Raw genomic sequence first — 56664 nt, 5'->3', positions numbered from 1 at the left:
TTGGGTGTCAGTGGATAATCCAGCTCAGCAACCACAGCCCCAGCAGCAACCAGATAATCCCCATGATGACCGACGCATTCATGAACGCCCGAATCGCCGACCACAACAGCATCAGCCCCAGGATCAACGCAATGATGTTGATAATCGAAGTGTCCATCCCCAGTGTCCGGGACAACCCATCGACAAAGTTGCTGCCAGCGTGGCTCAACAGGTTGAACAGGCCACTGAGGGCGTCAACGATAAAGCGGATGACCGAACCGAGCGCCTGGCCGAGCCATTCGAAAAAACCTTCTACCTGCATGTCGTTAACGTCCTGATGAAAGTGATTGAGCCTTGGGCCATTGATCGCGGTGGCGAGTTCCCCACAAGCATAGAGGGTTGCATTGCACCTGTGGGAAAAGTGCCCTTGCCATCCCCGGCCATCCCCCCGAAGCTATACGCCTTCAGGAGAGCCCGATGAACCTTGTTGAACTGACCGAACGCCTGCACGCCATCCGCGATCGCAATGACTGGCGGCAATTTCACAGCCCGAAAAACCTCGCCATGGCCGCCAGCGTGGAAATGTCCGAGCTGGTGGAGATTTTCCAGTGGCTGACCGAAGACCAGTCGCGTCAATTGCCGGCCGACAAGCTCGCCCACGCCGGGCAGGAAGTCGGCGACATCGTGCTCTATTTATTGCTGCTGTGCAGCGAGTTGGGGCTGGACATGAATGAAGTCGTGCGCAGCAAACTCGCGGACAGTGAAAAGAGGTTCAGCTGATGAGTGATCGTCATTTCGATCAACTGGCGACTCGCTTCGCCGAAAAAATCTACGGCGGAGCCAAAGGCGCGATCCGCCTGGCGGTGCTGCAGGCCGACCTGGCCGAAACACTTCCGGACCGACCGCTGCGTGTGCTCGACATCGGCGCTGGCCTGGGCCACATGTCGTTGTGGCTGGCCCAGCGCGGTCATGACGTCACGCTGGCCGAGCCCGCCGAGCCGATGCTCGAAGGCGCCCGCCAACGGTTCGCCGAGGCCGGGCAGAGCGCGACGTTCATTCAGGCGCCGTGGCAGGAACTGCTCGGTCAGCTTACTGAACCCTACGACCTGGTGCTGTGCCATGCCGTGCTGGAATGGCTCGCCGAACCTCACGCGATCTTGCCGGTATTGCATCAATTGACGAAGCAAGACGGCTGGTTGTCCCTGGCCTTCTACAACCGCGATGCGTTGATTTACCGCAACTTGCTCAAGGGCCACTTTCGCAAGATGCGCAAGAACGACATGGCTGGCGAAAAGCAGAGCCTGACCCCGCAACAGCCGCTCGACCCGCGTGAATTGGCGGCGGCACTTGAAGGCCTGTGGCAGGTCGAAACTCAGAGCGGGGTGCGGGTTTTTCACGACTATATGCCGGTGGAATTCCAGGCCCGCGCCGAGCTGGTGGACCTGCTCGAAATGGAACTGGCCCACCGTCGTCATCCGGGCTTTGCCGGGCTTGGGCGCTATTTGCACTGGATCTGTCGGCCGGTCTGATCGGAGGTCGAAATGAAAAGTCGTTCAGGGTTACTGGTGATCTGTCTCGGGCTGGCGGCCTGCCAGGGCAGCAACCCGTATGTGGCGTCGTCGAACCCGATTCCGCCGGCGCCTCCAGGCGCTGACAAGGTTTTTGATCGTAGCGCCTACCCGGCGGCGCCGCGTGACTACGGGCTTTATCGCAGCTGGGCGTGGCTCGACGGCCATCTGCCACCGGGCACGACCTGGGCAGACTCGGCGCAGGTGGCCGAAGTGGTCAGCAATGCCCTCGATCAGCGCGGCTTGCGCCCGCTGCACGATAACCGTCCGGCCGACGTGCTAGTCAGCGCCAACCTGCACCAGGAAACCCGTTTGCTCCAAGCGCAGGACGACTACGGTTACTACGGTGGCGGTTACGGTGGTTACAACCACTATGGCAACGGTTACGGCATGTACGGCAGCGTGCCAATCGTGCGCACGTATCAGGAACAAGTGCTGGTGGTGCAGGTGAATCTGTACGACGCCGGCACCGGTCAGCTCGTGTGGAGCGGTAGCGCCGAAACCGGCCAAAGCGGCAGCCAGAGCGAGCAAGCCGACGCCCTGCGAAAGGCTGTAGAAAAGGCAATGTCGGCGTATCCTCCCAGTTAGCTTCTTTAGTCAATAAGCCTTTCGCAGGCCTCAACGGGAGAAAGATCATGTCCTGCCGTCTCGCTGTACTGGCTGTGACTGCGCTGCTCAGTGCGTGCGCTGCCAACCCGGTCAATTATGACTTTGACGCCAGCCGCGATTTTGCCGCTTACCGCAGCTGGAGCTGGAAAGAGCCCGCCGTGCAATACCGCCCCGATGACCCGCGAATCAAGAGTGACCTGACTGAACAGCGCATCCGTGAGTCGATCAGTGATCAGCTCGATCAGCGAGGCTTGCGTCCGGCTGCCGCAGGCACCCGGAGCGATTTGAACGTGCAAACCTACCTGATCGTCGAAGAGCGCCAGCAACAAGTCACCACCAACTATGGCGGCGGTTATGGCAACCCCTGGAGCGGTTACTGGGGCGCGCCGATGTATAACGAAACCCGCAACGTCAGCTACAAAGTGGCGACTATCCAGATCGACCTGCTCGACGGCAAGGACGGCAAGCTGGTGTGGCGAGGCAGTGACGAACAACTGCTCAGCGGATCGCCGAATCCGGAGGATCGCAGCAATGCGATACACGAAAACGTGAAGCGCATCCTGGCCAACTACCCACCCAAATTAGCCCGCTAACACCACAAGTCTCCTTGCAGGCGTGAGCCTGCAAGGGTTTTTTGTGTTGTTGGCTGGCGAGTTGCCAGCATTCTCGCCACCCCTTGTCTACACTGCTTTTTACCAACGGAGAAAGCCCCCGGCTGTGCACCGGCAAAGGAGTGCGCGATGTCTCCCCGCTTGCAGTTTCGTGGACCGGCCCGGCAACGGGGGGCGATTGGTTTGATGGCGGCGCTGACCCTGGCGGCGGCGCTATTGTGCCTGGTGGTTGTGGTCGACACTGGCCGGCTCTACCTGGAAAAACGCAACCTGCAGCGAGTCGCCGACATGGCCGCGCTGGAAGCCGCCACACGGGGCGGTGACTGCCTGGCCGGCACCTCCGCCGTCACCTACGCCACCGCCAGCGCCCAGCGCAATGGTTTCGCCATCCCCAGCGTCGGCCGTGGCCTGGCCGTTGCCTGCGGCGTGGTGAACGTGAACGCCGGCAATATTCGGGTATTCGCCGCTGATGCGAGCAAAAGCGAGGCGATCCAGGTCATCGCCAGCCATCGGGTGCCGCAGAGTCTGGCCGGCGGTCTCGGTGCGATGTTCGGCGGCGCGCCTGCCAACTCAACGATCAACCTGAGTGCCACGGCGGTCGCGGGTGTTGCAGGGCCGCCGGTAGCACAACTGAGTATTCGCAGTACGCTGGCCGACGTTAATTTGTTGAACGGTATGTTGTCCGGCTTGAGCGGTGCGCCTATCAACCTGACCCTCGCGAGTTGGAACGGTTTGGTGGCGGCCAATATCAACCTGCTCAAATACATGGATCAGCTTGCCATCGACCTGCATGTCACCGCGGGGGATTACACGCAACTGCTCGGTGCGGACGCCACGGTCGGCCAATTGCTGCGAGCCGCCGCGACAGTGGCCCAGGCGAATGGCGCAACGGCGGACGTACAAACCGGTTTGAATGCGCTGGCCAGCACCGTCGTCAACCCGCTCAAAGTGCATTTGGGTGACATCCTGCAGTTGCAGACGGGCAGTACCGCGTCCGGTCTGAACGCCAACGTTAATGCCTTTCAACTGGTCCAGGCATTTATCGAACTGGGCAACAGCAAGAGTCCGGTGACGGGCACGCTTCCAGTGAATTTGCTTGGACTGGGCCTGGGTGCCACAGCAAATATCAAAGTGATCGAGCCGCCGCAACTGTCGGTGGTCGGTAGCCCGGCATTGGCAAAACTGGCGCCCTTGGGGGCCAATCGAATCTATGTGCGCACCGCGCAGGTCCGGGTGTTGGTGAGCCTGGATTTGTCGTTGATAACTAACCTGACCAGTTTGGTGTCGGGCATCCTGTCCGTTGTCGTCGCGCCCTTGGGACTCGATCTTCGCGTATTGCCCGATCACAATCTGGACGTCAGTCTTGAAGCAGGTGGCGGCAGCAGTTACGTCACCGACTACACCTGCGCCAGCGAGACCAATAAGAGCCTGACCGCCTTCGCCACCACGACGGTGGCTGAGTTGCGGGTCGGGCGGGTCAATTCGGATTGGGCTTCCTCGACTGCACCTATGAGCGTTACGCCTTACACCTTGCTCGATATTCGGCATGCCGGCGTGCCCTTTTCCGGAGGTGGCGCTGAAGTCAGGATCGACAGCCCCGTCGTACCGGCCAGCGCATCAACCACATTCATCAACCCGCCGAAAGTAGGGCTGGCCCCCTCCAATCCGCCTTACACCTTGATAGCTACCAATGCGATTTCCGGCTTGTCGCAGGCGATCAATCCCTTGCCATTGATTGTCCACACGCCGTCATTCAGTCCCGGCTTCCTGTTACAGGTTGTGTTCGACCTGCTGAACTCGTTACTCACCAGCGTGTTTTCGCTGCTGACGACGACATTGAGTTCAATCCTCAGCCCACTGCTCGACAACCTGCTCAACACCGTCCTGAAAACCCTCGGGATCGAGGTCGGGAAAATTCAGGTCGGCGCCAACCTCAGCTGTCACTCCGGCCGTGCATCGCTGGTGATCTGATCCGGCGGAGCAACCGGCAGCTCGATGCAAAACCGTGCGCCCTCCACCGAGTTGCGCACGCTCAAACGTCCGCCCATGTTCTCGACGATGCCGTAGCTCACCGACAACCCCAACCCCGTGCCGATGCCGACCGGTTTGGTGGTGAAGAACGGTTCGAAAATCTTCTCCATCAGCCGCGGATCAATGCCGCCGCCATTGTCCTCGACCCACAGTCGCACCGACTGCTTGTCCCGTTCGGCGTACACCGAAATCCATGGCTTGAACTCGCGGTCGGCCTCGCGTTTGCTCAACAGTGCGTCCCGGGCGTTGACCATCAGGTTGATCAACACCTGCTCCAGCTGATCGACGTAACCACGCACTTGCACGTCAAAACCGGTCTCGCTGACGCGCAGTTCAACGCCTTTGCCGCGCATGCCTTCGGCCAGCAGCGACAGCGTGCCTTCGATGGCCTGCGCCGGGTTGAACGGATGCTGTTCGATCTCCGAGCGGCGACCAAACACGCGCATGTGATCCACCACCCGCGCGGCGCGCTGGACCTGTGAATCGATGCGGTTGAGCTTGTCGGTGAGGTAGTCGATCTGCACCTCGCCCGTGCTCAGTCGCTTGAGCACATTGACGATGGCCATGCGCATCACGTTCAGCGGCTGATTGATTTCGTGCGCCAGACCGGTGGCCATTTCGCCGAGGGTGGCCATTTTGGCGCTCTGCGTGAGTTGCTGCTGCGAGCGCCGGACTTCGGTGTTATCGCGGCCGACAGCCTGAATCTCCATCAGGTGCCCTTGCTCATCGAACACCCCGCGATCCGACCAGACCCACCATGCGTGCTCCCGGCCGGGCAGTTGCAGGTTGATTTCCGCGGTGCTCACCGGGAATTCCGGGCTCAGTTGACTGAGCCGTTGCACGAACGCGTCGCGTTGTTCGTTCGACATCCATTGGCCCAGATTCACCCCGGGCAGTTGTTCGGGCTGGCATTCCAGATAGGTCGCCAACGGCCGATTGCCAAAGGTCAGTGTCAGGTCCGGGCGATACCGGCAAATCATCGCGGGCGAGTCTTCCACCAGAATCCGGTAGCGCTCTTCGCTCTGCTTCACGTGTTCGGCGGCCAGGGTCGCTTCGGTAACGTCCAGCCACAAGCCGACAGCTTCCACCGGCAGGCCGAGGTCATCGCGCAGCAGCTTGGCCTCATCGAGCAGCCAGTGGTAATCGCCGCGATGGTCGCGCAGTCGGTAGCGGGCGCGCACCGAGCCTTCGCGCAGCAACTGCCGGCTGCGCTCGAAATACTGATCGCGGTCCTGCGGGTGAATGCGTTCGATCAAGGCCCCGGCGCTGCAATCGGCGAGGGTCAGCCCGAGCAGCGGCAGCAGGCTGTCGCTGAAAAACGTCGGTTGCAGCGCACCTTCGACGTAGCGCTGCACGTAAATCACCGCGGGTGAGCTGGCGATCAGATTGTCCAGTCGCGCATGGGCGGTGGCGGCGTTCTGTTGCTGATTCTTGATGTCGCTGATGTCGAGCATGAACCCGACCAAGCGCCGCTGTTTGCCAGCGCCCAGGGCTTGGCCTTGCAGGCGATACCATATCGGCGTTTGTGTTGATTCGGGTCGGTGCAGGCGTACGCACAGCAACAACGGGGTGCCGGCGTCCTGCAAATCCTGCAAGCGACTGCGCAGTTCTTCGCGGTCGGCGGGGTGTACCCGGTCGAGCCATTCGCTCAGCGGTAATTGCGTGCTCGTCAGGTCCAACACACTGGCGAGCGACGGCGCCAGTTGCACCTCGGCGCGGTCGCTGAACACTTCCCACCAACCGGTGCCGAGCAATCCTTGCAGTGATTCCAGCCGTTCCAGTTGCAAGTGATGACGATGCTCGCGCAGGCGTTCCAGCAGCGGGCTGGCCAGGGCGGCGCAGAGCTGCAACCAGTCACTGTCGTTGAGGTCCGGGGCGCGTTGCTGCGCTGTATAGACACCGCAGAGTAACCAGGCAACCACACCGTGAGCATCGTAATAGGGCACCGCCAAACCGTCGGCATGCCCGAAGACGTCTTGCAGGCGCGGGTGCGCGGCGGGTGTCAGGTGTTGTGCGGCCGAGCCGTTCAAACTGTCGAGCCCGGTGCCGAGGCGCTGAGCGTTTTGCCACAGCTTCGGCGCATCGAAGGCGGCGTATTGTTGATGAATTTGCCAGCCCTGTGCCTGCTCATCGAGCAGTGCCACCGCGATGCACGGGATGTGAAAACGTTGCGCCAGCACCTGAAGCTGATCCAGCAACACATCGGGCAGGCGCGCCAGGCTGCACAGGCGCAGCTGTTCGCTGATCTTTGCCGTGAGTAACTGGTTCTGTTCGCGGTTGCGCGATTGCCGGCGCTCAAGCAAGACGTCGCCGATGTCGAGCAACTGCAACAACCAGTTTTTTTCCACCGGTTGGACCCAGCCGCGCAGGTGCAGTGGTTGTCCGCTGACGGTGTAGAAGTCCAGGTCCAGGGTTTGCCCTTGCCAGTCTGCTGGCGCACCTTCGACCACGAGACTGCTGTGAGGCATGAGGTAATCCACCAGCAGCGGGGACTGCGCGGCTGGAATCTGTTGGGCCAACATATGCCGCAGCGGTCCCGTCTGATGAATCACTCGGCCTTCGGCATCCAGATACAGCTGCAACCCGACACTCTGCACGCACAATGCGTCGGGCATGGCCACAGGCTGTGGCGGTGGGCGATTCAGCAGGCGGCCGAACAGTTTGTCGCCGGAACTCAAAATTGCAGACTCGAACTGGCGCTGAGGGTCGCCGGCAGACTGGGTACCGAGCCGATCCCCGGCAGTACCAGAAACGGCATCACACGATTGAGCTTGCTGGCGGGGTAACTGATTTGCACCTTCAGCACCCCGCCGACAAAGGTGATGGTGGTGTCGGTGGCGGCATTGAAGTTCAGTGCGGCAGGAATCCAGGTCAGTTGCCGGGCCAGTTCGGCCGCAGCGGTGGATTGCACCAAGGCCGCGTAACCGGGCGCGTTCGGGTCCACCGCTACGCTGCGGCGCACGGCTTCGGCGGTCGATTGGTTGAACGATTGCATCAGTAACAGCGGCAAGCTGTAACTCACAATCCCATAGAACACGGCGAAAAAAAGCACGAACACCAAGGCGAATTCAATCGCAACGGCGCCTTTTTGCTTGCGGGGGAGGCTTGATTTCATGAGTGCGTCTACCCTGACTGTCACGACGTGATATCAGCATAGAATCATTCAGCCATAACGGATGTCTTTTACCGAATGCAAAGCTTTGTTTTGTTGATCTGGTTGACGTTCTGCGCGGCACAGGATGCCCGGGAAAAGCACATCGCCAACGGTCTGACCCTCGGCGCAGGCGCGTTGGCGCTGACCTGGCTGCTGTTGACCGACACGACTTGGCTGGGCGCCGAGGCCGCGCAGGGCGGTTGGGCGTTGTTGCTGGCGCTGGCGTTCACCTTGCCCGGTTATGCGTTGCGTCGCATGGGCGCGGGCGATGTAAAACTGATGGGCGCCCTGGGTCTCGCGACGGACGGTATGCACCTGCTGGGCAGCTTTATCGGCGCCGCATTGGCCAGCCTTTTATGGCTGCTGGTGGCGCCAAGAGTCTGGCTTCATTTGGGTCAAGGGCTTAGGACTCGTCTTCGATACCTGGAGCCGGGAGTGTCAAGGAAACAGCCATTTGCACCCTTTGTGTTGGTGGGTTTGTTGTTCACGATCGCCTGGATTCACTGGTCGCCCGCTCTATGTACAGAGTCAGAAAGTGCGTCTACTTTCAAATCACTGGTGGTACAGCCTGGGGGCTGTCAGTACAGGAGCGGTCAGCATTGGCCTGAGCAGGGAGTGGCGCGTGAATAAGTTTACGTCTGCGGTAAAAATCCTGGTGGTTGATGATCAGCCTTTGATCGTGGAGGAACTGTGCGAATTCCTCGAGAGCAAGGGCTATGGCTGTATTGCGTGTGAGTCCGGCCAGCAGGCGATTGAGCGCTTTGAGGCGGATCTGGATGTTGGCTTGGTGTTGTGCGATTTGCAGATGCCTGGGCTGGACGGAATTGAGTTGGTTCAGGCGTTGCAGCGGTTGTCCGGCAAGCACCGGGCGTTTGAAGCCATCATGTTGACGGGGCGCGCGGAAAAGCAGGATGTGATCAAGGCGCTGCGGGCCGGGTTTGCTGATTACTATCAGAAGCCGGTCGATTTGGGTGAGTTGCTGGAAGGGGTTCAGCGTCAGGAAGTGGCGTTGCAGGAGTGGCAAAAAAATCTGGCGCTGGGGCATTTGAATCAGAAGTTGCAGTACCTTTCCGAGTCGATCGATGATTTGTATCAGGATCTGGATAAGGTTCGACGTGGGCCTCAGGCGGATGTTGGCGATGCTGAGGTCAGTGATGTGGATCGGGTGGAGATGCCGGCGATTTTCAATCAGTTGTCGCCACGCCAGTTGGATGTTGCGCGGTTGGTGGGTAAGGGACAGACCAATTATCAGATTGCGTGTGAGCTTGGGATTACCGAGAACACGGTGAAGTTGTATGTGTCGCAGGTGTTGCGTTTGACGCATATGCATAACCGGACGCAGTTGGCGTTGGCGTTGTCGCCCAGCAGTTCCGGGATGCGCCAGCGGGTGACGGCGCACTGATTTTCCTCAGCTGCATGCGTTTTAATCTGTAGGGGTGAGCCTGCTCGCGATGGCGTCCTCATATCCAACCAATTTCTCCCAGATGTACCCGGATTAAACTGTGGGAGCTGGCTTGCCTGCGATGGCGTCCTGACAGCCGACCAATCTCTATCAGATGTACTCAGATCAAACTGTGAGAGCGAGCCTGCTCGCGATGGCGTCCTGACAGACGACCATTCTATTCCTCGGTGTACATATCCATTCCTGCGGTAACGGCCACTAATGGTTCCGCCCTTACGGCGTGTCACTTTGGCAAACGCCCCAAAGTAACCAAAGGTCTCGCCCCGAGCGTCCGGCCCCTCGCTTAGGCTCGGCGTTCCTTCGTTCCGGTATCCATCCGGGGACACTGCCCTCCGGTCTGCTTCGCGACGACCTACATGCAGCGTGTTCGACTGCGTCGAACGGCGCTGCGCGCCACTCCCCGGATGCACACCTCCACTCAGCCTTCCGAAGGGGCGGATGAATCAAGATCAAGAGCTGCAGGCGAGCTAACGCTCGGCCTGATGAATGGTGAGAAGCAAGGGCTGTACGCCGATCAATTGTAGGAGCCTGGCTTGCCAGCGATGGCGGCCTGACAGCCGACCATTCTCTGGCAGATGTACACCGATCCACCGTAGGAGCCGAGCTCGCTCGCGATAGCGGACTCACATTCAACGTTGATGGCGACTGACACTCCGTCATCGCGAGCAAGCTCGGCTCCTACAGGGATTGACGCATCAGTGGGATCAGCGATGTGGCGTGGGTTTGGGCAGTTCGAGGTTATCCATCATCCTGTTCGCCGCCAGTTCGGCGAGCATGACGATCTGCTGGATGGCCATTGCCGTGTTGCGATGTGGGCCTTCCAGGTAAGCGGCAAAATCGCCGGCCATTACGCTGGCCTGAGCCAGGGATTCACAGGTGTGAGCCAGCAGGTCTTCGTCTTTGAGGTCCGGTGCAAGCATGAACATTGTGCTGGGTTTGCGGGTGGGCGGTGATTTCAGGGCCGCAGGATTGAGGTAGTGATTCAGTGCGCGTTCGGCGGCGTCGTGGAATTTTTTGGAATCGACGGATTCGTAGGGGGAAACGTCGTCGGTTTCCGGGGGATTTGGGATTTCTTTGATCATGGTGAATCTCCAAGGATTATGCACCAAGTAAGCTAATTCAGGCCGCGACGCCCAGTCGCTGAATTTGCAGCGACCCCCAAAGCCTACCCATTTACCGTCTGACCCAACAACCGACACAACCTGTCGGAATCCGCCTCAAAAACCGTCCCGGCTGTAGGACCCGCGTAAATTTTCAGACGGATCTCACTCGAACTGTGGGTGCGACGATTCGACCTGCTCGCGAAGGCGGCAAACCAGTCACAAAAAATCCAAACCTAACCCCCCGACCCACTGCTCACCGTCCCCCCCTGATCCTGATCAAAAAACTGCGGGATCTCGTGCTCATAACTCTTCAACCAGCGCTGCATGCTCAACTCCCGCTCAGTCGCCGTCGAGGTCTGCGGTTTCTGCGAAGCCGCCTTGTTGCTGCTTTGCAGTTGAAGCCAGCCTTCGGTTTCCGCTTGTTGTGGCGAGGATGGGCCGTCGAGCGCAAGGGCGGCGAGGGGCAGGGCCAGCAGGCCGAGGCAGCAGAGGACGATTGGTTTCATCGCAAGGGACTCCCTATTGAAGGCTCGGTGTCGTGACGACGGCGACCTGGTTCGCAGGAATCGGGCCAGTCCTGCCCGGGGTTTTGAGTTTTTGGGCGCGTTCCTGGGCTTCGATGACTTGGGCGGGGCTCAGGCCCAAGCGGCTGACGAGTTCGGCGGCGCGGCTCCAGTCGTCCTGGTAGATCAGCAGCGTCACCATGTTCAAGGCGGCCAGTGGGTCGCCTTGTTTGAGTTCCATGGCGGTGAGGAATTCGAAGCGTGCATCGTCGACGCGCAATTGGTTGAGGTACACCACGCCGAGGTCGTTGCGGATTTTGTCGTCGGTGGGCGCCAGCCGCGCGGCGCGCAGCAGGTGGGCCTGGGCCTGGCCATTATCGCCCTTGGCGGCGGCGAGTTGGCCCAGGCCGTGTTCGGCTTCGGCGGCCATGCAGGTGCCGAGCAGGCTGCGGTATAACGGCTCGGCTTCGCTGCGGCCCAGCAGGCGGTAGACCTTGGCCCGGCGCAGGCGCACGTCGGCTACGTTGTCCGGCAGGCTTTGCAGGTTGGCGAGGCTGGCGTGCAGTTTGCCGTCGTTGGCCATGTCGTCGGCCAGGTTCAATTTCAGCTGTTCTTCGGAACCCAATTTGCTGCAACTGGCGCTGCTGGTCAGGGCGTTCCACGGCGCCTGGCCGTCGGTGGCGCAACCGCCCAATAACAGCAAACTCAAACCGGCAATCATTGCTTTCATCAGGAGCCCTCTACGAACCAATGGCCCGGGCCAGGGCGGTGAAGCCCGGACCGGCCAACACGATCAATAACGCCGGGAAGAGAAACAGCATCATCACGACGGACATTTTGGCGGACATCTTGGAGATGTATTCCTGCAGGCGCGTCAGGCGCCGGTCATCGAATAACTGCTTGAGCGACAGCAGGGATTTCATGGCTCCGCCGCCCTGATGGATCAACTGTTCAAGGATCACGCAGGTGTCGGTGAACTCATCGACCGCCAGCAAGCGGCTGGTTTTTTGCAACTCTTCGCCCAGTTCCAGGCCGGAGTCGACACGGGCCAGTACCAGACCCAGTTCATGGGTCAGCGCGGGCATGAGCTGTTTCCCTTCAGTGCTCAGGACACGCAAAGACTGCTCAACCGCCATGCCCGATTCGAACAGGATGCGCAGCAGCGGGATGAAGGTGGAAATTTCCAGTGCCAACTGTTTTTGTCGACGCTTCGAAGCGGCGGCGAGTAAACGTTTAGGCAGCAAATAGCCGATGGCCGTGGCAAACAGCGGGGTGACCCAGTGGTTTTCCACGTTGGGGTGAAACAGCCCCTGAAGCAACAGACTCAAAACCAGTACCAGCACCGGCACGCCCACCTGAAAGGCGGCGAACAGCGAGCGCCGGCGGGCGCTGCGCCACCCCAGGCGGTTGAGCAGTGCCTGGGTTTCGTTGTCCAGATTGACCGAGCGCTGACCGATCCGGCTATTGCCCAACGCCTGCAACCAGAGACCCAACTGGCTGTGGCCGGGCGGTTTGCCGTCCAGCCGCTGGGCTACCTGACGTGCTCGGCGACGCTGCTCCAGCAGGCTGCTGAGCAGCAACAGCGAGGCCCCTGAAAACAACAGCGCGCTGATCAACAGAGGTATTTTCATACGCTGCGCAACATGCGCCAGAGCGCCAGGCTGCCCACTACCTGAAGGCCGAACGCTGTCGCCAGCATGAGTTGTCCCGATCTGTCGTGCCACATCGCGAGGAAGTAGGTGGGGTTGGCGACCAGGAAATAGCCGGCCATCGATATCGGCAAAATGCCCAGCACCCACGCGGTTACCCGGGTTTCACCGGTCATGGCGCTGAGCTGGCGGGCGGCCTGCTCGCGTTCACGGATCATTTTGATCAGATTCTCCAGCAGTTCACTGGCATTGCCGCCGTAGCGATGATTGACCTTCAAACCCAGGGCGAGCAGGCGCAGTTCATCTCTCTCATACAACTCGGCGAAGTCCGATGCGGCGTCGGGCAGGCTGACGCCCAACTGCACGTTGCGCTGGACCCGGCCCATGGCATTTTTCAGAGGATCCTCGGCGGCCTCGATGGCACCGAGCAGGGCGTCGGCCAGGGTTCGACCGGATTTCAGGCTGCGCACGGTGTGATCAAGCAACGGTGGCAGTTGCTCGATCATGCGCTTGAGTCGACGCTGATAATGCCAACTGACATACAGCCGCAGGAGCAACGGCGGCGCCAGTACAAACACCAGTGCACCGATCCAGCCCCCAACGACAAATCCCAGCAAAATACCGAGGGCCCATAGCAACAGCCAGCGCCCTAATCGTTCGGAAGGACGACCGAGACCAGCGCGCAGAAACGCCCGCTCCGGTCCGGCCCAGGACGTTTTATCGACGACGATTTGCGGTTGCCCTTGGGTCAGGCGCCCCAGCACGCGTTCGGTCCCGGTCTGGCGCAACCCGCGGAGCAACAAGCGGATCGATAGCCCGGACAGGATGAGGCAAACGAGAATCAGCAGCGCCGGTTTGAGCATGCCGTGGCCTCAGTACGGTGAGGAAACAAGCGCCGACTCGCGGCGCAGTTTGTCGCCGGCGGGGTTGACCGCCTCGCGCATAAAACCGAAACCGGTGCGGCGGTCGAGCCTGAACAAGGTGTTGGTGACGTAGACGTCATCGCGCACGCCGACTACCTCTACCACTTCACTGACACAGCGGCGGCCGTCGGGCATACGGGTGAGCTGGATCACCACGTCCAGCGCGGCGCAAATCATCTGGCGCAACGTCTTTTCGGCGATGGTGCGGCCGGTCAGGCCGACCAGTGTTTCCAGGCGCAGCAGCGCATCCTGGGCATTGTTGGCGTGCACGGTGCTCATCGAACCGTCGTGGCCGGTGTTCATGGCGGTGAGGACGTCGAGCACTTCGACGCCGCGAATTTCACCGAGGATGATCCGGTCTGGGCGCATCCGCAGGGCGTTGCGGATCAGGTCGCTGGACTTCACTTCGCCATGGCCCTCGGCATTCGGCGGCCGGGTTTCGAGGCGCACGACGTGCGGGTGGCCCAGTTGCAGTTCGGCGACGTCTTCGATGGTGACGAGGCGTTCGTGCGGGTTGATCAACTGGCTGAGGATGTTCAGCAGCGTGGTTTTGCCGGTGCCGGTGCCGCCGCTGATCAGGATGTTGCAGCGCTTGCCCACGGCTTCCTGAATAAAGTCGAAGATCGCCTGATCAATGGTTTGCATCGCCATCAGGTCGTTGCTTTTGAGCATGTCCTTGCGGAATTTCCGAATCGACAGGCATGGGCCGTCCAAGGCAATCGGCGGAATGATCGCGTTGACCCGGCTGCCATCGGGCAGGCGCGCATCGACCATCGGCGAGGACTCATCGAGCCGTCGGCCGAGGGGGGCGAGGATGCGTTGCATGACGCGTTCGACGTGGTGTGAGTCGATGAAGCGCAAGTCACTTTGATGCAACACACCGTCGCGTTCGATGAACACCCGGTGTGGTCCGTTGACCAGGATCTCGGTCACGGACGGGTCACGCAGCAGCACTTCCAGCGGGCCGAAACCGGTGAGTTCGTCGACCAGTTCTTCGGCGAGGCGCTCCATTTCATAGCGGGAAATCGCCAAGTGCAGCCGGGCAATGTATTCGGCAACCTTGTCGATGACGAACTGCGACAGCGCCGGCCGCGACCCTTCCAGCAAGTTTTTTCCGGACTCTTCGATGGCGTCGATGATGTAGCGGTGCAACACCAGTTTCAGGCCTTCGTTGTCGGTGTTGCCGGCCTGCGTGCGCGCCGGGGCGCCGAAAAGTTTTTCCGTGCTCATTGCGCACCCCTCAGCCGGTTGAACCAGCCGGTCTTGGGTTTTGCCAGGCCTTCGGAGCGTTTGGCCAGGCGTTCGCCGAGGGTGCGCAGGCTTTGGGTCAGGCCTTCACGCGGGGCGAGATCGAACAGGCTCACGCCCTGGTTTTTCGCATTCAGGCGCACTTCCGGGCTGAAGGCCAGCATCGCGAAGACTTCCATGCCAAAGCTTTTTCCCAGAGTGTCGGCGTCGGGTGCGACATTGCGCAGGTAGCGGTCGATCAGCAGTCGCGCGTGATCGAGCTTCATGCCTTTTTCGCGCCACAGGTTGAGCACCGCGAGGTTGCGCCGACAGTCGAGCACGTTCTGATCGGTGTACCACAGCAGCTTGTCGCAATGACTGACAAAGGTGCGCAGTGCTTCGCTGTCCGGCTGGCCGGTGAGGTTCACCACGATGTGCTGGAAATGTTGGCGCAGGGCGCTGAGCAGCATGTACAACTCGGCGGCGCTGGTGCGCTCCAGTGGTTCATCGTGGTTGGCGTAGGCGAGTATCCGCAGTCCCGTCTCATTGCTGGTGAATGCGCTGTCGATCAGCGTGGCGTCGAGGCGCCGCAAATGCCGCACGGCGTCACCGAAATGAAACGAACTCTCCAGCCCGAGCAACGCCAGGCTGTCACCGCGTGGCAAACCCAGGTCCAGCAGCAAGGTTTGCTGACCGCTTTTCTGCACCACTTGCGCCATGTGGTTGGCGATCAGCGCACCGTCGGCGTTGGTCTGCGCACCGTAGAGCACGGTCAGGCCACCGAGCTGGGTGCTCGGCGCCACCGTTGGCAGGCGTTTACCGAGACGACGCACCAGCCCTGAAACTTCGCTGGAGCGCGAGCCATAGGCGACAAAGTCCCGCGCTCCGGCACGCATCGCATTCAGCACAAGCTGATTGTCCATGCCATCGCCCAGGGCCACGATCGCCAGCATCGGCTTGGCTTCCAGTGCGCCTTCGATCAGCGCGCTTTGCGCCACCACATGTTCGCGGTCCAGCCCGACGAACACCAGGCTGGCGAAGGTGACGTCCACCAGTGCCAACAGTTCGTCGAGGCTGCCGCCGCCGGCGCTGACCACCTGGCCCAACGGCGCGAGGGCGCCTTGCAGCCACTCAAGGTCGGTGTCGTTACGCGTGATCGCGAGGAAGGTCTGGCTCAGGTTCTGGCTCATTGCGATAACCCGCTGCGTTTATCGAAGTTGCCGTCTTCGAGGAAGAACATGCGATAGAAACCGGGGTCGTAGTTGCGCAGCTGTTCACCGGGCAACGACGGCAGCGGCGCATTGACGGCCAGCGGTTGAACCAGGTGCGGGGTGACGATCATCAGCAGCTCACGCTCTTCGCGCCTGATCGATGAACTACGAAAAAAGGCGCCGAGGACCGGGATATCCCCCAGTCCCGGAAACTTGTCGACCTGTGATGTGTTTTGCGTGCTGATCAAACCGCTGATGACAAAACTCTCGCCATCGGCCAGGGAGATGCTGGTGTCGGTGCGGCGAATGGTGAACGCAGGAACCGTGGTGCCACCAATGGTGACGGCGTTGGCGAAATCCAGCTCGCTGACTTCCGGCGCCACTTTCAGGGCGATGCGATCGTTGCTGACCACGGTCGGCGTGAGCGTCAGGCGAATCCCGAATTCCTTGTACTCGATGGAGTAGCTGTTGCTGTTGGCACTCGGCACCGGGATCGGGATTTCGCCGCCGGCGAGAAAACTCGCGCTCTGCCCGCTGATCGCCACCAGGCTCGGCCGCGCCAGGGTATAGGCAAACCCGCTGCCTTCCAGGGCGTTGATGATCGCCAGGAAGTTACCGCCACCAGCGACGATGTTGAACATGTCATTGGCCAGCGGAATGCTTGGCACGGCGATCCGCGGGTCGAGGTTGCGCAATGGCAGCACTCGCGGGGTCACGGCGGTGTTCGGCACGGTGCCGGGGGAGCCAAAAAGGAAATTCGAGCTTTTGCCGTAGATCGAGGTGCTGGCCTCTTTCAGTTTGGTCCGGCTGACCTCGACGAAGCGAATGTCGGTCTGCACTTGCGACGGTAGCAACGGGTCCTGGGAGGGCAGGGAGGCTGCGCCGGTCATGGCCGCCGTGGCCCGGCCCTTGACGAACACCATGCTTTGACGCGGGGCGCTGGCGCAGGCAGTCCAGACCATCAGACTGGTGGCGCCGGGCGCCATGCCAGTGAGCAAAAAGGCCTGGTTGCCGTTGACCCGCACATCAGCAATTTTCGGGTCACCCACGGCCAGCCGCGTAATCGCCACGGGTGATTGCACTTCCTGCTGCAAGCCTTCGCCGACTTCCAGTGTCGCCGGCAATTGGCCGAGGGCGGCGCAGTTACCGCTAGCCGCAAAGGTCGCCGTGAGTGGCACGCTACTCAGCAGCGAGCCCCACAGCAGGCCTTGAAACATGAACATGGTACTTCTGCGCATGTAGATGCGTCCTTGCTCAATTCAGGGAGTTTGTTGAGTGAGTTGATTGCCGCGAATGACTTCCACACCTTTTTTCTGCGGCGCGGGACTGGCACCGAGGGTGAGGGGTTTGGGGGTGCCGACGAGGGCCAGTTGACTGAATTGCACGAGGTCGCGATTGGCGCTGGCGAGAGGGGTCGACGAAGTGCTTTCACCAGCCCAGTAATGCGCCAGGCGTTTTTCTTCGGCGCTGCGCACGGCCAGACGCAACGTGCCGGCCTGGGCGGCGAGTGTCAGGCGACTCAGCAAAGGTTCGGGGACGGCGAGCAACACCGAGCGGGCGCTGGCACGCAGTTGGTCCTGCTTGAGTTGTTCTTCAGGGCTGCGCGCCGGGTTGGCGGGGCGCCCGTCGTTGGTCAGCCCCAGCTGTTCGCCGACCCCGAGAACGCGTAACGCCGGGACTACCACTTGGGCTGACTGTTGAGTGTTGTTGGCGTCGACGCGCAGGAACAGCATCACGTCGACATAATCGCCTGGGCTCAGTTGGCCGCCGGCGTTGGTCACTTCATCCACGGCCACGGCAAACGCGCGTTCATTCGGACGGATCATCCGTGCCAGCGAGCTGCCGGCCTCGAAGCTTTGATCGTTAAGCCAGGTGCCGGCGGTGAGGGCGTGCCACGGCGTGCGGCCAATCGCCTGCTCAAGCGTGGTCAAACTGCCGGCCGGGGCGGTACGCAGTTTTTCTAGGGTGACGTCGGCCGCGGTGATTTGAACGAAGGGGGCTACGTCGTGCAGCAGGACCACCACCGGTTGGCGCGTGGGGTCGTCCACTGGCATAGGGGCTGGAGTGGATGGCGCTGTGTTGACGACAGGTTGCGCGGCAGGCTCGGGAGCGGGTTGGCGACTCAGCGCAAGTCCCCAGTAACCGGCAATGATGGCACCCACCAGAAACAATCCGGCCAATCCCAGGGTGACACGGCTGTTCATGAGGGCTCTCCCTTTCCTGCTGCCGATGATCCGTACCGTCTCGAACGAAATAGATTCCCAAAAAAGCATTCAAATACATGGAACTATTTCGCTATTTGAAGGTAGCGCAGCTAGAGCAAAACGCCATTACTGGCTGGCAAAAAAACGAGGAAATGGGGCGTTTGAAAGGCCAAGTCCCATTTTTTGCCGAAAACGGGTGGGGTACTACTTAAGTATTAATACGTTCTTACAGTTGTTGGGTTGGGGAATGCCGACAATGCTGATGCTGGCACAGGGGAATCATGTTGCGGTCGTGCAACACCAGCAGTCTTCAGGAGAAGTCGTCATGTCCTTAAAAAGCGTTGTTCAGCACCTCAAGAGCGAGATCGTTTTCTACTACAACCTGGCCAAAGACACCGAAGGCGCTTCGGGCATCGAGTACGCGATCATCGCGGGTCTTGCGGCAGTGGCTGTGAGCGTTTTCATGGGCACCGTTACGGATATTTATGCTTCGCTTACCACCAGTATCAAAGCTGTACTGCCTTGATGATTGCTGTTTGCCAACTAGCCTGAGTGGTTCTAACGTTATCGCCAGGTCCATTGCAGGAAGCCCTCATGAATGCGCCCGCACACCCACGCCAACAGCTGCTCCTGGTCGATGACGAGGAGGACGCGTTGATGGAACTGGCGGAGTTGCTGGAAGGGGAGGGTTTTTGCTGTTTTACCGCAACCTCGGTCAAGCTCGCCTTGCAGCACCTGACCCGGCATCCGGACATTGCCTTGGTAATCACGGATCTGCGCATGCCTGAGGAAAGCGGCATGTCATTGATCAGGCGCTTGCGCGAACACACCTCGCGTCAGCATTTGCCGGTGATCGTCACGTCGGGGCATGCGGACATGGAAGACGTCAGCGACATGCTGCGCTTGCAGGTGCTCGACCTGTTTCGCAAGCCGATTTATCACGTTCGGTTGTTGGAGACGCTGGATAACCTGTTTCCGCAGCCTCTGGTTCAGTCTTAGTCTGGACGACCACCATCGCGAGCAGACTCGTTCCCACAGGTGATTTGCGCATCAACACAAATGCCCTGGGGGAACGAGCCTGCTCGCGATCGCCATTTCACATTTGCCAAAGATTTTTACCCGGCATCAAGCCACCGGCCGCCAATGCCCGACCATGTGCTCAAGATCCCCAGCCCCTACCAACCGAAAATCCCCACTGGACCCCGCCGCACTCGCCAGCAATGTCACCTCACTGGGCAGCCGCACCGGCTTGCGAAACTGCACGGCCATCTCGATGTTCGCTGTCGGCAGGTGATCAGCCAGCGCCGCCAACGTGCGCGCCTTGTTCCATAAGCCGTGGGCAATGGCGGTCGGGAAACCAAACAGTTTCGCGCTGACGGCACTCAAGTGAATCGGGTTGTAATCGCCGGACACCTTGGCGTACTGACGACCAATGTCGGCCGGCGCTTTCCAGCGGGTCACTTCGATCATCTCCAACGTCGGGGCCAATACCTGTTCGACCGGTTCGCCGTCCAGTTTGACGCCCCGGCAGAGCATCTGGCTTTGTGCTTCCCAGAGCGTTCCCAATGGGTCATCCAGCGTGGTCAGCAGATCGAACGTCGCACCCTTGGCATGGGGTTGCAGATTCTGCACCTGCACGCTGACGCGTACCCGATTCACGCCGCCCATGGGTCGCAACACGCGAATGCGGTTACTCAGGTGAATCAGCCCCAGCAGGGGAAACGGAAACGCGTCGGCCGTGAGCAATTGCATCTGCAAGGCGAATGCGAGGATGTGCGGGTAGGTCGGTGGCAGCAAACCGTTGTCGGCAAATCCGCAGACGTTGCGATACGCCGCCAGGCGTTTGGGATCGACATTGACCCAGCAGTGCAACCCGGTGTCGGGCAAGGTGGTGCCAGTGATTTTGCGTCGCGTCGCCGCACGCATGTATAACGCCGGCAGGCTCGGTTCGCGGTTGAGTGTGTGCCAGTCGGTGATCATCACTAGGCCCCCAGAACACTTTGTCCACAGACTCGCAACGCCTGGCCGGTGAACGCGCCGCTGCCCGGTTGCGCCAGCCACGCCACGGCTTCGGCCACGTCCTGCGGCAGGCCGCCCTGACCGAGCGAACTCATGCGCCGGCCCGCTTCGCGCAAGCCAAACGGAATGTGCGCGGTCATCTGCGTTTCAATAAACCCTGGCGCGACCGCGTTGATGCTGATGCCGCGCTGGTCCAGCAACGGCGCCCACGCTTGTGCCAGGCCAATCAGCCCGGCCTTGCTCGCCGCATAATTGGTCTGCCCGCGATTGCCGGCGATGCCGCTGATCGAGGCCAGCAAAATCACCCGGCCGTTTTCGCGCAGGGTGCCGCTGTCGAGCAGGGCCTTGGTCAGCACTTGCGGCGCATTGAGATTGACCGCGAGCACCGCGTCCCAGAATTCCGGGGTCATGTTGGCCAGGGTTTTGTCGCGAGTGATCCCCGCGTTGTGCACCACGATGTCGACGCCGTCGGGCAGGTGTGCGATCAACTGTGCAGCGGCGTCTTCGGCGCAAATGTCGAGGGTGATGCTGCGCCCGCCGAGGCGCGCGGCGAGGGCGTCGAGATCGGTTTTGGCCGGTGGCACGTCGAGCAGAATCACCTCGGCGCCGTCACGGGCCAGCGTTTCGGCAATCGAGGCGCCAATGCCACGCGCCGCACCGGTCACCAACGCCTTGCGTCCGGCCAGCGGTCGCGTCCAGTCCTGAACGGGCGTGGCGCACGCTTTCAAGCGAATCACTTGCCCGGACACAAACGCACTTTTCGGCGAGAGGAAAAACCTCAGCGGTCCTTCCAGTTGATCGTCCGCACCGTCGCCCACATAGATCAACTGCAAGGTGCCGCCGCTGCGCAGTTCCTTGGCCAGCGAACGGCTGAACCCTTCCAGTGCGCGCTGGGCACTGGCGGCGAACGGGTCGCTCAAGGTCTCCGGCGCACGGCCCAGAATCACCAGGTGCGCGCTGTGATCGAGGTTTTTCATCAGCGGCTGAAAGAATTCGCGCAGCTGTTTGAGTTGATCGGTCTGCACCAAGTGAGTGGCGTCGAACACCACGGCTTTGAGTTTCGGGCCGTGGCCGGGAATCCACGCGGTGGCGAGGGACGGCTCGGTGCCATAGCTGTAGATCGTGTCGGTCAGGCGGTTGGCGAAGGCGCTGACGTTGTCCGCCAACGGGCCGCCGCCAATCAACAGCGCCCCTTCGACAGGCCGCAACCGGCCGGCCTGCCAGCGCTCCAGGCGGACCGGCGACGGCAAACCCAAGGCCCCGACCAGGCGATGGCCGATGGACGAATTGGCGAAGTCGATATAACGGTCTGACATGGAACGTGCTCCGGCGGCTGAGGTTCAAAGTGTGGACCACGAATGGCAATCAGTCGTTCGATCCACGAGATAAGGCCTACGCTTGAACATTGCAGAGTAGTTGGAGCTTGGGTTTAGCAGAACTTGCGGGGGAATGCAGAACCTGTGCGGGGTCCCCTCGCCACAGGGCTCGCTCCTACAGAGGGCCGGGTTTCAATTTAAATAATTTACAAGGAGCTTTTCATGACTCAGCTGCGCCGCGTCGCGATTATCGGCGGTAACCGGATTCCTTTCGCCCGCTCCAACGGGGCGTATGCCACCGCCAGTAACCAGGCGATGCTCACCGCCGCGCTCGAAGGCTTGATCGAACGCTACAACCTGCACGGCCTGCGCCTGGGCGAAGTGGTCGCGGGGGCGGTGCTCAAACTGTCGCGGGACATGAACCTGACCCGCGAATGCGTGCTCGGCTCCCGGCTGTCGCCGCAAACGCCTGCCTATGACATTCAACAAGCGTGCGGCACCGGACTGGAGGCGGCGTTGCTGGTGGCGAACAAGATTGCCTTGGGGCAGATCGATTGCGGCATTGCCGGCGGCGTCGATACCACTTCGGATGCGCCGATCAGCGTCAGCGAAGGCCTGCGCAAGATTTTGCTGCAAGCCAACCGCGCCAAAACCACCGGCGACAAGCTGAAAACTTTCCTGCAATTGCGCCCCCGGCACCTGATTCCGGAATTTCCGCGCAACGGCGAACCCCGCACCGGTTTGTCCATGGGCGAGCATTGCGAGCTGATGGCGCAGACCTGGAACATCCCCCGCGAAGAGCAGGATCTACTGGCGCTGGAAAGCCATCACCATCTGGCCGCGTCCTACGCCGAAGGCTGGCACAACGACCTGATGACGCCGTTCCTCGGACTGACCCGCGACAACAACCTGCGCCCGGACCTGTCCCTGGAGCAGCTCGCCAAGCTGAAACCCGCCTTCGAGAAAAGCGCCAAGGGCACGATGACGGCCGGCAACTCGACGCCCCTTACCGACGGTGCGTCGCTGGTGTTGCTGGGCAGTGAGGAATGGGCGAAGGAACGCGGTCTGCCGATCCTCGCGTACCTGCGTGACGGCGAAGCGGCGGCGGTGGACTTCGTCAACGGTGCCGAAGGTCTGTTGATGGCGCCGGTGTACGCGGTGCCAAGATTGCTGGCGCGCAATGGCCTGACCTTGCAGGATTTCGATTACTACGAAATCCACGAAGCCTTCGCCGCGCAAGTGCTCTGCACGTTGAAGGCCTGGGAAGATCCGGAGTATTGCAAAACCCGTCTGGGGCTTGATGCGCCGTTGGGCTCAATTGATCGCAGCCGCCTCAACGTCAAAGGCAGTTCACTGGCGGCCGGCCATCCGTTTGCGGCGACGGGCGGGCGCATCGTCGCCAACCTCGCGAAGTTGCTGGACGCGGCGGGCAAGGGGCGGGGGTTGATCTCGATCTGTGCGGCGGGCGGCCAAGGTGTCACCGCCATAATCGAACGCTGACACTGTCCCCACAGGGAATGTATTTGTAGGAATTGATGACTTGGCCTACTGTCGCCCCATCAGCCGTCATGCGACATAAGGCCCCTCTATGACGTCCAACGGACAACTGTCCCTCGAACGAACAATTCCGACGCTGTCGACGTTACCCCGTCCGCTATTCGCCCGGGTAGAAAGTCTCAACGCCGGTTCCTGGACACCCCCGCATCGCCACGACTGGGTGCAGTTTTCCTACGCCATCAGTGGCGTTCTCGGTGTGCACACCGCCGAAGGCAGTTTCTATGCGCCGCCGCAGTGGGGCATCTGGATTCCGGCGGACCTTGAACATCAAGTCGTGACCTCGATGCGCGCTGAAATGCGCAGCCTGTATGTGCGTCGCGAAGATTGCGAGTGGGCGGACGGGCGCTGCCGGGTGCTGGAAGTCACGCCGTTGGCGCGGGAGCTGATCAAGCGCTTTTGCTTGCTGCCCGTGGAATATCCACAGGGCGACAGCCAGGAAGCGCGGTTGGTGGGGGTGTTGCTGGATCAGTTAGCGAACTTGCCGGAGGTGGGTTTTTCCCTGCCGCTGCCACGGCATGAGCGGTTGCTGGGGTTGTGCAATGAGTTGATTGAAAGCCCTGAGCAGAACGTGACGTTGCAAGCGTGGGCGGAGCGCTTGGGTACGTCGGAGAAGACGTTGATGCGCCTGTTTCAGCGTGAGACGGGTTTGAGCTTTCGCGGCTGGCGACAACGGATGCGGCTGTTGTCTTCGTTGAGTTTGCTGGAGGAGGGCGACAGCGTGACCAATGCCGCGCTGGCGTGTGGGTATGACTCGACATCGGCGTTTATTGCGGCGTTCAAAAGCCTGTTCGGGATTACCCCCGGCGAACTCTTCAAGCAATAACACCGCAGGTCGAGTGTGGGAGCGAGCAAGCCCGCTCCCACATTTTATGTGCGGTGTTTATGAGATCAGGTTTTGAAGCGTCGAACCAACCCGTCCAGTTCATTCGAAAGCCCGGCGAGGCTCTGCGAATCCAGACGCGCCGAGTTCGCCAGATCCGCGACCAATTGCGCATCGCCATGGATCTGGCTGATGTGCCGGTTGATGTCTTCAGCCACGTGATGCTGTTCTTCGGCCGCCGTCGCGATCTGCGTGTTCATGTCGCGGATGACGTCCACCGATTCACGAATCAGCCCGAAGCTGTTGCGCGCTTCGCCGATGCGGGTCACCGACTGCTGGGACACTTCCAGGCTCGCGTGCATTTGTTGAGTCACCTGGCTGGTGCGCTTGGCGAGGTTGCCGAGCAGGCCGTCGATTTCTGCCGTGGAATCCGCTGTGCGCTTGGCTAGCGCGCGTACTTCGTCAGCCACCACCGCAAACCCGCGACCTTGCTCGCCGGCACGTGCCGCTTCAATGGCCGCGTTCAGCGCCAGCAGGTTGGTCTGTTCGGCGATCGAACGAATGGTTCCCAGAATCGACTGAATGTCGTTGCTGTCGCGCTCCAATTGCTGCATCGACTGCGCCGATTGTTCGATTTCCTGGCTCAAGCGATCAACGCTGCTCACCGCCGCATCAATCTGCTGCTGGCCTTCGCGAGCCTGACGCTGGCCACTGTCGGCAGAGTCCGCCGCCTGGCTGCAAGAGCGCGCGACTTCGTTGGCGGTAGCAACCATTTCGTGGAACGCCGTGGACACCATGTCCACCGCTTCACGCTGGCGCCCGGCGGCTTCGGCCATGTCGTTGGAGACCTGGGTCGAGCTTTTGGACGTGGCGAGAATCTTGGTCGCGGCGCCGCCAATGCTTTGGATCAGGTTGCGAATCGCCGTCAAAAACTGGTTGAACCAACTGGCCAGTTGCGCGGTTTCGTCGCTGCCACGGATTTCCAGGTTCTTGGTCAGGTCGCCTTCGCCTTGCGCGATGCCTTCCAGACCGCTGGCCACGCTGCGGATCGGGCGCACGATGACGCTGGCGAAACTGGCGCCGAGGATGGCGAAGAACACGGCCAGTACGGCGGCGATGATCGCGATCAGCCAGGTCAATTGAGTGGCCGAGCTCATCACGTCGTTTTGCTTGATCAGGCCGATAAAGGTCCAGCCCAGTTGCTCCGACGGCCAGACGTTGGCCATGTAGCGTTCGCCGTTGAGCTCGACTTCCACCAGGCCTTTGCCTGCCTTGGCCAGCTGCGCGTAACCCTCGCCGAGGCTGCTCAGTGGCTTGAAATTGTGTTCCGGTCGCTTCGGGTCGACCAGGACCATGCCGGTGTTTTCCAGCAACATCAGGTAGCCGGTTTCGCCGAGCTTGATCTGTTTGACGATCTCGGTGAGCTGCTTGAGCGTCACGTCGATACTGACCACGCCGCCGTTAGTGCCCAATTTGTTGTCGATGGTGCGCACGGTGCTGACGTAAGTCGCGTCGTCCTGTGCCCAATAGTAGGCCTCGGTGCGAAACGGCTTGCCCGGTTTGGCCTGGGCCGCTTTGTACCAGGGGCGCTGGCGCGGGTCGTAGTTGTTCAGCTTCGCGTCGTCCGGCCACGACACATAACCACCGGCCGCGGTGCCGAGAATGGCGTAGGCGTAGGACGGGTGACTGTTGCCCAGGTCCTGCAGGAGGCCGAAGACTTTTTTGTCCATCTCGCCTTGCGGAATGCTCTCGGCGTTGGCGCTCATGTAGGTCTTGAGGCTGTCGTCGGAGTTCTTGATCAGCGGTTGTTTGGCCAGGTAATCGACGTTCTGGCTGATGCCATCGAAAAACAGCTGCATGGCATTGCTGACCTGACGAATCTCGCGGCCGCTGCCGTCGACGAAACTTTCCTTGGCATCACTGCGCAAGTTCATCACAACCAGGGTGGCGACCAGTACCACGGGCAAGCAGGCGATGATTGCAAACGCCCAGGTCAACTTTTGTTTGATGTTCATCCGCGCTCCAGATTTTCTTGTAGGCCCACGCAGTGCAGATGACTCGCGGAATATTGGCAGCCGAAAACGTTGTTTTGGTTGTCGCGTCCGTGAGTGCGCCGTCGTTTTTATGTAGGAACGATTGTCGGACAAATACCTTTTGTCACTGAGGACTTCGGCAGCTGACGGGGGAAATTGAGGACTCTTTGGAAAAATCCTACAAAGGGTATGAATATGGATGTCAGCGTCTGTCGTAAATGCCCTCCAAACCCTTCGTCTACAGGTGTCACTGGCTCAGCTATGATCTGCGGCGGTCATTGACGACCGGCGGCGGATGAGCGATTAATCCGGCACATTGTGTGCATCACGACGTTCATAGGTCGGCAACCCCTCCCCCGAACGAGTGGATTGCCGTATAACGAATGACTTTCGCGTGTTTGGTAATAAAGGACCCACAATAAAAGCTGATGAAGACTCCAAAACGCATTGAACCCCTGATCGAGGACGGTCTGGTCGACGAGGTGCTGCGCCCACTCATGAGTGGTAAAGAAGCAGCTGTTTATGTGGTGCGCTGCGGCAACGAGTTACGTTGCGCGAAGGTTTACAAGGAGGCGAATAAACGTAGTTTCCGTCAAGCGGCCGAGTATCAGGAAGGCCGCAAGGTGCGCAACAGCCGTCAGGCTCGGGCGATGGCCAAGGGCTCCAAGTTCGGCAAGAAAGAAACCGAAGACGCCTGGCAGAACGCTGAAGTGGCGGCCCTGTTCCGTCTGGCCGGTGCCGGTGTGCGGGTGCCCAAGCCGTATGACTTCCTCGAAGGCGTATTGCTGATGGAGCTGGTGGCCGATGAATACGGCGATGCCGCCCCGCGTCTGAACGACGTGGTGCTGGAACCGGACCAGGCCCGTGAATATCACGCGTTCCTGATCTCGCAGATTGTGCTGATGTTGTGTACCGGTCTGGTGCACGGTGACCTGTCGGAGTTCAACGTGCTGTTGACCCCGGACGGCCCGGTCATCATCGACTTGCCTCAGGCGGTGGATGCGGCGGGTAATAACCACGCGTTCAACATGCTGGAGCGGGACGTGGGCAACATGGCGTCCTACTTCGGGCGGTTTGCGCCGGAGTTGAAAAAGACCAAATACGCCAAGGAAATGTGGGCATTGTACGAAGCCGGTACCTTGCACCCGGCCAGTGTCTTGACCGGCGAGTTCGACGAGCCGGAAGAGTTGGCCGACGTCGGCGGGGTCATTCGTGAAATCGAGGCCGCACGACTGGACGAAGAGCGTAAGCAAGCGATCCGCGCTGCCGACGATGCGCCACCGAGCAAGGCCGAAGAACCGCCTCCACCGTGGATGCAGTGATGGGCTAAACAGAAACCCGGCTTCGGCCGGGTTTTTTGTAGTGCCCCGAATTTTCCAAACACTCATAACTACTGTGGGAGCGAGCTTGCTCGCGATAGCGGACTGTCAGGCGACAATGATGTTGAATGGGACGGCCTCATCGCGAGCAAGCTCGCTCCCACATTGGGCTTTCGGTGTAGCTGAGTTTTGGGTTTCCCGGACTTCCCACACTCAAGGATTGAATGTGAACGCCTCCACCCGCAACGCCCGACTGATCATCGCCGCCCGTCTGGTTTCGGACTTTGGCGCCTTCCTCAATATGGTCGCCCTGGCCACTTACGTTTACCTGCTCAGCAACAGCGCCATGAGTGTCGGCATTTTCCTCGCCAGCCGTGTCGGCGGAGGGATTTTCGCCAGTCTGATCGGCACCGCGTTCTATCGTCGTTGGGGGAGGGCGCATGCCATTGATCGCCTTCGACCTGCTGCGTGCAGGTTTGCTCGGCTTGTTGCTGGTGCTGCCGGTTGATCAACAGGCGCTGCTACTCCCCGTCATCGCATTCGGTCTGGGCTTCGGCAACTCGATGTTTGCCATCGGCCTGAACAGTCAACTGCCGCACTTGATCGATGGCGAACACTTGCTCAAGACCAATGCCTGGATCACCTCCGCATCGTCGGCCGCGATGGTCGGCGGCAGTCTGGTGGCGGGGCTATTGGTGGCGGCGTTTGGGTTTGAAACGGTGTTTGCGCTGAATGTGGTGACGTATCTGTTGGCGGCGTTGTTCATCCTGCCGCTGCGCTTTTCCGTCCCGGTGGCCAGAGATGAATCGGCCCACAAGGGCGGCGAATGGCCGGCCCTGCGCCAAGGGTTGCGCAGCGCACCGGTCGTGGCCGCGATGCTCGCGGTCACCATGGCCGACACCCTTGGCAGTGCCGCGCACAACGTGGGGTTGCCCATCGTTTCCAAACTACTGACCCCCGAATCCGCCAGCACCACGCTGGGCCTGGCGCTGGCGGTTTGGGCCGGCGGCAAACTGATCGGCGCGCGAATCGCCAGTCGCCTGAAAGGCTCGGACAACGTCAATCTGGAGCGGCGATTTTTCTTCAGCGTGTTGCTGATGTCCTGCGGCTTCATCCTGATGTTTCAGCAGCAGACGCTTTACGGTTTGCTGCTGTTCTCGTTGCCGGCGGGGTTGGGGGACGGTTTCTCGGAAGTCGGCCTGATGTCGCGCCTGCAACGTGAACCGGACAGTCTGCGTTTGCCGATTTTCAGCCTCCTGACCCTGCTGCAAATGACCGGCTTCGGCGTCGGCATGTTGATCGCCGCGCCGTTTTATTCGTGGTGGACGCCGGGTGCGGTGGTGTTGCTGTTCCACGGCATTCCCCTCACCACGTTGCTGGTGGTGAAGGGCCTGGCGATCAGGAGCGAACAGGTTCGGCGCAGCAGCCCGACGCCAGGTTCTTGAGGATCGGGCAGTCAGGGCGATGGTCGCCCTGGCAATGCTCGACCAGGTCTTGCAGGGTATCGCGCAACTGGCCGAGTTCGCGGATCTTCTGGTTCAGTTCGTCGATGTGCTGACGGGCCAGGGCCTTCACGTCGGCGCTGGCGCGATGGCGGTCCTGCCAGAGGGTCAGCAGCTTGCCGACCTCTTCCAGGGAAAACCCCAAGTCCCGGGAACGCTTGATAAAGGCCAGCGTGTGCAGGTCATCGGCGCCATAAACCCGATAGCCGCTGTCGGTGCGATGAGCGGCCTTGAGCAGGCCGATGGACTCGTAGTAACGGATCATCTTTGCGCTCAGGCCGCTTTGACGGGCTGCTTGACCGATGTTCATCAATTGTCCTCCAGGTCCTTGGGCTTCCAGGTTTTCAACAGTAACGCATTGCTCACCACGCTGACGCTCGACAACGCCATGGCCGCCCCGGCCAGCACCGGGTTGAGGAAACCGAACGCCGCCAGCGGAATGCCGATCAGGTTATAGACGAACGCCCAGAACAGATTCTGCCGGATCTTCGCGTAGGTCTTGCGGCTGATCTCCAGCGCCGCCGGCACCAGCCGTGGATCGCCACGCATCAGCGTGATCCCGGCCGCGTGCATGGCCACGTCGGTGCCGCCACCCATGGCGATGCCGATGTCCGCCGCCGCCAGCGCCGGAGCGTCGTTGATGCCATCGCCGACCATCGCCACCACGCCGGTTTTTTTCAGTTCGGCAACGGTGGCGGCTTTGTCGGCGGGCAGCACTTCGGCATGCACGTCGGTGATGCCCAGCGCCTCGGCGACGACTTTGGCACTGCCACGGTTGTCACCGGTCAGCAGGTGGCTGCTGATGTGTCGTGCGCTGAGCTGTTGCACGGCTTGCAGGGCGCCGGGTTTGAGGGTGTCACCGAAGGCAAAGAGGCCGAGCACTGTCGGTTCAGGGCTTTGCTCGATCAGCCAGGACAGGGTTCGGCCTTCGGTTTCCCAGGCAGTTGCCGAGTCTGCCAATGAACCGGCGTTTAAAGCACTCTCTTCCAATAGACGACGATTGCCCAATGCCAGTCGACGACCCTCAAGCGTGCCGGCGATGCCTCGACCTGTCAGCGATTGGCTGTCGCTGACATCCGCCACGCTTAAACCGCGTTCGGCGCAGGCGTCCAACACGGCTTTGGCCAACGGGTGTTCGCTGCCCCGTTGCAGCGCGCCGGCCATTTGCAGCAGGGCGGCTTCGTCACTGTCGATGGCCGTCAAATGCGCAATGCGCGGTGCGCCCGAGGTCAGTGTGCCGGTCTTGTCGAACACCACCGCGCTGACTTCGTGCGCGCGTTCCAGCGCTTCGGCGTCTTTGATCAGAATCCCGTGACGTGCGGCCACGCCGGTCCCGGCCATGATTGCAGTCGGTGTGGCCAGCCCCAGGGCGCACGGGCAGGCGATCACCAACACCGCAACGGCATTGATTAATGCAGTTTCAATCGGCGCGCCGTACAGCCACCAGCCGATGAACGTCGCTAACGCGATCAGCAGAACAGTGGGCACGAACACCTGACTGACTTTATCCACCAGTTTCTGGATCGGTGCCTTGGCGGCCTGGGCGTCTTCGACCAGACGAATGATGCGCGCCAACACGGTTTCCGCGCCCAAGGCCTGGGTGCGCACCAACAATCGGCCTTCACCATTGATCGCGCCGCCGGTCACCTTGTCCCCCGGTTGCTTGGGCACCGGCAGGCTTTCACCGCTGATCAGCGCTTCGTCCGCGTGGCTCTGACCTTCGACCACTTCGCCGTCCACCGGGAAGCGTTCACCGGGTTTGACCATGACCAGGTCATTAAGGCGAAGGGCACTGATGGCGACGTCTCGCTCGCGCCCCTCGATCACCTGAATCGCCCGCTCCGGACGCAAGGCTTCGAGGGCGCGAATGGCGCTGGCGGTCTGGCGCTTGGCGCGGCTTTCCAGGTATTTGCCGAGCAGGACCAAGGCAATCACCACGGCCGAGGCTTCGAAATACAAGTGGGGCATACGCCCGGCGGCGGTGGCCCATTCGTAAAGACTCAGGCCGTAACCCGCGCTGGTGCCGAGGGCGACCAGCAAATCCATATTCCCGGCACCGGCGCGCACGGCTTTCCAGGCTGCCACATAAAAACGTGCACCGAAGATGAATTGCACCGGCGTTGCCAGGGCGAATTGTGCCCACGCGGGAAGCATCCAGTGCACGCCGAACGGTTGCAGCAACATCGGCAGCACCAGCGGCAAGGCGAGGAGGAGGGCCATGATCAACGCCCAACGCTCACGGTGCAGGCGCTGTTGTTGAGTGTCGGTGGGTGGGTGTTCGGCTTCCCAGACGCTGGCGGCGTAACCGGCCTTGGCCACTGCGGCGATCAAGGTCTGCGGATCGATCTGGCCGAGCAGTTCGAGGTGGGCGCGTTCGTTGGCCAGGTTGACGCTGACGCTCTGGACCCCCGGCACCTTGGCCAGCGCACGTTCGACCCGGCCGACGCACGAGGCGCAGGTCATGCCGTCGATGCTCAGTTCCAGACTGTGGCGGGGCACGCTGTAACCGGCCTGTTCAACAGCCTCCATCAATGCGGGCAAGCTGTCGCTCGGTGCCTGGACGCGGGCCTGTTCGGTGGCCAGGTTGACGCTGACGGCAGTGGCGCCGATGACTTTGCTCAAGGCGCGTTCGACACGCCCGGCGCAACTGGCGCAGGTCATGCCGGCAATCGGCAGATCGAACGTGGTGGATTCGGACATCGGTCGCGCTCCCTGTAGTAGATGCCTACAGGATCAACCTTGCCATGCGGGCAAGGTCAAGCACCCATCTAAAACTGTAGGAGCGAGCCTGCTCGCGATAGCGGTGGATCAGTCAATATCTCTTTTGCTGACACGCCGCTAACGCGAGCAGGCTCACTCCTACAGGGATCTGCGTCAGTATTCGAGAGAAGCGCGTTTGAGGTACATCCCTTCCTGCGTCATCGCAATCCGGAACTTCAATACGTCCCCGGCCTTGAGCGAGATGATCTGCGAACCCGGCGCGAGCATGCCCGGGTTGCAACCCGGCACCTGGCCCGGCAGCAGTTTGAGGCGCAGGGACACAGTGCCCGGCGGCAGATTGAACGAGGTGCTTTGCTCCTGGAACAGTCGTGCGGACAGTTGATCCTGGATGTACACACCGATTTCGCAGGAGGTCGCGACTTCCAGGCGCTCGCGGGAGATGATCAGTACGCCATAGTCCTCCCCGGCGGCTTGAACCGAAGGTGTCGCGGCAAAGAGGCTGAGCAAGCCAAACAGGCTGAGAGCTGACCAGCGCATGGCTGAATCTCCTGAAATCGAGTCATTGATGCACGCAGCTTGGCCGAGCGCGCCGCCGAATGCCAGCCCGGCAGATTGTTGAAGAACTTGACCTTGCCATGGTGGCAAACTCGAGACTGCTCGCAACCTCAATAAAGGAGCCACACCATGCAAGTATTCAACGTTCAGGGCATGTCTTGCGGTCACTGTGTCAAAGCCATTACCCAGGCGGTGCAGGCCAAGGATCCGGCGGCCAGCGTGCGGGTTGATCTGGCGGCCAGGGAAGTCGGGGTCGAGAGCTCGCTGACGGTTGAGCAAGTGATCGCTGCGATCACGGAAGAAGGCTACGAAGCCAAAGTCGCCTGACCCACTGCAATCCCCCTGTAGGGGGATCTGCATTCATTCAGCGGGTTTTTAATAGTTAGCGAGCTATCGGAATGTTCAAGGCGTTCATGCGCGGCTAGACTGTGGGGCCTGCCGACCCATGCTCAACTGGATGCCTGATGAATTTCCGTACCATTTTGATTCTTGGCGCCCTGACCGCTTTCGGTCCGCTGGCGATCGACTTCTATCTGCCCGCCTTCCCGGCCATGGCGCTGGCCTTTGGCACCGATGAAAAACACGTTCAACTGACCCTGGCGGCGTACTTTCTCGGTTTGTCGATTGGTCAACTGGCGTATGGTCCGGTGGCGGATCGTTTTGGGCGACGTATCCCGTTGCTGACCGGGGTCGGTCTGTTCACCCTCGCTTCACTGGCCTGCGCCTATGCGCCGAACCTCGAATGGCTGATCGGTGCGCGTTTTGTCCAGGCGTTGGGCGGTTGTGCGGGGATGGTGATTTCGCGTGCGGTGGTCAGCGATAAATGCGACGCCGTGGGGTCGGCGAAAGTTTATTCGCAACTGATGCTGGTCATGGGCCTGGCGCCGATCCTCGCGCCGATGCTCGGCGGCTTGCTGGTCAACACCACGGGTTGGCAGTCGATCTTCCTGGCGTTGTCCGGTTTCAGTGCCCTGGCCGGCTTGGCCGTGGCACTCGGGTTGCCGGAAAGCCTTCCCGCGCATATGCCACGTCAGCCGTTGTCGGGTGCCTTGCGGCAGTACGGTCGCCTGGTGTCCGACCGGGTCTATCTCGGTCACGCGCTGACGGGTGGCATCGCCATCGCCGGGATGTTTTCCTACATCGCCGGATCCCCGTTCGTGTTCATCAAACTCTACGGTGTACCGGCCGAGCATTTCGGCTGGCTGTTCGGCACCAACGCGGCGGGGTTCATTCTGGTGGCGCAAGTCAACGCGCGACTTCTCGCGAAGCGTGGGCCGGCGTTCCTGCTGGCGCGTGCTGTGTGGGTTTACCTGGCAGCCGGCCTGGCGCTGCTCGCCGTCAGTGCGCTGCACCCTGAGCACTTATGGCCGTTGCTGATCCCGCTGTTTATTTGCATTTCCAGCCTCGGCTGCATCCTCCCCAATGCGTCTGCGTGCGCCATGAACGGGCAGGGCGCCCGCGCTGGCAGTGCGTCGGCATTGCTCGGGTGCCTGCAGTTCACCGTCGCGGCCGGCGCGGCTGCGCTGGTCGGCGTTTTACACGATGGCAGCGCCGTGCCGATGGCGTTGGTCATCAGCTTGTGCGGACTGTTAGTGGTAAGCGCTGCAATGCTCACCCGGCGCTTGCAAAATGCCCGGGCGCTGGCGCAAGCCCAGGTCTGATGACGGGTTCAGCCAGCAGCGCGCTGCTGGCGACCAGGAATCTGGTGGGGGGCGTACAGGCGGGCTTCGAGGGTTCGGGTAAAGGCCAGTGCTTCGGCTTCACTGCGGAACGTCACTGCATGTTGGTCCAGACGGACCTGCCACTGAGATTTAGCCACTTCTTTTATCAGGATCTTCATTGCTGATCTCTCCTCTCGAAAAAGATGCTACGTAAAGATTGTGCCGCAGAGATTTCGATTGTAGACCCGAACGCGATCGCTATTGTGACAGTGGTCAACCTTCGGACTGACGGTGTCGTCCATTGCTGGACGACACCGTTTCAGCATGTTTCAGAAGCCTTCCAGCACAACCTTGCCCTTGGCTTTGCCGCTTTCCAACAAGGCATGTGCACGGCGCAGGTTAGCCGCGTTGATGGTGCCGAAGTGCTCGCCGACCGTAGTTTTTAACGTGCCGGCGTCGATCAGCCCGGCAACGCGGTTGAGCAGCGTGTGCTGCTCGATCATGTCGGCGGTTTCGAACAGCGAGCGGGTGTACATGAACTCCCAGTGCAGCGACAGGCTCTTGCGTTTGAGCTTGGTCACGTCCAGCGACTTGGGATCGTCGATCAGCGCCAGTTTGCCTTGCGGCGCCAGCGCTTCGACCAATTGGTCCAGATGCTGTTCGGTCTGGGTCAGGCTGGCGACATGGGTCACAAAGTCCACACCGGCACGCTTGAGTTCGTCGCTCAGCGGCTGGCTGTGATCGATCACCAGGTTCGCCCCCAATTCACGCACCCAGTCCTGGGTCTGCGGACGGGAGGCGGTGCCGATGACGTTAAGCCCGGTGAGCTGGCTGGCCAGTTGCGTAAGGATCGAACCCACGCCGCCGGCCGCGCCGACGATCAGCAGACTCTGGCCTTCATCGGTGTTGCCTTCGCGCACTTGCAGGCGTTCAAAGAGCAATTCCCAAGCGGTGATGGCAGTCAGCGGCAGTGCGGCGGCTTCGGCGAAACCGAGGGTTTTCGGCATGTGACCCACGATCCGCTCATCCACCACATGGCGTTCGCTATTGCCGCCGGCACGGGCGATGGAGCCCGCGTAAAAAACGTTGTCGCCGACCTTGAACAAGGTCACGTCGCTGCCGACGGCCGTGACCACACCGGCCACGTCCCAACCCAGCACCTTGGCTGCGCCTGCTTCAGGCTGGACGTTTTGACGCACCTTGGTGTCCACCGGGTTGACCGAGATGGCTTTGACCTCCACCAGCAGGTCGCGAGGGCCGGCGACCGGTTCTGGCAGTTCGATGTCTTGCAGGGAGTGTTCGTCGCTGATTGGCAACGAGGTGTAGTAAGCAATGGCTTTCATCCAGGGTACTCCGAACGTTGATAAAGGAAGATCAGGCCACGTTACGCAGGCGCTTGAGGTCGAAGTGTTCGAGGAAGTCGCCGGCCTTGGCCCGGAAGTTCTGGATGTGGGCGCTGGCGTCATGCGCTTGCAGGGCTTGGTCGCTGCTCCATTGCTCGATCATGTAAAAGGCCAGGGGATTGGCGAGGTCCTGGTGCAGATCGTATTGGCCGCAACCGGCTTCGGCGCGGGTCGGTTCCAGCAGCGCACGCAGGTGCTGTTCGAGAGCGTCTTGCTGGCCGGCTTTGGCGATAAGGGTGGCGATGGCGGTAAATGGCTGGGACATGGACGACTCCGGGAGCGTGATGAATTCGATGGCACAGATGATTGGCTATTTCGCCGCAAGATAAAACCCGCTAAAAGAGCAGTCTCTTTCAATATTTTTTTGATAATCGAGGCTGAAAATGCTGCGTTTCGATGACTTGCAGCTGTTCGTCCGCGCTGCGGATCTGGGGAGCCTGTCGGCGGCGGCGCGGGTGATGGACATGTCGGCGGCGGTGGCCAGCGCGGCGTTGAAGCGCATCGAGCAACAACTCGGCGCACGCTTGCTCGCGCGGTCAACCCGCAGCCTGCGCCTGACCGCCGAAGGCGAGGGCTTTCTGGAATATGCCCGGGCGGCCCTGAGCAATCTGGATGAAGGGCGCCGATTGCTCGCCAGTGGCCAAGACCAGGTCAGCGGGATTCTGCAGTTGTCCGCCCCGTCGGACTTCGGCCGCAACCTGTTACTGCCGTGGCTGGACGAGTTTCAGCGCGAGCACCCGAAACTGACCGTGCGGTTGTTGCTGGGGGATCGCATCGCCGATCTGTTCCGGCAACCGGTCGACATCGCCCTGCGCTATGGCGAGCCGGAAGACTCAAGCCTGGTGGCGCTGCCCATCGCCCCGCAGAACCGCCGCGTCCTGTGCGCCGCGCCGGGTTATCTGGCCAGACACGGCGAACCCCGGCAGCTGGAGCAATTGGCCCAGCACAACTGTTTGTTGTTCATGCTCGACAGTCGGGTCCACGATCACTGGAGTTTCCATGACGGCAAACGCGAGGTTGGCCTGACCGTCAGCGGGGACCGTTTCAGTGACGATGCTGATGTGGTGCGCCTGTGGGCGGTGGCCGGCGCCGGGATCGCTTACAAGTCCTGGCTCGATGTCGCCGCCGATGTGCTCGCCGGACGGTTGAAAGTGCTGATGCCAGAACTGCTCTGTGAGCGCGCACCTCTGAATTTACTGTGCGCCCATCGCGCACAATTGAGTAAGCCTGTGAACCTGTTACGGGAAATGCTTGCCAGCCGATGCGCTCTTTTAAGCAGGCAATTCCCGACGATATCGGGCAACGATCAATAGTCGCAGGCAAATAGCGAAATTTCTCTCAGGAACTATCAGCACCCACGGTTTCCCAAGGGCAGGAACCGACGGTTAACCCGCTTATACTAGCGCCCGCCTCATGTACGCACCGTCGATCTCGCGATGGCGAGTCCGCGTTCCAGCCGGCTGGCACTCCGCTCACGCACCTGACCTTTGCCCTGGCAGCGAAGCATTGGCATGGGTGAACGGGGAGCTTTGCCCGGCTTATGGCGGTTTCCGCGTCTTGGCCGACGCCACATTACTGGTCAAGATGTCTCTGAGCAGCAGACGAAACGATTCAACAGGGAGTGAATACATGGAACATGCACCTTGCATCAGCCAGATCGCCACGTTGCTGGCTGACCCAAAGCGCAGCGCAATGATGTGGGCGTTGATGGACGGCACGGCGCGGCAAACCGAAGAGCTGGCGTTGTTGGCCGGCCTGTCACCCTCTTCGGCCAGCGCACATTTGGGGCGACTGTCCGCAGGCGGTCTGTTGAGAGTTGAAATTCGTGGGCGAAAACGTTTTTTCCGCCTGGCAGCCCCCGAAGTCGGCGCGGCCATAGAGGCATTGGCCAGCGCGACCCTGGCCAGTACGCCACGGGAAGTCCCGGATGTTTTCAAGCGCCCCAACCCCATCGCCAAACCTCAGACGGCGCTTTCGTCACTGCTGCGCGCCAGGCTGTGCGACGACCACTTGGGCGGCACCCTGGCCGCCGACCTTTACCAGCGATTGCTGGATGCAGGCTGGATTGAACAGATCGATCAGCGAGTCATGGTTACCCACAAAGGCTCCACTCAACTGGCGAAACGCGGTGTGTTCATCCAGGCGCTGGCTCATCGCAACAACAGGGTTGCCTGTGCGTGTCCCGACTGGAGCGAAAGACGCCCGCACATGGGCGGTTCGTTGGGTGCGGCGTTGTTGCAGCTGTTCATGCAATCGGGCTGGTTGAGCCTGCCCAACGAATCCCGTGCCATGCAAGTCACTGACGCAGGACAGCGGGAAATCAATCGTTTCGCCAAGGAAACCGAGCTGGAAATGGCGCTTTAGAGCGTGATATCGACGTCTGCTCCCGACGGGGTCAGGCGTCGTTCAGAGCTGTGGACAGGTCGCATCCAGCAATAGCCGCCAGACGCTATCGCGCACACTCGATCCAGGGACTTTCGGATGGGGGATGTGGCATGGAAACACGAGGCTTTAGCGCGGCAGAACGATTGGAACGTCTGCCCATCAGCGGTTATCACCGGATCATTTTCATCATCATTGCCCTGGCGTTTTTCTTCGACTCCATGGATCTGGCGATGATGACCTTTCTGCTCGGCTCGATCAAAACCGAGTTCGGCCTGAGTTCGGCGCAGGCCGGGTTGCTGGCCAGTTCGAGTTTCTTCGGCATGGTGCTGGGCGCTTCACTGTCGGGCATGTTGGCCGACCGCTTTGGTCGCAAGCCGGTGTTCCAGTGGAGCATCGTGCTGTGGGGCATCGCCAGTTACCTGTGTTCCACGGCACAGAACGTTGAAACGCTGACCTTGTTCCGAATCCTTCTGGGCATTGGCATGGGCATGGAGTTTCCCATTGCGCAGTCGATGCTGTCCGAGCTGATCCCGGCCAGAGGGCGTGGACGCTACATCGCATTGATGGACGGTTTCTGGCCGCTGGGTTTCGTCGCGGCCGGGGTGCTGTCCTATTTCCTGTTGCCGGTGATTGGCTGGCGGGACATCTTTCTCGTTCTGGCGGTGCCGGCGGTGTTTGTGCTGGCGATCCGCTTTTTCATTCCCGAGTCGCCACGCTGGCTGGAACAGGCCGGGCATCACGCCGCGGCCGACACGGTGCTGCGACGGATCGAAGAGCGTGTGCGTGTGTCGTTGGGGCATTCGGATTTGCCTGAACCGGTTCGCCTGCCGCACGTGGCAACTACGCCGGGTAATTTCTTTTCGGCGTTGCGGCAGATCTGGTCGCCGCAGTATCGCCAGCGCACGATGATGATCTGGAGTGTGTGGTTCTTTGCCTTGCTGGGCTTTTATGGGCTCACGTCCTGGCTCAGTGCCTTGCTCCAGCAGTCCGGTTTTGCCGTGACACAGTCGGTGTATTACACGGTGCTGATTTCCCTCGGCGGGATTCCCGGTTTCCTCATGGCCGCCTGGCTGGTGGAACGTTGGGGGCGTAAACCGGTGTGCGTCGTGACCTTGCTCGGCGGCGGTGTGATGGCGTTTCTCTACGGTCAAAGCGCGGTGTTTGGCGGCAATGTCAGCCTGTTGATTGCCTCAGGGTTGTTGATGCAGTTCTTCCTGTTCGGCATGTGGGCGGTGCTCTACACCTACACGCCGGAGTTGTACCCCACGTCGGCACGCGCCACGGGCTCGGGGTTTGCCTCGGCGATTGGCCGGGTGGGATCGTTGCTCGGTCCGTTGGTGACGGGGTTGGTGTTTCCGGTGACCGGGCAGGGCGGGGTCTTCGCGTTGGGGGCGATGTGTTTTGCGATTGCGGCGGGGGTGGTGTGGGTGTTCGGGATGGAGACGCGGGGGAAGACGCTGGAGGAGTTGACGGAAGCAGTGGTCGTCAATTAATCACAATCCCTGTGGGAGTGAGCTTGCTCGCGATGGCGGCCTTACATTCAACAATGATGTTGGGTGTGATGGCGTCATCGCGAGCACGCTCGCTCCCACATGTGATCTTCAGCAGCCTTACGGTTTTACCAACCGCGCATCCAGGCTGTTTTGCGCCAGGCGCTTGGCCTGATCCTGGGTCATGCCCAGATCGGTGTACAGCGCATGGAAGTTCTCGGTCACGTAGCCGCCGAAGTACGCCGGGTCATCCGAGTTCACGGTCACTTTCACGCCGCGCTCAAGCATGTCGAGGATGTTGTGGTGGGACATGTGATCGAACACGCAGAGCTTGGTGTTCGACAACGGGCACACGGTCAGCGGGATCTGCTCATCGATGATCCGCTGCATTAAACGCTCGTCTTCGATGGCGCGCACGCCATGGTCGATGCGCTGGATTTTCAGCAGGTCGAGGGCTTCCCATATGTACTCGGGCGGGCCTTCTTCACCGGCGTGGGCCACGGTCAGGAAGCCTTCGTGACGGGCACGGTCAAACACGCGCTGGAACTTGCTTGGCGGGTGTCCCATCTCGGAACTGTCCAGGCCCACGGCGACAAATGCGTCGCGGAACGGCAGCGCCTGGTCGAGGGTTTTCTGCGCTTCTTCTTCGCTCAAGTGGCGCAGGAAGCTAAGGATCAAACCGCTGGTGATGCCCAGTTGCTGCTCGCCATCCTTGAGGGCGGCGGCAATGCCGTTCAGCACCACTTCGAACGGTACGCCACGGTCGGTGTGGGTTTGCGGGTCGAAGAACGGTTCGGTGTGAATCACGTTCTGCGCCTTGCAGCGCAACAGGTACGCCCAGGTCAGGTCGTAGAAATCCTGCGAGGTGCGCAACACGTCGGCACCCTGGTAATACAGGTCGAGAAATTCTTGCAGGTTGTTGAAGGCGTACGCTTTGCGCAGGGTGTCGACGTCGCTCCACGGCAGGGCGATCTTGTTACGTTCGGCCAGGGCGAACAGCAGCTCGGGCTCCAGCGAACCTTCGAGGTGCAAATGCAGTTCTGCCTTGGGCAGGGCGTTCAGCCAGTCGTACATGGTCTTTTCTCATCAGGTGCAATGGCGAGCATTCTACAGATGCCCGTAGAAACATTTAGCAAAACCTGACCAGCCGGTTGATTACACCGCTTCCGGTTCCCGTCGATAGGCGTAGGTATCGGCGAAGCGCGAGAGCAGAAATTCGGCGCAGGTGGTGGCCGGGTATTTCGCAGGGTGAACGTCATCCTGACAACCGGGCAGGCATTCGATGCGTGTGTCGGGGTGCGGCTCGGCAAAGAACGGCATCGAATAACGGTCCACGCCCAACGGACTGATCACCCGATGCGGCGTCGACAGGTAACGGTCGTTGCTCCAGCGCGCCATCATGTCGCCGAGGTTGACCACGAACGTGCCCTCGATCGGTGGCGCGTCGATCCATTCGCCTTTCACGTTGCGTACTTGCAAGCCCCCGGCGGCGTCCTGATACAGCAGGGTAATGCAGCCGTAATCGGTGTGGGCGCCGGCGCCCTGTTGTTCGGCGGAGCTGGCGGTGTGGCGCGGCGGGTAATGGATCATCCGCAGCACGCTGACCGGCTCTTTGAAACGGCTGTCGAAAAAGTCCCGCTCGATACCGAGTGCCAACGTCATCGCGCGCAACAGGGTTTGGGCGAGGGCCTGCATGTCGACGTAGTGTTGCTCCATCAGCGCTGCCCAACCGGGTATCGACGGGTGGCGGTTGGGGCCGCGCAGCGGTTTCTCTGCCAACACGTCAGGGTGATCGGCCGGCAGGTGCAGGCCCATGTCGAAGGTTTCTTTGAGATCGCTGGGCTTGCTCGGGTCGAGCTGTTCGGTGGCGATGGCGCCGTAGCCGCGATGGTGGCGGGTTTGAGTGATGTCGATCTTGAGCTTTTCGGCAGTGGGTTGGGCGAAGAAGCGTTGGGCATGGTCGAGTACGGCGGCGATGCGTTGCGCGGAAATCGGGTGGCCCTTGATGTAGAAGAAACCCCATTCGCGGCAGGCGTGGTCGATTTGGCTGGCGACGGATTGCCAGGCGGTTTGGTCATCGCTGTAGAGCGGGGCGATGTCGATGATCGGAAGTTGGCTCATGCGCAATTCTCAAGAACGCTGAAAGTCGAATGTGTGTCGGGAGCGGAACATTACTTCGGAATCTCGGCCTTCATGCCTTCAACGTAGTAGTTCATCGACGCCAGTTCCGTATTGCTGGCCGTCGCACCTGCCGCAATTTTCTCTGCGCCGGCCTGATCCTTGATCGGCCCGGTGAACGGGTGGAACGCACCGCTTTTGATCTCGGCAATAATCTGCTCGGCTTCGGCTTTCACCGGTGCCGGCACCAGATCACTGATCGGCAACTCAACCGTGCCTTCCTTCAAACCGCCCCAGTAATCCTGAGATTTCCAGGCGTGGTCGAGCACGCTTTGGGTCGCTTGGACGTAATGCGGGCCCCAGTCGTTGACGATGGACGTCAGCACCGCTTTCGGCCCGAAATGCGCCATGTCCGAAGCGTAGCCGACGGCATACACGCCGCGACGTTCAGCGGCCTGGATCGGCGCCGGGCTGTCGGTGTGCTGGAACACCACGTCCACGCCCTGGTCGATCAGCGCATTGGCGGCGTCGGCTTCCTTGCCCGGATCGAACCACGAGTTGACCCACACCACTTTGATCTCGGTGCCGGGGTTGTACTTGTTCAGGGCCAGTTGAATGGCGTTGATGTCGCGAATCACTTCCGGGATCGGGAAGGAGGCGACATAGCCGATCTTCTTGGTCTTGGTCATCTTCGCCGCGAGGAAACCGCCGACGTAGCGACCTTCATAGGTGCGCGCCAGATAGGTGCCGAGGTTCTTGTCTTGTTTGTAGCCGGTGGCGTGTTCGAAGGTCACCTTGGGAAATTGCCTGGCGACTTTCAGGGTCGGGTTCATGTAGCCGAAGGAGGTGGTGAAGATCAGGTCGTAGTTGTCCTTGGCCATGTTGCGAATCACCCGCTCGGCGTCGGCGCCTTCCGCGACGTTCTCTACGTAGTTGGTGGTGATCTGTGAACCGAATTTCTCGGCCAGCACCTTGCGCCCCTGTTCATGCTGATACGTCCAGCCGTGGTCACCAATCGGACCGATGTAGACGAAGCCGACTTTCAGCGGGTCGGTGGCACTGGCGGCCAGGCTGGCGCTCAGACCGATGATGGCAGCGACGGCGCAAAGCAGCTTCTTCAGCGGACGTTTTTGCATGAATTCCAACTCCATTTTGTTTTGAGGTTGGCAGGGTCAATGCAAATTACTGACCAACAGGACAACAAACAACCCGCAACCGAGTCGCGGCCTTCGCGGGCAAGCCCGCTTCCACAGGGGACCGCGATCTAATGTGGGAGCGGGCTTGCTCGCGAAGGGGCCCGCAAGGCCAATAAAAGTGCACGGCCGATCACGGCTGCCATCCACTGGTGCGCTAAGGTGTAACGAAACGTTAGCGCCGCACCGCAGTCAGTAGCTCATCACTCTGCTTTTGTCCCACTGCGCAAAAAAGGCCCGCAATGCTCACACACTTCAAGCAAGAAACCTTTCTGCTGCTGGCCGTGCTTGCCGCCGTCGTCGCCTACCCGCTGGAGCACTGGATGCTTCACAGCGGTCAGCCGGTCGCGCTGAGCGCCGGGCTGGTGTTGATTGCGTTCATCGTCGCCGCCTCCATGCGCGTCGCCCATCACGCCGAATTGCTGGCGGAAAAAGTCGGCGATCCCTACGGCACGATGATCCTGACGCTGGCGGCGGTGCTGGTGGAAGTGGTGATCCTGGCGATCATGATGAGCAACGAGGCTTCGTCCACTCTGGTGCGCGACACGATCTACTCTGCGGTGATGCTCGACATCAACGGCATCCTCGGCCTCGCCGCATTAATGGGCGGGCTCAAGCACGGCGAGCAGTCCTACAACGATGATTCGGCGCGTAGCTACAGCGTGATGATCCTCACGGCCATGGGCGTGTCGATGGTGGTGCCGGAGTTCATTCCCGAGGCCAACTGGAAGCTGTACTCAGGCTTCACCATTGGTGCGATGGTCGTGCTCTATGCGTTGTTCCTGCGGATGCAGGTCGGGCCGCACAGTTACTTTTTCAGCTACAGCTACCCGGAAAAACGCCGCCGCAAAGTCCCGGAGGAGGACGTCCAACCGGTCAATGTTGCGCTGAGTATCGGCACGTTGGTGTTTGGTGTGGTGGTGATTGGTGCGCTAGCCGAGGTGATGTCCAAGACCCTCGATCTGGGGCTGGAAGGGACGGGCGCTCCGCCGGTGATTACGGCGATTCTGGTGGCGGCTATTTCGGCGGCGCCGGAGATTCTGACGGCATTGCGCGCGGCATTGGCCAATCGCATGCAGTCGGTGGTCAATATCGCGATGGGCGCGTCGCTGTCGACGGTGATCCTGACGGTGCCGGTGATGGAGGCGATGGCGCTGTATACCGGTCAGCCATTCCAGATGGCGATGACGCCGGTGCAGACGGTGATGATTTTCCTGACGTTGATCGTCAGCGCGATCAACCTCAACGATGGCGAAACCAACGCCATCGAAGGGATGACCCACTTTGTGCTGTTCGCGACATTCATCATGTTGTCGCTGCTCGGTCTCTAAAAACACCACAAAACAAATCTAGACACTGAACCCCTGTGGGAGCGAGCTTGCTCGCGATAGCGGACTGACATTCAACATCAATGTTGACTGACATGACGCCATCGCGAGCAAGCTCGCTCCCACAGTTTTTGATTTGTGTTGGATCAGGTGCCGGCGATCAACTGGCGAGCGGCCTGGCTGTGATCAGCAATCAATCCCTTGAGGTCCAGCCCCTCAACCTGCCCGTCAATCACTCGCCACTTGCCGCCAACCATGACCCGATCCGCCCGATCCGCGCCGCACAGCAGCAGCGCTGACACCGGATCATGGCTACCGGAGAAACGCAGTTCATCCAGTTTGAACAACGCCAGATCCGCCTGCTTGCCAACCGCCAGCTCACCGATATCGGTACGTCCCAGCAAGCTTGCCGAACCCTTGGTCGCCCAGCCCAGCACCAGTTCCGGCGTGATCTTCTCGGCGCCATAACGCAGGCGCTGAATGTAAAGTGCCTGACGGGTTTCTAGCATCATGTTCGACGCATCGTTGGACGCCGAACCGTCCACGCCCAGCCCGAGCAACGCGCCCGCCGCCGTGAGATCGAGCGTCGGGCAGATGCCGGAAGCGAGGCGCATGTTCGAACTCGGGCAATGACAGATGCCGGTGCCGGCGGCGCCGAGGCGGGCGATTTCGTCCGGGTTGAAGTGGATGCCGTGGGCCAGCCAGGTACGTGGACCTAGCCAGCCGACGCTGTCCAGATAATCCACCGTGCGCAGGCTGAAACGTTGCAGGCAGAAGTCTTCTTCGTCGAGGGTTTCGGCCAGATGCGTGTGCAGGCGCACGTCGAGCTTGTTCGCCAGTTCAGCGCTGGCGGACATGATTTCCGGGGTCACCGAGAACGGCGAGCAGGGCGCCAGTGCGATCTGGATTTGCGCACCGTCACCGCGTTCGTGGTACTCGGCGATCAAGCGCTGGCTGTCGGCGAGAATGACTTCGCCTTCCTGCACGGTCTGCTGCGGTGGCAGGCCGCCGTCCTTTTCGCCGAGGCTCATGGAGCCGCGCGTGAGCATGGCGCGCATGCCCAGTTCGCGAACGCTTTCGACTTGCACATCGATTGCGTTTTCGAGGCCTTCGGGAAACAGGTAATGGTGATCGGCGGCGGTGGTGCAGCCGGACAGCAGCAGCTCGGCCAGCGCAACTTTAGTGGCGAGGGCGAGTTTTTCCGGCGTGAGTCGGGCCCAGACCGGGTACAGGGTTTTCAGCCAAGGGAACAATGGCTGATTGACCACTGGCGCCCAGGCGCGGGTCAGGGTTTGATAGAAATGGTGATGGGTGTTGATCAGCCCCGGCAGGATCACATGCTCACGGGCATCGAACACGTGTCCACAGGGCACAACCGGTTGCTGGCCGGCGGCGAGCAATTCGACGATGACACCGTCTTGCACAACCAGGCCACCACGGGCATCGAGGCCATTGGCAGTGAAGATCGCGAGGGGATTTTTTAACCAGGTACGGGATGCGGGCATGTTGGCCGGCTCCTCTGAAAGTGGGGTTCAGGGTTGCCAGCTCAGTGATTACCCTGTCTGCTGATCCAGGATCGCCGCGGGGGCGAGGTGCGGAGTTTCGGACAAAACGTAGCGCCGGGCAAGCCCGACCCGACCAGACAACACAAATCCCTGTGTGGAATGATCCTTTGCAGGAGTGAGCCTGCTCGCAATGAGGCCGTGTCAGTCACATCGATGCTGAATGACACACCGCCATCGCGAGCAGGCTCACTCCTACATAGGGATTGTGGGGGTTACCAGGGAATGGTTTCACCTCGGTAGTTCACGAAGTGATGCCCGCCCTTGCCCGTGTACGCATTCACCTGATCAACCAGGCCACGGGTGCTGGTCTCGACATCAAGGTCCGCACCTTCACCGCCCATGTCGGTTTTCACCCAGCCCGGATGCAGCGACAGCACGGTGAGTTTCTGCTCGCCCAATTGCGTCACAAAGCTGTTGGTCATCGAGTTCAGTGCAGCCTTGCTCGCCTTGTACAGCGCGAGTTCCGGCGCGTCCGGCATGGTCACGCTGCCGAGCACCGAACTCATGAACGCCAGCACGCCGCTGTCCGGGCGAATCTGCCCGACGAAACGCTGGGCCAGGTTGATCGGGGCCACGGCGTTGGTGAAAAACAGCTGGCCAACCTCGGCCAGCGTCGCACCGCCCGGCGTTTGAACGTCCGGGCCCTTGACCCCGGCATTCACGAACAGCAGGTCAAACACTTCGCCCTTGAGCTGTTGGCTGAGGGCGATCACGGCCGACTGATCGTCCATGTCGAGTTTCTCGATACGCACGTTGCCCACAGCCCGCAAGGCATCGGCGTTTTGCGGGTTACGCACGGTGGCGGTGACGTGCCAGCCGTCGGCCAGCAGGGTTTTCACCAGGCCGAGGCCCAGACCACGGGAGGCTCCGATGATGAGCGCGGTTTTTGCCTTGGACATAAGTGGCTTCCTTGAAAAAAGAGGTTCACGGATTCAGTGGACAGCGTTGTCCGAGCCGTTGTTGCAACTCGTGACGCAACGCGCCGAGTTCATCCATCCGGGTTTCGATCAGTTTGAGTTTGTCTTGCAGCAGCTGCGTGATGGCGCTGTCCGGATCGGGTGATTGCCAGATTGCCGCAACGCTGTTGCCGATTTCACCAAGGGTGAAGCCCAGTCGCTGTGCGGTCTTGATGTACTGCACCAGTTGCACCATGTCCGCCGGGTAGTCGCGATAACCATTGGCGCTGCGTTGCGCGGCGATCAATCCGCGTTGCTCGTAAAACCGTAGCGTATCGCGGCTGACGGCGCTGGCCTGGGCTAATTCACCGATGCGCATATTGACGTCTCAAGAAGGCTTGACCCTGGAGCATACTCCAGGCTTTAGCCTTGTTGCTCCTCGAATATATGGAGCAGGGCCGATGTGGACTTCAACGCAATATCGCCGGGTGGTGCGGGGCAGTGCCTGGTATGACTTGATCGTGACGGCGGCGTTTGTCACGCCGTGGAGTTTTGCGATTTTGCATGGCGGGTTGACGGGGTTGAGCCAGGCGTTGGATTTGCCTGGAGCGCTACCGGCGTTCGAGCCGATGCACATGCTGATGGCGAACCTGTTGGGGTCGATTGTGTGCGTTTGGGCGGTGCTGCGGATTCGCGATCCGCAGCAGGTGTTTGGGCGGTATGACGCGGTTGGCAGGTTTCTGTTTGCGGCTTGGCAGCTGTATGCCTTGCTGCAGGGGGCCAGTTCGCTGTTGGTGATTTTCCTGGCCTTTGAATTGGCGTGGGGCGTTGTTCAGGTGTTGCCTGTTAGGGCCTCTTCGCGAGCAAGCCCGCGCCCACAGTAGATTTATGCCGGTCACAGGAAATGGGGTTGACTCGGTCAAATGTGGGAGCGGGCTTGCTCGCGAAGGGGCCGGCCTGGTCCCCTTTAATGCCCGCTCTGCCACGGCTGCCCCAACGACACTGGCGCATACAACCGAGTCCGCACGGCATCCCGCGACAGCAGCACCAACACCACAATCGTCGCGACATACGGCAACATCGCCAGCAGGCTCGACGGAATCGCCAGCCCCAACCCCTGCGCCACCAGATGCAGGATGCTGGCGAGCCCGAACAGGTACGCCCCCAGCAGCAAGCGCCATACCCGCCAACTGGCAAACACCACCAGCGCCAGCGCAATCCAGCCACGCCCGGCGCTCATGTTCTCCGCCCACATCGGCGTGTACGCCAGGGACAGATACGCGCCGGCCAATCCGGCCATCGCACCGCCAAACAACACCGCCAGCGTGCGCACCCCCAACACCGGCAACCCCATCGCACTGGCGGCGTCCGGGTTTTCCCCGGCCGCTTGAATGATCAAGCCGACGCGGCTTTTCAGAATCACCCACGCCACCAGCGCAAACAGCACGAATGACAGATACACGAGCAGATCCTGCGCAAACAGCATCCGCCCGATCAGCGGAATCTCGCTCAAATACGGAATCGCCACCGGCTCAAATCCGGCCAGCGGTTTGCCGACCCACGCCGCCCCGACAAACGTCGACAGGCCCACGCCGAAGATCGTGAGCGCCAACCCGGTGGCCACTTGATTGGCGTTGAACACCAGCGCCACCAAGGCAAACAGCGACGACAACAGCATTCCGGCGAGCATCGCCAGCAACACGCCAAGCCACAGGTTGCCGCTGTTCAGCGCGACGATAAAACCGATCACCGCACCAAACAGCATCATCCCTTCCTGACCCAGGTTGAGCACGCCGCTCTTCTCGCAGATCAATTCACCCAACGCCACCAACAGCAACGGCGTGCCGCAACGGACCATCGCGTAGAAAATATTGCTCAGCAGATCGATATCCATCACAGCGCTCCTGCAGGTACGGTGGCTGGCGCGCGGCGAGCCCAGCGCATGTTCAAGCGTGGTCGGTAGAGAATCAGCACGTCGCTGGCCAGCAGGAAAAACAGCATCATCCCCTGGAACAATTGAGTAATGGCTTGCGGCAGGTTCATGCTCATCTGCGCGCTCTCGCCACCGATGTACAGCAACGCCATCAACAGGCTGGAGAACAGAATGCCGATGGGGTTGAGCCGCCCGAGAAACGCCACCGTGATAGCGGCATAGCCATACCCCGGCGAGACCTGTGGCACCAATTGGCCGATAGGTCCGGTCACTTCACACACACCGGCCAGGCCCGCCAAACCACCGCTGATCAACAGCGCCAGCCAGATCAGACGCTTCTCGCGAAACCCGACGAAACCCGCCGCGCGCTTGTCCAGCCCCAACACTTTGATCTGGAAACCGACAAAGCTTTTCTGCAACAACACCCACACCGCGACCAACGCCAGCAAGGCGAAATACACCCCGGCGTGAACTCGGCCATCCTCCATCAACAACGGCAATCGGCTGAAGTCACTGAACATCGCCGACTCCGGAAAATTGAACCCGGCCGGATCCTTCAGCGGCCCGTGGACACAAAACAGCAGCAGGTTCAGGGCGATGTAATTGAGCATGATGCTGGTGAGGATTTCGTTGGCGTTGAAGCGCGTGCGCAGCCACGCGGTCAACCCGGCCCACGCCGCACCGGCCAGGGTGCCGACCAGCAGAATCAACACCAGTGCCCAGCGACTTTGCAGGTCGATGATGTTCACGGCCAAGGCGCTGCCGGCCAGAGCACCGAGCAACAATTGACCTTCGGCGCCGATGTTCCAGATTCGCGCTTGATAGGCCACGGCCAGCCCCAATGCACAGAGCAAAATCGGCAACGCTTTGACCAACAGTTCCGAGACGCCATACCAGTCGCTGACCGGCGCGATCAACAAGGTGTGCAACGTGAGTAAGGGATCGTGGCCCAGCGCAATAAACAGCAATGAGCCACAACTCAACGTCAGCGCTGCCGCGAGTAATGGCGAGCACCAGAGCATCAGGCGCGAATGCTGGCCACGGGGTTCGAGAGAAAACAGCATGGAAAACTCCGTTAAACCGTTGCGGGTGCAGGTGAGTGAGGGGCGTCGAACTGGCCGGCCATCCAGCCGCCGACGTCGATCAGTCGCGTGTCGACGGTCGCCTTGAGCGGTGACAGACGTCCGCCGCACAAGGCGCCGAGGCGATCACTGATCTGGAACAATTCGTCGAGGTCTTCGGAGATCACCAGGATCGCCGCGCCGGCATCGCGCAAGGCAATCAACGCGCGGTGAATGGTCGCGGCGGCGCCGACGTCCACGCCCCAGGTCGGGTGGGCGGCGATCAGCAGTTTGGGTTGCTGGAGAATTTCCCGGCCGAGGATGAATTTCTGCAAGTTGCCACCCGAGAGGCTGCGGGCGGGTGTCTGGGCATTGGGCGTCTTGACCCCGAAGCGATGGATGATCTCTTCGGCCAACGCTTCGACCTTGTGGCGCTGGATCAGGCCGTTGCTGACCAGGCCTTGTTGAAACGCCGTGAGCAGCGCGTTGTCGGTGAGGCTCAATTCCGGCACGGCGCCGTGACCCAGTCGTTCGGCGGGCACGAAGGCCAGGCCGAGTTCGCGTCGTGCATCGGGTCGCAGGTGGGCGACCGCTTGCCCGGCGAAACGGATCGTTGCGCCCTCGTTGCCGGCTAGTTGTTCTTCGCCGCTGAGTAACGCCAGCAGTTCATCCTGACCATTACCCGCGACACCGGCGATGCCGACGATTTCACCCCTTTGCACTTCAAGATCAACATCCTTCAGCGAGCAGCCGAACGGATCGGGATTGAGCCAGGACAACCGATTGACGCTAAGAAACGCCGCGCTGCCCACCACTTTCGGATAGTCCGTAATCGCCTCGGCCGCGTCACCGACCATCAGCCGCGCCAACTGCCGGTCCGAGCATTCGGCCGGCCGGCAATGCCCCGCGACTCGACCGCCGCGCAACACGGTGGCGCTATGGCACAGCGCCCGGACTTCACCAAGTTTGTGGCTGATAAACAGAATGCTGCAGCCCTCGGCAGCGAGTCGGCGCAAGGTGACGAACAGTTCTTCGGCTTCTTGCGGGGTCAGTACCGAGGTCGGTTCGTCGAGAATCAACAGGCGGATGTCTTGCATCAGGCACCGAATGATTTCCACCCGTTGCCGCTCGCCAATCGACAGGCTGTGGACAAGTCGCTCCGGCTCCAGCGCCATGCCATACCGTCGGGACACTTCTCGAATCTTCGGTTCAAGCTGTGTCGGTGTGCCGGCTGCCGCGCCCATCGCCAGGGCAATGTTCTGCGCCACACTCAATGTTTCGAACAGCGAGAAATGCTGGAACACCATGCCAATCCCGAGACCGCGGGCCTGGGAAGGATTGCGTATGTTCACGCGTTGCCCTTGCCAGATCAGCTCCCCGGAATCGGCTTGCGTGACGCCATAGATGATCTTCATCAAGGTGCTTTTGCCGGCACCGTTTTCCCCAAGCAAGGCATGGATTTCCCCGGACGCAATGGTCAGGTCGATGGCGTCGTTGGCCAGGCATCCGGGGTAGCGTTTGCTGATGTGGCGCAATTGCAGACGGGGTGTTTGATCGGGGATCGGCACGGGGTTGGGCATGACTGACTCGGGTCGATGGGCGTGATACCTGTGGATAAAGCAATTTCCTGGCCATTGGGTCAGGAAAGCTGAAAATCCGCGCAAGAACACGCCTCAAGGACAATGCGTTGCGATATATCAATGCCGAACCAGGCACCACATGAGGGCGAAGCCGTTGATCAGGCTCCAGTTTTGATCGCAGGCGGTTGGTTAAAAAATGAACAGCCGCCCGCAAGCCATGCCGGATATGGTGCCGCGACGACCATGAACGGGTTATCCACAGATTGCTCCACAGTATTTGTGCGCAAGCTCAACGGGTGGGCATAAGCACTGCACGGCTGTCTACTAAAGGTGATAACCGGCGCTAACCGTTTGTTTTTACGTGAATTTAACGTGGGTGATGGAAGATTGGACGAAAAATGAACAAAGCGCGCAAACCCGCATGACAGAAGGGTTACAGGCACATGTGCTCAGGTTATCCACAGCCGGGTGCACAGTAGATGTGGGCAAAATCCAGACGTCGGTGGAATAAGGGTGAACGGTGTTGGTGCGCTCAGTGCTGCAACACAATGCGCCCGCGACTCAAGTCCGCCAGTTGCGTTTGCAGTGTGTCGATCTGCTCTTTTCCGATGGCCAATTGAAGTTCCACACCATTGGCGGTGAAGGTTTCCTCCACCAGCAAACCGCCCAGCTCAGCGACTCGAAGCTTCACCAGCGCCAATTCACCGAAGGCGCAGGCACAACGGACGGGCACTCGACTGATCAGTTCAACCTTGGATGCCGCTTGCAGGCACTTGTTGGCGCCGCCGCCATAAGCCCGGGCGAGGCCGCCGGTGCCCAATTGAATGCCGCCGTACCAACGAATCACCAGCACCGCGACCTGGTCGCAGTCCTGCGCCTCGATCGCCGCCAGAATCGGCCGGCCAGCGGTGCCACCGGGTTCGCCATCGTCATTGCTGCGATATTGATCACCGAGTTTCCACGCCCAGCAATTGTGCGAGGCATTGAGGTCACTGTGCCGTTCGAGGAACGCTTGGGCGTCAGCCGGGCTCGAGATCGGCGCGGCGAAGGTGATGAAGCGGCTTTTGCGAATCTCTTCGCGGTATTCACAAAAGTCGCTGAGTGTAAAAGGCATAGGGGTCTTAAATAACAGGAGTCAGGCCGCAGCCCTTGAGGATGATGCGAATCAGGTTGTTGCCGGCTTCTTCCATGTCTTGCTTGGTCAGCTTGGTGCGTCCGCTGACTCGGCAGATCTGGGTCGCGAAGTCGGCGTAATGCTGCGTGCTGCCCCACAACAGGAAAATCAGGTTAACCGGATCGACCGGGTCCATTTTGCCGGCGTCGATCCACGCCTGGAACACTGCGGCCCGGCCCTGGAACCAGGCGCGATAGTCCTGGTTGAAATACTCGGTCAGGCATTCGCCGCCGCTGATCACTTCCATGGCGAAGATTCGCGAGGCTTGTGGCTGGCGTCGGGAAAACTCCATCTTGGCGCGGATATATCGCGTGAGCGCTTCGGCCGGATCGTCTTCAGCAGTCAAGGTGTTGAAGGTGCTGTCCCACAACTCGATGATGTTGCTCAGCACCGCCACGTACAACCCGAGTTTGTTGGTGAAGTAATAATGCAGGTTTGCCTTGGGCAACCCGGCATTCTGGGCGATGGTGTTCATGCTGGTGCCTTTGAACCCGTGACGGGCGAACTCGTCTTCGGCGGCTTTGATGATGGTCTCTTCGTTCTTCTGACGAATGCGGCTGGCAGGTTTACCGCCGTGAGCTGGGACTTCAAAGGTCATAGGCACTTCCAGACAGGTAGGTGGGCGCAACCTGTGCGTTGATAGCGCACCCAAGGGCTTCAGACAAGTCCCGGGGCACAGGTTTCTTTTGATGTTCAGCGCGTCGCGGCGAGGCTTTCCAGGAAACTTTCCAGTACCAGGTGTGGACGGCGGCCCTTGCGCGTGACCGACGCCAGGCTCAGGTCATAAAAACGCGCGGTTGGTTTGAGCGCACGCAGGCGACCTTGTTGCACCCAGAGGCTGGCGTAATGATCCGGCAGGTAGCCGATGTAGCGGCCGGTCAGGATCAGGAACGCCATGCCCTCACGGTCCGAAGCACTGGCGGTGCAGTTAAGTGCCTGGTAGTGGGCCTGGATGTCCGCTGGCAATCGGAAGGTCGGCGCGATAGCGTCCTGGCTGTTGAGACGTTCATCGTCGAGTTGTTTGTCGTCGACGTAAAACAGGGGGTGCCCAACCGCGCAATACAGCAGTGAGCGTTCGCTATACAGCGGCTGGTATTCCAGCCCCGATAACGCGCTGGCCTGGGGCACAACGCCGACGTGCAAGCGGCCATCGAGCACACCTTGCTCCACTTCATTGGGCGCGATCATGCGGATCTGAATCTGCACATCCGGGCCGCGCTCCTTCAATTGCGCCAAGGCATGGGTGATGCGCATGTGGGGGAGGGTGACCAGGTTGTCGGTCAGGCCAATGGTCAATTCGCCACGCAAGTGTTGGTGCAGGCCGTTGACCTCGGTGCGGAAACTTTCCAGCGCACTTAATAGCTGCAAGGCCGATTGGTAGACCTCGCGACCTTCTTCGGTCAGGGAGAATCCGGCGCGTCCGCGTTGGCATAATCGCAAGCCCAAGCGTTGTTCCAGATCGCTCATTTGCTGACTGATCGCCGAGCGACCGATCCCCAGCACACTTTCCGCTGCCGAGAAGCCGCCGCATTCGACCACGCTGCGAAAGATCCGCAACAAGCGGATATCAAAGTCGCTGACTTGAGCCAGTGGATCGGGACGACGCGTGCTCATAGTTTAGTAGCAACCTGACTGAACGTTAGAAAAGTTGGATTTCACAGACTCTATCCCCGTGGCAATTTAGCTGCAAGAACGCTTTTGATCTCTACGCCGCTTATTGCCTGCGAGGTTTTGCCCATGAACTTGCCTGAAAACGCCCCGTCTTCCCTGGCCAGCCAGCTCAAGCTTGATGCTCACTGGATGCCCTATACCGCGAACCGTAACTTCCAGCGCGACCCGCGTCTGATCGTGGCGGCGGAAGGCAGCTGGCTGATCGACGACAAGGGCCGCAAAGTCTATGACTCGCTGTCCGGTCTGTGGACCTGCGGCGCCGGGCATACCCGCAAGGAAATCCAGGAAGCGGTCGCCAAGCAACTGGGCACGCTCGATTACTCGCCAGGTTTCCAGTACGGCCATCCGCTGTCGTTTCAACTGGCTGAGAAAATCACTGATCTGACCCCGGGCAACCTGAATCACGTGTTCTTCACCGACTCCGGTTCCGAGTGTGCTGACACCGCCGTGAAGATGGTCCGCGCTTACTGGCGTCTGAAGGGTCAGGCGACCAAGACCAAAATGATCGGCCGTGCCCGTGGTTATCACGGTGTGAACATTGCGGGCACCAGCCTCGGCGGTGTGAACGGCAACCGCAAGTTGTTCGGTCAGGCGATGATGGACGTCGATCACCTGCCGCACACCTTGCTGGCGAGCAATGCCTACTCCCGTGGCATGCCGGAGTTGGGCGGTATTGCGTTGGCCGATGAGCTGCTGAAGTTGATCGAACTGCACGACGCGTCGAACATTGCCGCGGTATTCGTTGAGCCAATGGCCGGTTCCGCTGGCGTACTGGTTCCGCCACAGGGGTACCTCAAGCGTCTGCGCGAGATCTGCGATCAGCACAACATCCTGCTGGTGTTCGACGAAGTGATCACCGGTTTCGGCCGTACCGGCTCGATGTTCGGTGCCGACAGCTTCGGCGTAACCCCGGACCTGATGTGCATCGCCAAGCAAGTCACCAACGGCGCGATCCCGATGGGCGCGGTGATTGCCAGCTCCGAGATCTACAAGACCTTCATGAACCAGGCGACGCCTGAGTACGCGGTGGAATTCCCGCACGGCTACACTTACTCCGCCCACCCGGTGGCGTGTGCCGCGGGCCTGGCAGCACTCGACTTGCTGCAAAAGGAAAACCTGGTGCAGAGCGTGGCCGAGGTGGCACCACATTTTGAGAATGCGCTGCACGGCCTGAAGGGTTCGAAGAACATCATCGACATTCGTAACTATGGTCTGGCCGGTGCGATTCAGATCGCGCCGCGTGATGGCGACGCTATCGTGCGTCCATTCGAAGCGGGTATGGCGCTGTGGAAAGCCGGGTTCTACGTGCGCTTTGGCGGCGACACCCTGCAGTTTGGCCCAACCTTCAACAGCAAGCCGCAAGACCTGGATCGTCTGTTCGATGCGGTCGGCGAAGTGCTGAACAAGATCGACTGATTTTCTCTTCTATATAGAGGCGTCCTTCAGCGGGGCGCCTGTGGACAACTTTTCAGGAGTGTTGCATGAGCCTTATCCCGCATTTGATCAATGGCGAACTGGTGACCGAAGACGGTCGCACGGCTGACGTGTTCAACCCGTCTACCGGCCAGGCGATCCACAAGCTGCCATTGGCCAGCCGCGAAACCATTCAGAAAGCCATCGACTCGGCCAAGGCCGCATTCCCTGCTTGGCGCAATACGCCACCGGCCAAACGCGCCCAGGTAATGTTTCGCTTCAAGCAATTGCTGGAGCAGAACGAAGCACGCATTGCTCAGTTGATCAGCGAAGAGCACGGCAAGACTCTGGAAGATGCGGCTGGCGAATTGAAGCGTGGCATCGAAAACGTCGAGTTCGCGTGTGCGGCGCCGGAAATCCTCAAGGGCGAATACAGCCGTAACGTCGGCCCGAATATTGATGCCTGGTCGGACTTCCAGCCGTTGGGCGTTGTGGCGGGTATTACTCCGTTCAACTTCCCGGCGATGGTGCCGCTGTGGATGTATCCGCTGGCAATCGTCTGCGGCAACTGCTTTATCCTCAAGCCGTCCGAGCGCGATCCGAGCTCCACGCTGTTGATCGCTCAACTGTTGCTGGAAGCCGGTCTGCCTAAAGGCGTGCTGAACGTCGTGCACGGTGACAAGGCTGCAGTGGACGCGCTGATCGAAGCGCCGGAAGTCAAAGCGCTGAGTTTTGTCGGTTCGACGCCGATTGCCGAATACATCTACGCTGAAGGCACCAAGCGCGGCAAACGTGTTCAGGCTTTGGGCGGCGCGAAGAACCATGCGGTGTTGATGCCGGATGCGGACCTGGATAACGCGGTCAGCGCATTGATGGGGGCGGCCTACGGTTCTTGCGGCGAGCGTTGCATGGCGATCTCGGTGGCGGTGTGCGTCGGTGACCAGGTGGCGGATGCGCTGGTGGAAAAACTGGTGCCGCAGATCAAGGCGCTGAAAATCGGTGCGGGTACTACCTGTGGCCTGGACATGGGGCCGCTGGTCACCGGTCAGGCACGCGACAAAGTCAGCGGTTATGTCGAAGACGGCGTTTCTTCCGGCGCGACCCTGGTGGTCGACGGTCGTGGTCTGAGCGTGGCCGGTCATGAGGAAGGTTTCTTCCTGGGTGGCTGCCTGTTCGATAACGTCACGCCAGAGATGCGCATCTATAAAGAAGAAATCTTCGGGCCAGTGCTGTGCGTCGTTCGGGTGAACAGCCTGGAAGAGGCGATGCAACTGATCAACGATCACGAGTATGGCAACGGCACCTGTATCTTCACCCGTGATGGTGAAGCAGCGCGGTTGTTCTGTGATGAGATCGAAGTGGGCATGGTCGGCGTTAACGTGCCGTTGCCTGTGCCAGTGGCTTACCACAGCTTCGGTGGCTGGAAGCGTTCGCTGTTCGGCGACCTGCATGCGTATGGCCCGGACGGTGTGCGTTTCTACACTCGTCGCAAAGCCATTACTCAACGCTGGCCGCAACGTGCGAGCCATGAAGCGTCGCAATTCGCATTCCCTAGCTTGTAAGTAGAAGGGAAGAAGGCCGGCCCCTTGGGGCCGGCCTTTGTGTTTGCGGGCTTTTTTGACACATATGACAGATTTGTGAAATCAAAGCTTGACGGCAGATTCTGGATGTCTATAATTCGCCCCACTTCCGGCGCAGTCGAAACGGAAAACTCCTT

Annotated in this window: 52 protein-coding genes and 4 pseudogenes; 22 read left to right on the top strand and 34 right to left on the bottom strand. The window is 60.6% G+C overall.

Going from position 1 to position 56664, the window contains the following annotated elements; all coding sequences use genetic code 11:
• Positions 1-7 precede the first annotated feature (7 nt).
• Entirely contained in the window at positions 8-301 is a 294-nt protein-coding gene (locus NL116_RS28795; protein WP_027921886.1) for a hypothetical protein, read from the bottom strand.
• A 155-nt stretch (positions 302-456) separates the two neighbouring features.
• Here NL116_RS28795 and NL116_RS28790 point away from each other — a divergent pair, with 155 nt between their 5' ends.
• From NL116_RS28790 to NL116_RS28770, 5 genes are all read left to right on the top strand, one after another.
• Positions 457-759, top strand: a complete 303-nt coding sequence (locus tag NL116_RS28790) for a MazG-like family protein (protein WP_007947666.1) — start codon at positions 457-459, stop codon at positions 757-759.
• Complete coding sequence (locus NL116_RS28785; protein WP_494375022.1) at positions 759-1508, top strand: methyltransferase domain-containing protein; 750 nt, start codon at positions 759-761, stop codon at positions 1506-1508. The genes NL116_RS28790 and NL116_RS28785 overlap by 1 nt, the downstream gene beginning before the upstream one ends.
• Positions 1509-1520: 12 nt before the next feature.
• Positions 1521-2135: a DUF4136 domain-containing protein gene (locus NL116_RS28780; protein ID WP_494375021.1), complete on the top strand. Its 615-nt coding sequence runs from the start codon at positions 1521-1523 to the stop codon at positions 2133-2135.
• A 47-nt stretch (positions 2136-2182) separates the two neighbouring features.
• Positions 2183-2749 (top strand): DUF4136 domain-containing protein, encoded by a 567-nt coding sequence (locus NL116_RS28775; protein ID WP_494375020.1) that lies wholly within the window; start codon positions 2183-2185, stop codon positions 2747-2749.
• Between the two features lie 147 nt (positions 2750-2896).
• On the top strand, positions 2897-4738 hold the full coding sequence (locus tag NL116_RS28770; RefSeq protein ID WP_494375019.1) for a pilus assembly protein TadG-related protein: 1842 nt from the start codon (positions 2897-2899) through the stop codon (positions 4736-4738).
• On the opposite strand, the gene NL116_RS28765 is transcribed toward NL116_RS28770, so the two are convergent.
• Together NL116_RS28765 and NL116_RS28760 are read right to left on the bottom strand one after the other, a co-directional pair.
• Positions 4708-7476, bottom strand: coding sequence for a PAS domain-containing sensor histidine kinase (locus NL116_RS28765; RefSeq protein WP_494375018.1), 2769 nt, complete (start codon positions 7474-7476; stop codon positions 4708-4710). The genes NL116_RS28770 and NL116_RS28765 overlap by 31 nt on opposite strands.
• Positions 7473-7913, bottom strand: a complete 441-nt coding sequence (locus NL116_RS28760; protein ID WP_494375017.1) for a TadE/TadG family type IV pilus assembly protein — start codon at positions 7911-7913, stop codon at positions 7473-7475. Before NL116_RS28760 ends, NL116_RS28765 begins: the two co-directional genes overlap by 4 nt.
• A gap of 75 nt (positions 7914-7988) precedes the next feature.
• Here NL116_RS28760 and NL116_RS28755 point away from each other — a divergent pair.
• Both NL116_RS28755 and NL116_RS28750 read left to right on the top strand, forming a co-directional pair.
• A pseudogene (locus NL116_RS28755) lies at positions 7989-8456 on the top strand (prepilin peptidase); the annotation flags it as partial.
• Positions 8457-8574: 118 nt separating this feature from the next.
• A complete protein-coding gene (locus tag NL116_RS28750; protein ID WP_494375016.1) occupies positions 8575-9354 on the top strand; it encodes a response regulator in 780 nt (259 codons plus the stop codon).
• 764 nt (positions 9355-10118) lie between these two features.
• On the opposite strand, the gene NL116_RS28745 is transcribed toward NL116_RS28750, so the two are convergent.
• The 9 genes from NL116_RS28745 to cpaB all read right to left on the bottom strand — a co-directional run bounded on the left by NL116_RS28745 (position 10119) and on the right by cpaB (position 18234).
• Positions 10119-10496 (bottom strand): DUF6124 family protein, encoded by a 378-nt coding sequence (locus tag NL116_RS28745; protein ID WP_494375015.1) that lies wholly within the window; start codon positions 10494-10496, stop codon positions 10119-10121.
• A 254-nt stretch (positions 10497-10750) separates the two neighbouring features.
• The gene (locus NL116_RS28740) at positions 10751-11023 is read right to left on the bottom strand and encodes a DUF3613 domain-containing protein (RefSeq protein WP_494375014.1); all 273 of its coding nucleotides are present in this window, start codon (positions 11021-11023) and stop codon (positions 10751-10753) included.
• A 13-nt stretch (positions 11024-11036) separates the two neighbouring features.
• On the bottom strand, positions 11037-11750 hold the full coding sequence (locus NL116_RS28735) for a hypothetical protein (protein WP_494375013.1): 714 nt from the start codon (positions 11748-11750) through the stop codon (positions 11037-11039).
• Positions 11751-11760: 10 nt separating this feature from the next.
• Positions 11761-12651: a type II secretion system F family protein gene (locus NL116_RS28730; RefSeq protein ID WP_494375012.1), complete on the bottom strand. Its 891-nt coding sequence runs from the start codon at positions 12649-12651 to the stop codon at positions 11761-11763.
• Entirely contained in the window at positions 12648-13532 is an 885-nt protein-coding gene (locus NL116_RS28725) for a type II secretion system F family protein (RefSeq protein ID WP_494375011.1), read from the bottom strand. Before NL116_RS28725 ends, NL116_RS28730 begins: the two co-directional genes overlap by 4 nt.
• Positions 13533-13541: 9 nt before the next feature.
• A complete protein-coding gene (locus NL116_RS28720) occupies positions 13542-14822 on the bottom strand; it encodes a TadA family conjugal transfer-associated ATPase (protein WP_494375010.1) in 1281 nt (426 codons plus the stop codon).
• Positions 14819-16009 (bottom strand): CpaE/TadZ family protein, encoded by a 1191-nt coding sequence (locus NL116_RS28715; protein ID WP_494375009.1) that lies wholly within the window; start codon positions 16007-16009, stop codon positions 14819-14821. Before NL116_RS28715 ends, NL116_RS28720 begins: the two co-directional genes overlap by 4 nt.
• Complete coding sequence (locus NL116_RS28710; RefSeq protein WP_494375008.1) at positions 16006-17268, bottom strand: type II and III secretion system protein family protein; 1263 nt, start codon at positions 17266-17268, stop codon at positions 16006-16008. Before NL116_RS28710 ends, NL116_RS28715 begins: the two co-directional genes overlap by 4 nt.
• Before the next feature lie 21 nt (positions 17269-17289).
• The gene (gene cpaB, locus NL116_RS28705; RefSeq protein ID WP_494375007.1) at positions 17290-18234 is read right to left on the bottom strand and encodes a Flp pilus assembly protein CpaB; all 945 of its coding nucleotides are present in this window, start codon (positions 18232-18234) and stop codon (positions 17290-17292) included.
• A 325-nt stretch (positions 18235-18559) separates the two neighbouring features.
• Here cpaB and NL116_RS28700 point away from each other — a divergent pair, with 325 nt between their 5' ends.
• Positions 18560-18760, top strand: coding sequence for a Flp family type IVb pilin (locus tag NL116_RS28700; protein ID WP_494378149.1), 201 nt, complete (start codon positions 18560-18562; stop codon positions 18758-18760).
• Positions 18761-18828: 68 nt separating this feature from the next.
• The gene (locus tag NL116_RS28695; RefSeq protein ID WP_494375006.1) at positions 18829-19233 is read left to right on the top strand and encodes a response regulator; all 405 of its coding nucleotides are present in this window, start codon (positions 18829-18831) and stop codon (positions 19231-19233) included.
• A gap of 126 nt (positions 19234-19359) precedes the next feature.
• Here NL116_RS28695 and NL116_RS28690 read toward each other — a convergent pair whose 3' ends face one another.
• Positions 19360-20214: a MaoC family dehydratase gene (locus tag NL116_RS28690; protein WP_494375005.1), complete on the bottom strand. Its 855-nt coding sequence runs from the start codon at positions 20212-20214 to the stop codon at positions 19360-19362.
• 2 nt (positions 20215-20216) lie between these two features.
• Positions 20217-21569: a 3-oxoacyl-ACP reductase gene (locus NL116_RS28685; protein ID WP_494375004.1), complete on the bottom strand. Its 1353-nt coding sequence runs from the start codon at positions 21567-21569 to the stop codon at positions 20217-20219.
• Between the two features lie 222 nt (positions 21570-21791).
• Here NL116_RS28685 and NL116_RS28680 point away from each other — a divergent pair, with 222 nt between their 5' ends.
• The gene (locus NL116_RS28680) at positions 21792-23069 is read left to right on the top strand and encodes an acetyl-CoA C-acetyltransferase (RefSeq protein ID WP_494375003.1); all 1278 of its coding nucleotides are present in this window, start codon (positions 21792-21794) and stop codon (positions 23067-23069) included.
• Between the two features lie 88 nt (positions 23070-23157).
• Positions 23158-23949, top strand: a complete 792-nt coding sequence (locus tag NL116_RS28675; protein ID WP_494375002.1) for an AraC family transcriptional regulator — start codon at positions 23158-23160, stop codon at positions 23947-23949.
• Between the two features lie 65 nt (positions 23950-24014).
• Here NL116_RS28675 and NL116_RS28670 read toward each other — a convergent pair.
• Together NL116_RS28670 and NL116_RS28665 are read right to left on the bottom strand one after the other, a co-directional pair.
• Positions 24015-24611, bottom strand: a pseudogene (locus tag NL116_RS28670) (methyl-accepting chemotaxis protein); the annotation flags it as partial.
• A 309-nt stretch (positions 24612-24920) separates the two neighbouring features.
• Positions 24921-25712: pseudogene (locus tag NL116_RS28665) on the bottom strand (cache domain-containing protein); the annotation flags it as partial.
• A gap of 695 nt (positions 25713-26407) precedes the next feature.
• On the opposite strand from NL116_RS28665, the gene NL116_RS28660 reads away from it, so the two are divergent.
• Both NL116_RS28660 and NL116_RS28655 read left to right on the top strand, forming a co-directional pair.
• Entirely contained in the window at positions 26408-27301 is an 894-nt protein-coding gene (locus NL116_RS28660; RefSeq protein ID WP_494375001.1) for a PA4780 family RIO1-like protein kinase, read from the top strand.
• A 223-nt stretch (positions 27302-27524) separates the two neighbouring features.
• Positions 27525-28743, top strand: a pseudogene (locus NL116_RS28655) (MFS transporter).
• On the opposite strand, the gene cueR reads toward NL116_RS28655, so the two are convergent.
• The 3 genes from cueR to NL116_RS28640 all read right to left on the bottom strand — a co-directional run bounded on the left by cueR (position 28697) and on the right by NL116_RS28640 (position 32058).
• Positions 28697-29110: a Cu(I)-responsive transcriptional regulator gene (gene cueR / locus NL116_RS28650; protein ID WP_494375000.1), complete on the bottom strand. Its 414-nt coding sequence runs from the start codon at positions 29108-29110 to the stop codon at positions 28697-28699. The pseudogene NL116_RS28655 and the gene cueR overlap by 47 nt on opposite strands.
• The gene (locus tag NL116_RS28645) at positions 29110-31500 is read right to left on the bottom strand and encodes a heavy metal translocating P-type ATPase (protein WP_494374999.1); all 2391 of its coding nucleotides are present in this window, start codon (positions 31498-31500) and stop codon (positions 29110-29112) included. The genes cueR and NL116_RS28645 overlap by 1 nt, the downstream gene beginning before the upstream one ends.
• Before the next feature lie 174 nt (positions 31501-31674).
• Positions 31675-32058: a hypothetical protein gene (locus tag NL116_RS28640; RefSeq protein WP_494374998.1), complete on the bottom strand. Its 384-nt coding sequence runs from the start codon at positions 32056-32058 to the stop codon at positions 31675-31677.
• A gap of 147 nt (positions 32059-32205) precedes the next feature.
• Between NL116_RS28640 and NL116_RS28635 the strand changes: the two genes are divergently transcribed.
• The gene (locus NL116_RS28635) at positions 32206-32403 is read left to right on the top strand and encodes a heavy-metal-associated domain-containing protein (protein ID WP_494374997.1); all 198 of its coding nucleotides are present in this window, start codon (positions 32206-32208) and stop codon (positions 32401-32403) included.
• 137 nt (positions 32404-32540) lie between these two features.
• A complete protein-coding gene (locus NL116_RS28630; RefSeq protein ID WP_494374996.1) occupies positions 32541-33737 on the top strand; it encodes a multidrug effflux MFS transporter in 1197 nt (398 codons plus the stop codon).
• Between the two features lie 8 nt (positions 33738-33745).
• Here the strand turns inward: NL116_RS28630 and NL116_RS28625 are convergent, their stop codons facing one another.
• The 3 genes from NL116_RS28625 to NL116_RS28615 all read right to left on the bottom strand — a co-directional run bounded on the left by NL116_RS28625 (position 33746) and on the right by NL116_RS28615 (position 35405).
• Positions 33746-33916 carry a hypothetical protein gene (locus tag NL116_RS28625; protein ID WP_494374995.1) on the bottom strand — a complete coding sequence of 57 codons (171 nt, stop codon included), beginning with the start codon at positions 33914-33916 and terminating at the stop codon, positions 33746-33748.
• A 150-nt stretch (positions 33917-34066) separates the two neighbouring features.
• Complete coding sequence (locus NL116_RS28620; protein ID WP_494374994.1) at positions 34067-35080, bottom strand: zinc-binding alcohol dehydrogenase family protein; 1014 nt, start codon at positions 35078-35080, stop codon at positions 34067-34069.
• A gap of 31 nt (positions 35081-35111) precedes the next feature.
• Positions 35112-35405 carry a putative quinol monooxygenase gene (locus tag NL116_RS28615; protein WP_494374993.1) on the bottom strand — a complete coding sequence of 98 codons (294 nt, stop codon included), beginning with the start codon at positions 35403-35405 and terminating at the stop codon, positions 35112-35114.
• A 118-nt stretch (positions 35406-35523) separates the two neighbouring features.
• Between NL116_RS28615 and vimR the strand changes: the two genes are divergently transcribed.
• The 3 genes from vimR (at position 35524) to NL116_RS28600 (ending at position 39018) form a co-directional block, all read left to right on the top strand.
• Entirely contained in the window at positions 35524-36453 is a 930-nt protein-coding gene (gene vimR, locus NL116_RS28610) for a transcription regulator VimR (RefSeq protein ID WP_494374992.1), read from the top strand.
• A gap of 316 nt (positions 36454-36769) precedes the next feature.
• A complete protein-coding gene (locus NL116_RS28605) occupies positions 36770-37504 on the top strand; it encodes an ArsR/SmtB family transcription factor (RefSeq protein ID WP_494374991.1) in 735 nt (244 codons plus the stop codon).
• A 131-nt stretch (positions 37505-37635) separates the two neighbouring features.
• Entirely contained in the window at positions 37636-39018 is a 1383-nt protein-coding gene (locus tag NL116_RS28600; RefSeq protein WP_494374990.1) for an MFS transporter, read from the top strand.
• A gap of 117 nt (positions 39019-39135) precedes the next feature.
• On the opposite strand, the gene NL116_RS28595 is transcribed toward NL116_RS28600, so the two are convergent.
• From NL116_RS28595 to NL116_RS28585, 3 genes are all read right to left on the bottom strand, one after another.
• A complete protein-coding gene (locus tag NL116_RS28595; protein WP_494374989.1) occupies positions 39136-40089 on the bottom strand; it encodes an adenosine deaminase in 954 nt (317 codons plus the stop codon).
• 81 nt (positions 40090-40170) lie between these two features.
• Complete coding sequence (locus NL116_RS28590; RefSeq protein WP_494374988.1) at positions 40171-41136, bottom strand: 2-oxoglutarate and iron-dependent oxygenase domain-containing protein; 966 nt, start codon at positions 41134-41136, stop codon at positions 40171-40173.
• Positions 41137-41186: 50 nt separating this feature from the next.
• Positions 41187-42269 (bottom strand): BMP family ABC transporter substrate-binding protein, encoded by a 1083-nt coding sequence (locus NL116_RS28585; protein ID WP_494374987.1) that lies wholly within the window; start codon positions 42267-42269, stop codon positions 41187-41189.
• Positions 42270-42568: 299 nt separating this feature from the next.
• Here NL116_RS28585 and NL116_RS28580 point away from each other — a divergent pair, with 299 nt between their 5' ends.
• Positions 42569-43657: a calcium:cation antiporter gene (locus NL116_RS28580; protein ID WP_494374986.1), complete on the top strand. Its 1089-nt coding sequence runs from the start codon at positions 42569-42571 to the stop codon at positions 43655-43657.
• Between the two features lie 143 nt (positions 43658-43800).
• On the opposite strand, the gene NL116_RS28575 is transcribed toward NL116_RS28580, so the two are convergent.
• The 3 genes from NL116_RS28575 to NL116_RS28565 all read right to left on the bottom strand — a co-directional run bounded on the left by NL116_RS28575 (position 43801) and on the right by NL116_RS28565 (position 46494).
• Complete coding sequence (locus tag NL116_RS28575) at positions 43801-45159, bottom strand: 8-oxoguanine deaminase (protein ID WP_494374985.1); 1359 nt, start codon at positions 45157-45159, stop codon at positions 43801-43803.
• A 272-nt stretch (positions 45160-45431) separates the two neighbouring features.
• Positions 45432-46118 carry an SDR family oxidoreductase gene (locus NL116_RS28570; RefSeq protein ID WP_494374984.1) on the bottom strand — a complete coding sequence of 229 codons (687 nt, stop codon included), beginning with the start codon at positions 46116-46118 and terminating at the stop codon, positions 45432-45434.
• Between the two features lie 25 nt (positions 46119-46143).
• Entirely contained in the window at positions 46144-46494 is a 351-nt protein-coding gene (locus NL116_RS28565) for a MerR family transcriptional regulator (RefSeq protein WP_494374983.1), read from the bottom strand.
• A gap of 82 nt (positions 46495-46576) precedes the next feature.
• Between NL116_RS28565 and NL116_RS28560 the strand changes: the two genes are divergently transcribed.
• On the top strand, positions 46577-46999 hold the full coding sequence (locus NL116_RS28560; protein ID WP_494374982.1) for a hypothetical protein: 423 nt from the start codon (positions 46577-46579) through the stop codon (positions 46997-46999).
• A gap of 83 nt (positions 47000-47082) precedes the next feature.
• Here the strand turns inward: NL116_RS28560 and NL116_RS28555 are convergent, their stop codons facing one another.
• The 6 genes from NL116_RS28555 to NL116_RS28530 all read right to left on the bottom strand — a co-directional run bounded on the left by NL116_RS28555 (position 47083) and on the right by NL116_RS28530 (position 53477).
• Positions 47083-48009 carry an ABC transporter permease gene (locus NL116_RS28555; RefSeq protein ID WP_494374981.1) on the bottom strand — a complete coding sequence of 309 codons (927 nt, stop codon included), beginning with the start codon at positions 48007-48009 and terminating at the stop codon, positions 47083-47085.
• Positions 48009-49112, bottom strand: coding sequence for an ABC transporter permease (locus NL116_RS28550; RefSeq protein ID WP_494374980.1), 1104 nt, complete (start codon positions 49110-49112; stop codon positions 48009-48011). The genes NL116_RS28555 and NL116_RS28550 overlap by 1 nt, the downstream gene beginning before the upstream one ends.
• An 11-nt stretch (positions 49113-49123) precedes the next feature.
• Positions 49124-50689 (bottom strand): ABC transporter ATP-binding protein, encoded by a 1566-nt coding sequence (locus NL116_RS28545; RefSeq protein WP_494374979.1) that lies wholly within the window; start codon positions 50687-50689, stop codon positions 49124-49126.
• A 532-nt stretch (positions 50690-51221) separates the two neighbouring features.
• Entirely contained in the window at positions 51222-51803 is a 582-nt protein-coding gene (locus NL116_RS28540; protein WP_494374978.1) for an IMPACT family protein, read from the bottom strand.
• A 7-nt stretch (positions 51804-51810) separates the two neighbouring features.
• Positions 51811-52461, bottom strand: coding sequence for a TetR/AcrR family transcriptional regulator (locus NL116_RS28535; RefSeq protein ID WP_494374977.1), 651 nt, complete (start codon positions 52459-52461; stop codon positions 51811-51813).
• A gap of 95 nt (positions 52462-52556) precedes the next feature.
• On the bottom strand, positions 52557-53477 hold the full coding sequence (locus NL116_RS28530; RefSeq protein ID WP_007945899.1) for a LysR family transcriptional regulator: 921 nt from the start codon (positions 53475-53477) through the stop codon (positions 52557-52559).
• Positions 53478-53600: 123 nt separating this feature from the next.
• On the opposite strand from NL116_RS28530, the gene aptA reads away from it, so the two are divergent.
• Entirely contained in the window at positions 53601-54950 is a 1350-nt protein-coding gene (aptA, locus tag NL116_RS28525; protein ID WP_494374976.1) for an omega-aminotransferase AptA, read from the top strand.
• Between the two features lie 65 nt (positions 54951-55015).
• On the top strand, positions 55016-56509 hold the full coding sequence (locus NL116_RS28520; RefSeq protein WP_123436029.1) for a CoA-acylating methylmalonate-semialdehyde dehydrogenase: 1494 nt from the start codon (positions 55016-55018) through the stop codon (positions 56507-56509).
• The last annotated feature ends 155 nt before the right edge of the window (positions 56510-56664 follow it).

The sequence above is a fragment of the Pseudomonas sp. FBCC-B1667 genome (assembly GCF_059133255.1).
This window is presented reverse-complemented; position numbering and strand designations above follow the sequence as displayed.

Coding starts and splice junctions, on each gene's coding strand:
- NL116_RS28795 (WP_027921886.1), bottom strand. CDS start 301: ATGCAGGTAGAAGGTTTTTTCGAATGGCTCGGCCAGGCGCTCGGTTCG.
- NL116_RS28790 (WP_007947666.1), top strand. CDS start 457: ATGAACCTTGTTGAACTGACCGAACGCCTGCACGCCATCCGCGATCGC.
- NL116_RS28785 (WP_494375022.1), top strand. CDS start 759: ATGAGTGATCGTCATTTCGATCAACTGGCGACTCGCTTCGCCGAAAAA.
- NL116_RS28780 (WP_494375021.1), top strand. CDS start 1,521: ATGAAAAGTCGTTCAGGGTTACTGGTGATCTGTCTCGGGCTGGCGGCC.
- NL116_RS28775 (WP_494375020.1), top strand. CDS start 2,183: ATGTCCTGCCGTCTCGCTGTACTGGCTGTGACTGCGCTGCTCAGTGCG.
- NL116_RS28770 (WP_494375019.1), top strand. CDS start 2,897: ATGTCTCCCCGCTTGCAGTTTCGTGGACCGGCCCGGCAACGGGGGGCG.
- NL116_RS28760 (WP_494375017.1), bottom strand. CDS start 7,913: ATGAAATCAAGCCTCCCCCGCAAGCAAAAAGGCGCCGTTGCGATTGAA.
- NL116_RS28745 (WP_494375015.1), bottom strand. CDS start 10,496: ATGATCAAAGAAATCCCAAATCCCCCGGAAACCGACGACGTTTCCCCC.
- NL116_RS28740 (WP_494375014.1), bottom strand. CDS start 11,023: ATGAAACCAATCGTCCTCTGCTGCCTCGGCCTGCTGGCCCTGCCCCTC.
- NL116_RS28735 (WP_494375013.1), bottom strand. CDS start 11,750: ATGAAAGCAATGATTGCCGGTTTGAGTTTGCTGTTATTGGGCGGTTGC.
- NL116_RS28730 (WP_494375012.1), bottom strand. CDS start 12,651: ATGAAAATACCTCTGTTGATCAGCGCGCTGTTGTTTTCAGGGGCCTCG.
- NL116_RS28725 (WP_494375011.1), bottom strand. CDS start 13,532: ATGCTCAAACCGGCGCTGCTGATTCTCGTTTGCCTCATCCTGTCCGGG.
- NL116_RS28720 (WP_494375010.1), bottom strand. CDS start 14,822: ATGAGCACGGAAAAACTTTTCGGCGCCCCGGCGCGCACGCAGGCCGGC.
- NL116_RS28715 (WP_494375009.1), bottom strand. CDS start 16,009: ATGAGCCAGAACCTGAGCCAGACCTTCCTCGCGATCACGCGTAACGAC.
- NL116_RS28710 (WP_494375008.1), bottom strand. CDS start 17,268: ATGCGCAGAAGTACCATGTTCATGTTTCAAGGCCTGCTGTGGGGCTCG.
- cpaB (WP_494375007.1), bottom strand. CDS start 18,234: ATGAACAGCCGTGTCACCCTGGGATTGGCCGGATTGTTTCTGGTGGGT.
- NL116_RS28700 (WP_494378149.1), top strand. CDS start 18,560: ATGTCCTTAAAAAGCGTTGTTCAGCACCTCAAGAGCGAGATCGTTTTC.
- NL116_RS28695 (WP_494375006.1), top strand. CDS start 18,829: ATGAATGCGCCCGCACACCCACGCCAACAGCTGCTCCTGGTCGATGAC.
- NL116_RS28690 (WP_494375005.1), bottom strand. CDS start 20,214: ATGATCACCGACTGGCACACACTCAACCGCGAACCGAGCCTGCCGGCG.
- NL116_RS28685 (WP_494375004.1), bottom strand. CDS start 21,569: ATGTCAGACCGTTATATCGACTTCGCCAATTCGTCCATCGGCCATCGC.
- NL116_RS28680 (WP_494375003.1), top strand. CDS start 21,792: ATGACTCAGCTGCGCCGCGTCGCGATTATCGGCGGTAACCGGATTCCT.
- NL116_RS28675 (WP_494375002.1), top strand. CDS start 23,158: ATGACGTCCAACGGACAACTGTCCCTCGAACGAACAATTCCGACGCTG.
- NL116_RS28660 (WP_494375001.1), top strand. CDS start 26,408: ATGAAGACTCCAAAACGCATTGAACCCCTGATCGAGGACGGTCTGGTC.
- cueR (WP_494375000.1), bottom strand. CDS start 29,110: ATGAACATCGGTCAAGCAGCCCGTCAAAGCGGCCTGAGCGCAAAGATG.
- NL116_RS28645 (WP_494374999.1), bottom strand. CDS start 31,500: ATGTCCGAATCCACCACGTTCGATCTGCCGATTGCCGGCATGACCTGC.
- NL116_RS28640 (WP_494374998.1), bottom strand. CDS start 32,058: ATGCGCTGGTCAGCTCTCAGCCTGTTTGGCTTGCTCAGCCTCTTTGCC.
- NL116_RS28635 (WP_494374997.1), top strand. CDS start 32,206: ATGCAAGTATTCAACGTTCAGGGCATGTCTTGCGGTCACTGTGTCAAA.
- NL116_RS28630 (WP_494374996.1), top strand. CDS start 32,541: ATGAATTTCCGTACCATTTTGATTCTTGGCGCCCTGACCGCTTTCGGT.
- NL116_RS28625 (WP_494374995.1), bottom strand. CDS start 33,916: ATGAAGATCCTGATAAAAGAAGTGGCTAAATCTCAGTGGCAGGTCCGT.
- NL116_RS28620 (WP_494374994.1), bottom strand. CDS start 35,080: ATGAAAGCCATTGCTTACTACACCTCGTTGCCAATCAGCGACGAACAC.
- NL116_RS28615 (WP_494374993.1), bottom strand. CDS start 35,405: ATGTCCCAGCCATTTACCGCCATCGCCACCCTTATCGCCAAAGCCGGC.
- vimR (WP_494374992.1), top strand. CDS start 35,524: ATGCTGCGTTTCGATGACTTGCAGCTGTTCGTCCGCGCTGCGGATCTG.
- NL116_RS28605 (WP_494374991.1), top strand. CDS start 36,770: ATGGAACATGCACCTTGCATCAGCCAGATCGCCACGTTGCTGGCTGAC.
- NL116_RS28600 (WP_494374990.1), top strand. CDS start 37,636: ATGGAAACACGAGGCTTTAGCGCGGCAGAACGATTGGAACGTCTGCCC.
- NL116_RS28595 (WP_494374989.1), bottom strand. CDS start 40,089: ATGTACGACTGGCTGAACGCCCTGCCCAAGGCAGAACTGCATTTGCAC.
- NL116_RS28590 (WP_494374988.1), bottom strand. CDS start 41,136: ATGAGCCAACTTCCGATCATCGACATCGCCCCGCTCTACAGCGATGAC.
- NL116_RS28585 (WP_494374987.1), bottom strand. CDS start 42,269: ATGCAAAAACGTCCGCTGAAGAAGCTGCTTTGCGCCGTCGCTGCCATC.
- NL116_RS28580 (WP_494374986.1), top strand. CDS start 42,569: ATGCTCACACACTTCAAGCAAGAAACCTTTCTGCTGCTGGCCGTGCTT.
- NL116_RS28575 (WP_494374985.1), bottom strand. CDS start 45,159: ATGCCCGCATCCCGTACCTGGTTAAAAAATCCCCTCGCGATCTTCACT.
- NL116_RS28570 (WP_494374984.1), bottom strand. CDS start 46,118: ATGTCCAAGGCAAAAACCGCGCTCATCATCGGAGCCTCCCGTGGTCTG.
- NL116_RS28565 (WP_494374983.1), bottom strand. CDS start 46,494: ATGCGCATCGGTGAATTAGCCCAGGCCAGCGCCGTCAGCCGCGATACG.
- NL116_RS28560 (WP_494374982.1), top strand. CDS start 46,577: ATGTGGACTTCAACGCAATATCGCCGGGTGGTGCGGGGCAGTGCCTGG.
- NL116_RS28555 (WP_494374981.1), bottom strand. CDS start 48,009: ATGGATATCGATCTGCTGAGCAATATTTTCTACGCGATGGTCCGTTGC.
- NL116_RS28550 (WP_494374980.1), bottom strand. CDS start 49,112: ATGCTGTTTTCTCTCGAACCCCGTGGCCAGCATTCGCGCCTGATGCTC.
- NL116_RS28545 (WP_494374979.1), bottom strand. CDS start 50,689: ATGCCCAACCCCGTGCCGATCCCCGATCAAACACCCCGTCTGCAATTG.
- NL116_RS28540 (WP_494374978.1), bottom strand. CDS start 51,803: ATGCCTTTTACACTCAGCGACTTTTGTGAATACCGCGAAGAGATTCGC.
- NL116_RS28535 (WP_494374977.1), bottom strand. CDS start 52,461: ATGACCTTTGAAGTCCCAGCTCACGGCGGTAAACCTGCCAGCCGCATT.
- NL116_RS28530 (WP_007945899.1), bottom strand. CDS start 53,477: ATGAGCACGCGTCGTCCCGATCCACTGGCTCAAGTCAGCGACTTTGAT.
- aptA (WP_494374976.1), top strand. CDS start 53,601: ATGAACTTGCCTGAAAACGCCCCGTCTTCCCTGGCCAGCCAGCTCAAG.
- NL116_RS28520 (WP_123436029.1), top strand. CDS start 55,016: ATGAGCCTTATCCCGCATTTGATCAATGGCGAACTGGTGACCGAAGAC.